The following is a 51,034-nucleotide window of genomic DNA, read 5'->3' on the forward strand; positions in this document are numbered from 1 at the left end:
CTCAACAACGCCGACAACCGCAAGGTGATCCTCCCCCGCCGCTCACCGCGGCACCACCTCTCCACCGGGCGCCCGGCCCCCCCGACCGGGGCGCCCGGTCGCCGTCGTCTCCCGCCGGTGCGAGAGTTTTTTCATGACCGATCAGGCAGCGGCGCCGTCGCACCCGGAGCACGAGGGCGACCGCGCGTTCTTCGGGCACCCGCGCGGCCTCATGACCCTGGCCGGCACGGAGCTGTGGGAGCGGTTCAGCTACTACGGGATGCGCGCCATCCTCCTGTACTACCTGACCGACACGGTGGCCAACGGCGGCCTCGGGATGGACGCCACCACCGGCGCCGCGTTCGTCTCGATCTACGGCACGTCGGTGTACCTGCTGTCGGTGGTCGGCGGCTGGCTCGCCGACCGGATGATCGGGGCCCGGCGCGCGGTGCTGTACGGCGGGATCGTCATCGCCGCCGGCCACGTGTCGCTCACCCTGCCCACGTACGGCTTCTCCATGCTGGGGATCGGCCTGGTCGCGTTCGGCACCGGCCTGCTCAAGCCCAACGTGTCGTCGATGGTGGGCGAGCTGTACTCGCGCGACGACGAGCGTCGCGACCCGGCGTTCTCGATCTTCTACATGGGGATCAACATCGGGTCGTTCTTCTCCCCGCTGATCGTGGGCGTCGTCGAGCAGGCGTGGGGCTACCACGCGGGCTTCGCGGTGGCGGCGATCGGGATGGCGTTCGCGCTCGTCTTCTTCGTCGGCGGCTACCGGTACCTCGGTGCCGCAGGGACGGACGTGCCGAACCCGATCACGCCCGAGGACCGCCCCTCCGTGGTGCGCCTCGGGCTCTACGTGGTCGGCGCCATCGTCGTGGCCGCCGCACTGGCCGCCGTCGTCGCCGGGGGCTGGGCCGTCGAGACGTTCATCGACGCCGTGTCGTACCTCGCCCTCGTGACGCCGGTCGTGCTGCTCGTCGTGATGTACCGCTCGAAGCGCGTGACGGCGGCCGAGCGTCCGCGCGTCGTCGCGTACGTGCCGCTCTTCGTCGCCGCGATGCTGTTCTGGATGATCTTCGAGCAGGCGGCGACGACGCTCGCGGCGTTCGCCGCCGACCGCACCCAGCTCGAGCTGTTCGGTATCAGCCTGTCGCCCGCCTTCTTCCAGTCGGTCAACCCGGCGTCGATCATCATCCTGGCGCCGGTGTTCGCGTGGATCTGGACGAAGACGGGGGACCGGCCGCCCACGGCGTACAAGTTCGTCATCGGCCTGACGCTGGCGGCCCTGTCGTTCCTGTTCCTCGCGGGGATGTCGGCCGTCTTCGCCGACGAGCTCGCCCCGCCGTGGGTGCTCATCGGGGTCTACGTGATCCAGACGCTCGGCGAGCTGTGCCTGTCGCCGGTAGGGATCGCGGCGACGACGCTGCTGGCGCCGCGAGCGTTCCGCGGCCAGGCGATGGCCCTGTGGTTCCTGTCGTCGGCCGCCGGCCAGGCGATCACCGCGCAAACCATCGAGGCGACCGAGGGGGTCTCCGACACCGCCTACTTCGGCGGCATCGGCGTGGTGGCGCTGGCGTTCGCGGGGGTCCTCCTGCTGCTGGCCCCGTGGGTGACGCGGCACATCCGCCACGCGGACGAGCTGGAGCACACCCACAGCGCCGGCGCGTCCTGACCGCGCCGGCGCCGTGGGGGGCACCGGGTGCCTCGGGCGGCTCCGGGCGGCTCCGCGTCAGCGCAGCCAGCTCGCGCTGCCGGGCACCGGCGAGGCGGCCCACGCGCGGCCGAGGCCCCAGGTGTCGCCGGCGCGGGTGAGCGCGAGAGCGGCCAGCAGCGCCGTGAAGACGAGGTGCTGGTCGACCAGCGGGTTCTGCGAGCCGGCGGCGAAGGGCCACGTCGAGAGCCACAGCGTGAGCATGAGCAGCCCGCCCGCCACAGCGGCCACGCGCAGCCCGATGCCGAGCAGGAGCGCGATCCCCGTGCCGAGCATCCCGAGCATGAACAGCCAGTCGACGGCGGGGCCGCTCAGCGCGGCGAACCCGGAGGCCAGTGGGCTCTCGATCGAGCTCAGGTAGCCCTCGGTCGGCGAGCTGCCCGCCACCCAGGCCCGCTCGTCCGGCGTGGCGTACCCGAGGCCGAAGGTCTTGTCGGCCACGGGCCACAGGAACACCACGGCCAGGAGGATGCGACACAGCGCGAGGGCGCGTCGCGCGCCGGGCCGGGTGACGACGCGGTCGGCGTCCTCCCCGTTGCGGGCGTGGTCGGTGACGGTCGTGCCGGTCGTGCTGCCTGCGGCGGTCGCGGTCATGAGTGAGCTCCCTGATCGTGGTGCGCTGCGTGGTGCCTGCGAGATGGACGTGGTGCGTCCGATTTGGACGGATTGCTGATGAACCTGGGACAACTTGCCAAGGTCTCCGGCGCGTCGCAACCATTTCGTGACCTTCGGATCGTTTCAGCAGGTGAACCGACCACTGGGCGGACGGATGCCCGCGATGCGGGACAGCGGGCGTAGCGTGCTCGTGCGCGTCGTCCGCGACGGCGCGGCAGAACTCGTCGAAGGAGCTGACATGAGCCGTCCCCTGCGCTCTCGGACGTCCACCCACGGCCGCAACATGTCCGGTGCCCGCGCGCTCTGGCGCGCCACCGGCATGGGCTCGGAGGACTTCGGCAAGCCGATCGTCGCGATCGCGAACTCGTACACGCAGTTCGTCCCCGGTCACGTCCACCTCAAGGACATGGGCGACCTGGTCGCCTCGGCGATCCGCGAGGCGGGCGGCGTGTCCAAGGAGTTCAACACCATCGCCGTGGACGACGGCATCGCGATGGGCCACGCCGGGATGCTCTACTCGCTGCCCAGCCGCGACCTCATCGCGGACTCGGTCGAGTACATGGTCAACGCGCACTGCGCCGACGCCCTCGTGTGCATCTCCAACTGCGACAAGATCACGCCGGGCATGCTCAACGCGGCGCTGCGGCTCAACATCCCGGTGATCTTCGTGTCGGGCGGGCCGATGGAGGCCGGCAAGGCCGTCGTCGCCGACGGCGTCGCGAAGACGCCCCTGAACCTCATCAACGCGATCAACTACTCGGCCGACGACAACGTGTCCGACGCCGCGCTGGCCCAGGTCGAGGAGAACGCCTGCCCGACGTGCGGCTCGTGCTCCGGCATGTTCACGGCGAACTCGATGAACTGCCTCACGGAGGCGCTCGGGCTGTCGCTGCCGGGCAACGGCTCCACGCTGGCCACGCACGCCGCCCGCAAGGAGCTCTTCCTCGAGGCGGGTCGCACCATCGTCGACCTCGCGAAGCGCTACTACGAGGACGAGGACGACTCCGCCGCCCCGCGCTCGATCGCCACGAAGGCGGCGTTCTCGAACGCCATGGCGCTCGACGTCGCGATGGGCGGCTCCACCAACACGGTGCTGCACATCCTGGCCGCGGCCCAGGAGGGCGAGGTCGACTTCGACCTCACGGACATCGAGGCGATCAGCCGCCGCGTGCCGTGCCTGAGCAAGGTGGCGCCGAACCACCCGGACTTCCACATGGAGGACGTGCACCGCGCCGGCGGCATCCCCGCGCTGCTGGGGGAGCTGGACCGTGCGGGCCTGCTCGACCACGACGTCACCTCCGTGCACACGCCCACGCTGCGCGCGTGGCTCGACGACTGGGACGTGCGGGGCGGCAAGGCCACCGAGCGGGCGCAGGAGCTCTTCCACGCCGCCCCCGGCGGGGTCCGCACCACCCAGGCCTTCTCGACGTCCAACGTCTGGGAGAGCCTCGACACCGACGCCGCGAACGGCTGCATCCGCGACCTCGAGCACGCGTACACCGTGGAGGGCGGCCTGGCCGTGCTGCGCGGCAACCTCGCCGAGGACGGCGCGGTCTTCAAGACCGCGGGCGTCGACCCCGACGTCTTCCACTTCGTGGGGAAGGCCCTCGTCTGCGAGTCGCAGGACGACGCGGTCGAGAAGATCCTCACCAAGCAGGTCCAGCCGGGCCACGTCGTCGTCGTGCGCTACGAGGGCCCCGCCGGGGGCCCCGGCATGCAGGAGATGCTCTACCCGACGTCGTTCATCAAGGGCCGCGGCCTGGGCAAGGTCTGCGCCCTCATCACCGACGGTCGGTTCTCCGGCGGGTCGAGCGGCATCTCCGTGGGGCACGTGTCGCCCGAGGCGGCGGCCGGCGGCACGATCGGGCTGATCGAGGACGGGGACGAGATCGAGATCGACGTCGACACCCGACTGATCCGCGTCAACGTGCCGGACGAGGTGCTCGCCGAGCGTCGCGCCAAGATGGAGGCCCGCGAGAACCCGTGGCAGCCGCTGAACCGCGACCGCTACGTCTCCCCGGCGCTGCAGGCGTACGCCGCGATGGCGACGTCGGCCGACCGCGGCGCGGTGCGCGACGTGTCCCTCATCGCGCGCCGCTGACACCGCGGACCCTCGACGGCGCCCGCCCCGACCCCGCGCCCGGGTGTGGGCGGGCGCCGCGCGCGCTGCCTTAGGCTCCGGGGCATGGTCGACCAGCCCGAGCCCCCCGCCGCGCCCCCTGCCCCGTCCAACGAGCGCGAGCTGGAACCGGGGATCGTCACGGACCTGCGCGAGCGCATGACCTACGGCTCGTACCTGCACCTGGACACGCTCCTGGCCGCGCAGGAGCCGATCAGCAGCCCCGCGCACCACGACGAGATGCTGTTCATCGTGCAGCACCAGACCACGGAGCTGTGGCTCAAGCTCGTGCTGCACGAGCTGGTCTCCGCGCGCGACCTGCTCGCCGCGGACGAGCTCGGCGCGGCGCTCAAGCGCATCGCCCGCGTCAAGCACGTGCAGCGCACGCTCACCGAGCAGTGGTCGGTGCTCGCGACGCTCACGCCCAGCGAGTACGCCCAGTTCCGTGGCTTCCTCGGGAACGCGTCCGGCTTCCAGTCGTGGCAGTACCGGGCGGTCGAGTTCCTGCTGGGCAACAAGAACGCCCGCATGCTCGCGGTGTTCGACGCCGAGCCCGAGGCGCAGGCAGAGCTCGCGCGGCTGCTCGGCGAGCCCAGCGTGTACGACGAGTTCCTGCGCTACCTCTCCCGCCACGGCCACGACGTGCCGCGACGCGTGCTCGAGCGCGATGTCACGACCGCGCACACGCTCGACGACGATCTGGTCGAGGTGTTCCGCCGGATCTACGCCGACCCCGAGTCGGACTGGTCGGCGTACGAGACGTGCGAGGAACTCGTCGACCTCGAGGACAACTTCCAGCTCTGGCGCTTCCGCCACATGAAGACCGTGCTGCGCATCATCGGCACCAAGCGGGGCACCGGGGGCTCCAGCGGCGTCGGCTTCCTCCAGCGGGCGCTCGACCTCACCTTCTTCCCCGAGCTCTTCGCCGTGCGCACCGAGCTCGGCCCGACGGCCGGACCGGGCGCCCGGTCGTGACCGGAGCGCTGGTCGTGCCCCCGGGTGTCGCCCCGGTCGGCCTCCCTGCCGACGTCCCGCCCGAGGTGCGGCGCCGGCTGGGGGAGGGCGGCACGCTGCTGCCGCCGTTCACGGACGCGCACGTGCACCTGGGGCTGGTGGACCCGGCGCCGCTGCGTTCCCGCGGCGTCGCCGCGGTGCACGACCTGGGCTGGATCCCCGACGACGTCGCGGCCCTGGCCGCCGACCCGGCGCTGCCGCGCGTCGCGTACGCGGGCGCGTTCCTCACCGCGCCGGGCGGGTATCCGAGCGACCGGTCGTGGGCGCCCCCGGGAGCGGTCGAGGAGGTCGCCGACCCGGCCGCCGCTGTCGCGGCCGTGGACCGGCAGGTCGCGGCGGGCGCGTCGTTCGTCAAGGTCGCCCTGCACGGCGACGCCGGCCCGGTGGCCGACGACGCCACCCTGGCCGCCGTCGTCGGACGGGCGCACGAGCGCGGGACCGACGTCGTCGCGCACGCCGAGGGGCCGGGCCAGGCGGTGCGAGCGTTCGAGGCGGGAGTCGACCGGCTCGCGCACGCGCCGTTCAGCGAGCGCCTGCCCGACGAGCTGCTCGTCGCGATGGCCGCCGGCAGGGCGACGGGTGGGCCGACGGGGCGACGGTCGATGACCTGGCTCAGCACGCTCGACATCCACGGCTGGGGCGACCCGACGCGCGAGCACGAGGTGGCGCTGGACAACGTGCGCCGCTTCGTCGCGGCCGGCGGACGGGTCCGGTACGGCACCGACCTCGGCAACGGTCCGCTGCCCGTGGGGCTGAACGCCCGCGAGCTCGCCGCGCTCGCGGCGGCCGGACTCGGCCGGCGGTCGCTGCTCGTCGCGCTGGTCGGCGACGAGCCGCCCGCCGGCCTCGTGTCGTTCGTGCCCGGCCCGGCGCCCGCCCCGGCCGACCCGGGCGCCGTCCACGCCGCCTGGCTCGCCCGCGCGACCGTCCTCGACGTCGCCGACCTGCGGGACCCGGACTTCGCCCCGCCTGCCGACACCCACCCGCCCGCCGACGGAGGAGCCGCATGACCGAGAACGCCACCGCCCGCGCCGCCACGCTGGACGCCGCCGACCCGCTGGCGCGGTTCAAGGCCGCGTTCGTCGACTCCACGGAGGTGACCGCCTACCTCGACGGCAACTCGCTCGGCCGCCCCACGAAGGCGTCGGCCGAGCGGCTCGCCCGCTTCGCGCCCGACGTGTGGGGCGCGCGCCTCATCCGCGGCTGGGACGAGGAGTGGTACGACCTGCCCCTGCGCGTCGGTGACCGTATCGGCACGGTCGCGCTCGGCGCGGCGCCGGGCCAGACGTTCGTCGGCGACTCGACGACGGTGATCCTCTACAAGCTGGTGCGGGCCGCGCTGGCGTCCCCGCGCGTCGCCGGGCGCGACGAGATCGTGCTCGACTCCGGCAACTTCCCGACCGACCGCTTCGTCCTGGAGGGTGTCGCGCGCGAGCACGGCGCCACGCTGCGCTGGATCGCCCCGGACCACGACGGCGGCGTCACGCCCGAGCAGGTGTCCGCCGTCCTGTCCGACCGGACGGCGCTCGTGGTGCTCAGCCACGTCGCCTACCGCTCCGGGTACGTGAGCGACGCCGCGGAGATCACGCGGCGTGCGCACGGCGCCGGGGCGCTCGTGCTGTGGGACCTGTGCCACTCCGCCGGCGCGGTGCCCGTCGCGCTGGACGCGTGGGGTGCCGACCTCGCCGCCGGGTGCACGTACAAGTACCTCAACGGCGGGCCCGGGTCGCCCGCGTTCGGCTACGTCCGCGCCGACCTCCAGGAGGAGCTCACCCAGCCGATCCAGGGCTGGATGGGCAGCGACCAGCCGTTCGAGATGGGCCCCGCCTACGCGCCGCACGCCGGGGTGCGACGATTCCTGTCGGGCACCCCCGCGATCGTCGGGATGCTCGCGATGCAGGACATGCTCGACCTCCTCGCCGACGCCGGGCTGGACGCCGTCCGCGCGAAGTCGGTGGCGCTCACCCGGTTCGCCCTGGAGCTGGTGGACGACCTGCTCGTTCCGCTCGGCGTCCGGGTCGCGTCGCCGCGCGACGACGACCGGCGGGGGAGCCACGTGACCGTCGACCACGACGCGTTCGCCGACACCCTGCCGCTGCTGTGGGAGCGGGGCGTCATCCCCGACTTCCGCCGGCCGAACGGGCTGCGCCTCGGACTCTCGCCGCTGTCGACGTCGTTCGACGAGCTGCGCGTCGGCGTCGAGGCGGTACGCGACGCGCTGGTCGAGGTCACCAGGGCGCGCGAGCAGGAGCCCTCCCGACCAGCATGAGGGCGAGGCGGCGCCGCGCCGCCCGGACCGAGGGAGCGCACGCATGCACGAGGTCGTCGCCCGGACGCCTCGTCAGACCCGGCTGTTCTGGGGGCTGCTGGTCACCTGGACCTGCGTGCTCGCGGTGAACACCGCGCGGCTGGCCGGCGGCGCGGACCGGTCGACCGTCGTCCTGGCCGTCGTGGCCGCGCTCGGGATGGTGGCCGCGCTGGCGCAGCTCGTGGCGTCCAGGAGCGGGCAGCTCGTCCTGACCGACGACGAGCTCCGGGTGGAGCGGCGTCGTCGCCCTCTGGCGATCCCCCGCGCCGACGTCCGCGCGGTGCGCGGCAACCTCCGGGACCGGCCCACCTGGTCCGACCAGGTCATCGTCGAGCACGCCGGGGGCGAGACGCGGCTGCCGCGGTACGACCTCGCGCCGGGCCTCGTGATCGCCCGCCTGCAGGAGTGGGCCCGCGTGGGCGAGCGCCCGGACGGCGCCGCCGGCTGAGGGATCGTCGCCCGCCGCGACCACGGGCGGCGCCGCTCCTACAGTGAGTCCATGAGCGCCGACGCCCCAGCCACCCCGGACCTCACGACCGATCGCGCACCGGATCTCAAGCCCCGCTCCCGCCAGGTCACCGACGGCCTGGAGGCCACCGCCGCGCGCGGCATGCTGCGCGCCGTCGGCCTCGGGGACGCCGACTTCGCGAAGCCGCAGATCGGCGTCGCGAGCTCGTGGAACGAGATCACGCCCTGCAACCTGTCGCTCGACCGGCTGTCGCAGGCGGTGAAGCACGGCGTGCACGCCGGCGGCGGCTACCCGCTCGAGTTCGGCACCATCTCCGTCTCCGACGGCATCTCCATGGGGCACGAGGGCATGCACTTCTCGCTCGTGTCGCGCGACGTCATCGCCGACTCCGTGGAGACGGTGATGCAGGCGGAGCGGCTGGACGGCTCGGTCCTCCTCGCGGGCTGCGACAAGTCGCTCCCGGGCATGCTCATGGCGGCCGCGCGCCTCGACCTCGCGAGCGTGTTCCTCTACGCCGGCTCGATCATGCCCGGCTGGGTGAAGCTGTCCGACGGCACCGAGAAGGACGTGACGATCATCGACGCGTTCGAGGCCGTGGGGGCCTGCGCGCGCGGGCTGATGAGCGAGGAGGACGTCGGCCGGATCGAGCGCGCGATCTGTCCCGGCGAGGGTGCGTGCGGCGGCATGTACACGGCGAACACGATGGCGTCGGCCGCCGAGGCGCTCGGCATGTCGCTGCCCGGGTCGGCCGCGCCTCCGTCCGCCGACCGCCGCCGCGACGCGTTCGCGCAGGCGTCCGGCGAGGCGGTCGTGGAGCTGCTGCGGCGCGGCATCACCGCGCGGCAGATCCTCACCAAGGAGGCCTTCGAGAACGCCATCGCCGTGGTGATGGCGTTCGGCGGCTCGACGAACGCGGTGCTGCACCTGCTCGCCATCGCGCACGAGGCCGAGGTGGAGCTCACCCTCGACGACTTCTCCCGCGTCGCCGACCGCGTGCCGCACCTCGGCGACCTCAAGCCGTTCGGCCGGTACGTCATGAACGACGTCGACCGCATCGGGGGCGTGCCCGTGGTGATGAAGGCGCTGCTCGACGCCGGGCTGCTGCACGGCGACTGCCTCACGGTCACGGGCCGCACGGTCGCGGAGAACCTCGCGGACATCGACCCGCCCGACCCGGACGGCAAGATCCTGCGTGCCCTCGACCGGCCGATCCACCCCACGGGCGGCATCACGATCCTGCACGGGTCGCTGGCCCCCGAGGGCGCGGTCGTGAAGTCGGCGGGGTTCGACTCCGACGTCTTCGAGGGCACCGCCCGCGTCTTCGAGCGCGAGCGGAGCGCCCTGGACGCGCTGGAGGACGGCACCATCACCGCCGGCGACGTCGTCGTCATCCGCTACGAGGGCCCCAAGGGCGGCCCGGGGATGCGCGAGATGCTCGCCATCACCGGCGCGATCAAGGGCGCCGGCCTCGGCAAGGACGTGCTGCTCATCACCGACGGGCGGTTCTCCGGCGGCACCACCGGGCTGTGCGTCGGGCACATCGCGCCCGAGGCCGTCGACGCGGGGCCGATCGCGTTCGTGCGCGACGGCGACCGGATCCGGCTCGACGTCGCGAGCAAGACGCTCGACCTGCTGGTCGACGACGCCGAGCTCGCCGCCCGCCGGACGGCGGACTGGACCCCCGTGCCGCACGGCTACACCCGCGGGGTGCTCGCCAAGTACACGAAGCTGGTGCAGTCCGCGTCCAAGGGTGCCGTGCTGGGCTGAGCGCCCACCACCCGGTCGGCCGTCGACCGGCCGCGGCCCGCGCGGCAGGATGGCGCCCATGGGAAAGGTGCACGAACGTATCGACGGCCGGTTGCGGGGCTTCGTCGAGTCGCAGCACGTGTTCTTCGTCGCCACCGCCCCGCTCGCCGGGGACGGGCGCTTGAACGTCTCGCCCAAGGGGGTCGACGGGTCGTTCGTCGTGGTCGACGAGCACACCGTGGCCTACCTCGACCTCACGGCGTCGGGCGCGGAGACGATCGCGCACCTGCGCGAGAACGGCCGGATCACCCTCATGTTCTGCGCCTTCGACGGGCCCCCGAACATCGTCCGCCTGCACGGCCGGGGGCGCGTCGTGACGCTGTACGACGACGAGTACGCGTCGTGGGAGCCGCGGTTCACCGAGCGGCGCGGGGCGCGGGCCGTGATCGTGGTCGACGTCGAGCGGGTCTCCGACTCCTGCGGGTACGGCGTGCCCCTGCTCGACTACGCGGGCGAGCGCGACCTGCTGCCGCCGTTCATGGACCGCAAGGGCGCCGACGGGCAGGCCGACTACCGCCGGCAGAAGAACCGCACGAGCATCGACGGCCTCCCGGCGTTCGACGACGACCCCCTGCCCGCCGGCTGACACCGCGCGAACGGTGCGCGGTCGGGCCATGCTGGGCGCATGACCGACTCGATCACCCCGCGACAGTTCGCCCACTCCGACGGCGTCGGCGACTGGCACGCGGACGAGGGCTCCGCGTGGGCCGTGTTCCGCAGCGGGTCCTTCGCCGCCGGGGCGCGGTTCGTGGACGCGATCGCCGAGATCGCGGACGCCGTGAACCACCACCCCGACGTGGACCTGCGCTACGGCACCGTCCTGGTCCGCACCTCGTCGCACGACGCCGGCGGCCTGACGACGCGCGACGTGGACCTGGCCCGGCGGATCAGCGACGCCGCGGCCGAGCTGGAGCTGCCGGTCGAGACGTCGCGGCACTGACGCCGTCGGTCACCGCAGCCAGGACGCCGACGGACGGGGGAGGCCATGCCCGACGAGATCACCGCGGCCGGGTTCGAGGCCGCCGGGGGCACCGAGGACTGGCGTGCCCTCGCCCGCGGCGCGAGCGCCCTCTTCCGCACGCGTGCTCCCGGCGAGGGCGCCGTCCTCCTCGAGCGCGTCCGCGTGCTCGCGGACGCCGCGAACCACCACCCGGACGTCGACCTGCGGGCGGGCGGCGTCGTCGTGCGCGTGCTGTCCCACGACGTCGGCGGCCTGAGCGAGCGCGACGTCGCGCTGGCCCGGGAGGTCTCCGCCGCGGCGGCGGATCTCGGGCTCGACGCGGACCCTTCGGCCGTGCAGGACGTGGAGCTGACCGTCGACGCCGCCGACCGCGAGCAGGTCATGCCCTTCTGGGGAGTGGTCCTCGGGCACACCCGCTCCGGGGCGGACCTCCTCGACCCGCACGGGCGGTGGCCCGGCGTCTGGTTCCAGGCCATGGACGAGCCGCGGCCCCTGCGCAACCGGCTGCACCTCGACGTCTTCGTGCCCCACGACGTGCGGCAGGCGCGCGTCGACGCGGCGCTCGCGGCCGGGGGGCGGGTCACGACCGAGGAGTTCGTGCCGCACTGGTGGACGCTGGCGGACGCGGAGGGGAACGAGGCGGACGTCATCGCCTGGGAGGGGTTCGAGGAGGACCTGGCCGACGGCCTGCTCACGCCCGCGGAGTTCCGGGCGGCGGGCGGCGTGGAGGACTGGCGGGTGCTCCTGGGGGCCAGCGCGTACTACGCGACGGGCGGCTTCGACGCGGGCGTCGAGCTGGTCGCCCGGGCGGCCCGCGCGGCCGAGGAGGCCGGCGTGCCGCTGTTCGCCGACCTGCGGTACTCCGGCGTCACCCTGCGCGTCGGACCGCCCGAGGACGGCTGGATCGGCCCCGCCCGGCTCGGGGTGGCGCAGCGGGCGCAGGCCGCCGCCCGCGACCTCGGGCTGCGCGCCGAGCCCGCCGTCCTGCGCGACGTCCAGCTCACGTTCGACGCCCTCGACGTCGACGCGGTGCGCCGGTTCTGGGCGGCGGCGCTCGGCTACACCGAGCGCGGGACGACGGACCTGTACGACCCCCTGCTGCGCGGTCCCTCGGTGTTCCTGCAGCCGATGGCCGAACCGCGCGAGCAGCGCAACCGGGTCCACGTGGACGTCATGGTCCCCGCCGACGTCGCCGACGCACGCGTGGCCGCCGCCGTCGCGGCCGGCGGCACGGTCGTGCGGGACGCGGAGGCGCCGTTCTGGCGCACGGTCGCGGACCCCGAGGGCAACGAGGTGGACATCGCCGTGATCCCGGGGCGTGCCGAGGCGTGGGCGGGCGAGCCGGCCGGGTGAACCGTCGCAGCAGGGTCAACCTCGGGTAGCGGGGACCTTTCGCCCACGTCAAGGCTGCTCTATCCTCCCTGGCAGCGCCGTCGTCCGACAGGCGCGACCGACAGGCCGCGCCGCGGCCACGAGGAGGTGGCGGTGGCCGTGCTCGACGGTGCCCGGGGTGGTGGAGAGCTCGCGATCGAGACGCGAGGGCTCCGCAAGACGTACCGGAGCGTGCGAGGGAGGTCGGTCGGGGTCGAGGGCCTCGACCTGCAGGTGCCCGTGGGCGGCGTGCACGGGTTCCTCGGCCCCAACGGGTCAGGGAAGACGACGACGATCCGCATGCTCCTGGGCCTGGTCCGGCCCGACCGCGGGACCGCGACGATCTTCGGGCACGAGGTGCCGAAGCGGCTGCCCGAGGTGGTGGGACGGGTCGGCGCCATCGTCGAGAGCCCCAAGTTCTTCCCCGCGTTCAGCGCCCGCCGCAACCTGCGCCTGCTCGCCGACGCGATCGACGCCCCCGCCGGCCGGGTGGACGCCGTCATCGACGAGGTCGGGCTCACCGGGCGGGCACGCGACAAGTACAAGGGCTACTCGCTCGGCATGAAGCAGCGGCTCGCGATCGCGGCGACCCTGCTCAAGGACCCCGACCTGCTCATCTTCGACGAGCCCACCAACGGCCTCGACCCCGCGGGCATCCGGGAGATCCGGCAGACCATGCGAGGCCTCGCCGACCAGGGCAAGACCGTGCTGGTGTCCAGCCACATCCTGGCCGAGGTCGAGCAGATCGCCGACACGGTCTCGATCGTGGCCCGCGGGCGGCTCGTCGCCTCGGGCCGGGTGGCCGACCTCATCGGTGCCGGCTCCGCGACCGGGTCGGTCCGGCTGCGCGTCGCGCCGACGGACCTGACCATCGCGACCAGCGTGCTCGAGACCAGCGGGCTGCTCGTGCGGCGCGAGCACGACGCGCTGCTCGTCGACGGCGCCGCCGACCCCGCGGCCGTGAACCGCGCCCTCGGCGAGCGTGGCGTGTGGGTGCGCGAGCTCACCCCGCTCCAGGCCGACCTCGAGTCGGTGTTCCTGGGCCTCACGGCGCACGAGACGCCCGGCGGTCACACGCACCAGGGCGACCGCACGCGTCGTGGTGGCCCGCCGCCCGAGCCGGCGCACTCCGCGACGACGCCGGCCACCCCGGCGGCCCCGGAGGCGGACGCATGAGCCGCCTGCTGCGCGTCGAGCTGCGCCGGTTGTGGGCGCGCCAGATCACGCGTTGGGCGTGCGTCGGAGTTCTCGCGCTGGTCGCCCTGAGCGGCGCGGCGACGTTCCTGTCGGCGCCCCCGCCGAGCGCCCAGGAGGTCGCGAACGCGCAGGAGATGTTCGCGTCCGACCAGGAGGAGTGGGAGAAGGACGGGGAGCAGCAGGTCGCCGACTGCGAGGCCGCGGCCGAGGCCGAAGGCCTCACCCCGCAGGAGTGGGGCTGCGACCAGCTGGCCCCCCGCCTGGACTGGTACCTGCCGCCCACGCAGACCTTCGTCCCCGACGAGGCCCAGGTCGAGATGCTCTACGGGGAGCCCGAGGTCAACGCGCAGGACGGCGCGACCCGGGCCGCCGTGACGGAGATCCAGGCCTCGGTGTGGAACGGGTGGTCGGGTCTCGCGTCGCTCGACGACCTCGCGGTGCTGCTGCTCCTCGTCGCGCTGGTGGTCGGGGTGAGCTTCGTGACCGCCGAGATCAACAGCGGGTCGCTGGGGATGTGGCTCACGTTCGAGCCGCGCCGGCAGCGCGTGTACTGGTCGAAGGCGGTGGCCGCCGCGCTCGGCACGGTCCCGTTGGTGCTGGTCGGGTTCGCGCTCCTGGTCGGCGCCTCGTACGCGGTGTACGCCTCGTTCGGCACCCTCGGCGACCTCACGGGCGCCGTCTGGCTGGAGGTCGCCGCGTTCACCGGGCGCCTCGTCGCGGCCGGGGCCGTGCTCGCCGCGCTCGGCGTGGCGCTCGGCACGCTGTTCAAGCACGCCGCCGCCGCCGTCGGTCTGGTCGGCGTGGTCGCCTGGGCCTGCGTGGCCTTCGCCTACTCGTTCGGCGAGGTGCAGCGCTGGCTGCCGACGACGGCGCTCTCGGCCTGGTTGCAGGGCGGGTACGTGTACACGACGGAGCGGTGCACCCCGGACGCCGACGGCGTGTTCTCGTGCGTCCCGGTGGACCACGTCGTGACCACCGCGCAGGGCGGGCTGACCGTCGCGGCGCTCGCCGTCGTCGTCACTCTGCTCGCGCTGCTCGTGTTCCGGCGTCGCGACGTGAGCTGACCGTCGCCGTCGCGGCGCAGGTCGTGAGCCCGGTGACCCCCATGTTGTCCGCATGATGGGACACCGGGCTCACGACGTGACATCGGTGAACCGCGGGCGTAACGTTCGATCCGTGCAGACGATCCTCGTAGTACTTCTTCCCGGGCGCGCCGACTAGGCCCACGCACCAGGCTTCGTCAGCGCGCTCACCCCTCGTCAGTCCCGTCATCCCGGGACCGGGGGGTTTTTCATTGCAGCGACACCCCTCGCCAGACCCTTCGCCCGCAAGACCGACCGGCAGGAGAGACCGATGGTCCAGCCGAACCCGACCCCCGCCCAGGTGGCCGCCCGCACCGCGTCGCGCAGTGCCGACGGTGCCGCCGGCCGAACCGTGTCCGGTGAGGAGGTCACCGGCGCCGAGTCGATCGTCCGCTCGCTCGAGTCGGTCGGCGTCGAGAACGTCTTCGGCATCCCGGGTGGCGCAATCCTCCCGCTCTACGACCCGCTCATGGACTCGAAGCAGATCCGCCACGTCCTGGTGCGGCACGAGCAGGGCGGCGGGCACGCGGCCCAGGGCTACGCCCACGCGACCGGCAAGGTCGGCGTGACGATGGCGACCTCGGGCCCCGGCGCGACCAACCTCGTGACGCCCATCGCCGACGCGCACATGGACTCCGTCCCGCTGGTCGCGATCACCGGCCAGGTGGCGCAGTCCCTCATCGGTACCGACGGGTTCCAGGAGGCGGACATCGTCGGCATCACGATGCCGATCACCAAGCACTCCTACCTGGTCACCGACCCGGCGGAGATCCCGCGCACGATCGCGGAGGCGTTCCACATCGCGTCGACGGGCCGGCCCGGCCCGGTGCTGGTCGACATCGCGAAGTCCGCCATGCAGGCCACCACCGAGTTCTCCTGGCCGCAGGAGCTGTCGCTGCCCGGCTACCACCCGGTGACCAAGCCGCACGCCAAGCAGATCCGCGAGGCCGCCAAGCTCCTCGCCACCGCCCGCCGCCCGGTGCTGTACGTGGGCGGCGGCGTCGTCCGGTCCGGCGCGTCGGAGGCGCTGCGCCGGCTGGTCGACACCTCGGGCGCGGCCGTCGTCACGACGCTCACCGCCCGCGGCGCGGTGCCGGACAGCCACCCGCAGCACCTGGGCATGCCGGGCATGCACGGCACCGTCCCGGCCGTCGCCGCGCTGCAGAAGGCCGACCTCGTGGTGGCCCTCGGCGCCCGCTTCGACGACCGCGTGACCGGCCGCCTGTCGAGCTTCGCCCCGCACGCCGCCGTCGTGCACGCCGACATCGACCCCGCGGAGATCGGCAAGAACCGCCCGGTGGACGTGCCGATCGTCGGCGACCTGCGCGAGGTCATCGCGGACCTGGTGCCCGCCCTCGAGGCCGAGCACGCCAAGGTGGGCAAGCCCGACCTGGCGGCCTGGTGGCACCAGCTCGACACGTGGCGCGAGACGTACCCGCTGGGCTACTCGCCCACCGACGACGGCCACCTGTCCCCGCAGCACGTGATCTCCCGCCTGGGCGAGCTGGCCGGCCCGGACGCGATCTACGCCGCGGGCGTGGGGCAGCACCAGATGTGGGCGGCGCAGTTCATCCGCTACGAGCGCCCGCGCACCTGGCTGAACTCCGCGGGCCTGGGCACCATGGGCTTCGCGGTCCCCGCCGCGATGGGCGCCAAGGTCGGCGAGCCCGACCGCGAGGTGTGGGCCATCGACGGCGACGGCTGCTTCCAGATGACCAACCAGGAGCTCGCGACCTGCGCGATCAACGACATCCCCATCAAGGTGGCGCTGATCAACAACAGCTCGCTCGGCATGGTGCGGCAGTGGCAGACGCTCTTCTACGACGAGCGCTACTCCAACACCGACCTGCACACCGGGCACGGGACCCGGCGTATTCCGGACTTCGTGAAGCTCGCGGACGCGTACGGCTGCGAGGGCATCCGCGTGGAACGCGAGGACGAGGTCGACGCCGCGATCAAGCGGGCGCAGGAGATCGACGACCGCCCCGTGGTCATCGACTTCCAGGTCTCGCGCGACGCCATGGTGTGGCCGATGGTCGCCGCCGGGGTGCCGAACGACGACATCCAGTACGCGCGCGGCATCTCGCCCGCGTGGGACCGCGAAGACTGACCGGCCGACGAGCAGAGAAGGAGCCACCCATGTCGCGTCACACCCTGTCCGTGCTGGTCGAGAACAAGCCCGGCGTCCTCACCCGCGTCACCGCGCTGTTCGCCCGCCGGGCGTTCAACATCCACTCCCTGGCCGTCGGGCCCACGGAGCACGAGGAGATCTCGCGCATCACCGTGGTGGTCGACGTCGAGGAGCACCCGCTCGAGCACGTGACGAAGCAGCTGAACAAGCTGATCAACGTCATCAAGATCGTCGAGCTCGACCCCGAGTCGTCCGTGCAGCGCGAGCTCCTGCTCGTCAAGGTGCGGGCCGACCAGGCGACCCGCGCGGGGGTGCTCGAGGTCGTCGACCTCTTCCGCGCCCACGTGGTGGACGTCGTCCCCGACACGGTCGTCATCGAGGCGACCGGCACGGCCGCCAAGCTGTCCGCGCTGCTCGCGGCGCTCGAGCCGTACGGCGTCCGCGAGATCGTGAAGTCCGGCACGCTCGCCGTGGGCCGCGGCTCGCGGTCCATCACCGACCGAGCGCTGGAGCGCGTGCGCACGGCCTGACGCCGTTCGCGTACCGTCATCCCCGCGGGTGACCACATACCGACCTGTAGTGACGAACGCAGTACCGAGAACCGAGGAGCATCACCGTGGCTGAGCTGTTCTACGACGACGACGCCGACCTGTCCATCATCCAGCAGCGCAAGGTCGCGGTCATCGGCTACGGCAGCCAGGGCCACGCGCACGCGCTGAACCTGCGCGACTCGGGCGTCGACGTCCGCGTCGGCCTGCGCGAGGGCTCCGGCTCCGCGAAGAAGGCCGAGGACGAGGGCCTGCGCGTGCTGACCGTCGCCGACGCCGTCAAGGAGGCGGACGTCGTCGTCATCCTCGCGCCGGACCAGGTGCAGCGGCACGTGTACCGCGACGAGATCGCCCCGAACCTCAACGAGGGCGCGGCGCTCGTCTTCGGGCACGGCTTCAACATCCGCTTCGGCTACATCAAGCCCGAGGCCGGCCACGACGTGCTCATGGTCGCCCCCAAGGGCCCGGGTCACCTCGTGCGCCGCGAGTACGTCGACGGCCGCGGCGTGCCGGTGATCGTCGCCGTCGAGCAGGACGCGTCGGGCTCCGCCTGGGAGCTGGCCCTGTCGTACGCGAAGGGCATCGGCGGCCTGCGTGCCGGCGGCATCAAGACCACCTTCACCGAGGAGACCGAGACCGACCTGTTCGGCGAGCAGGCCGTGCTGTGCGGCGGTGCCTCGCAGCTGGTCCAGTACGGCTTCGAGACGCTGACCGAGGCGGGCTACCAGCCCGAGGTCGCGTACTTCGAGGTGCTGCACGAGCTGAAGCTGATCGTCGACCTCATGGTCGAGGGCGGCATCGCCAAGCAGCGCTGGTCCGTCTCCGACACGGCCGAGTACGGCGACTACGTCTCCGGCCCGCGCGTCATCGACCCGCGCGTCAAGGAGAACATGAAGGCCGTCCTCGCGGACATCCAGAACGGCGCCTTCGCCGAGCGCTTCATCGCGGACCAGGACGCGGGCGCCCCCGAGTTCACCGCGCTGCGCGAGAAGGGCGAGGCGCACCCGATCGAGACCACCGGCCGCGAGCTCCGGAAGATGTTCTCGTGGATCAAGCCCGCTGACTCCGACTACACGGAGGGCAGCGCCGCTCGCTGACCCACACCGTCAGCAGCGACGCGCGCGGCCGTCGTCCCCCACCCGGGGGCGGCGGCCGCACGTGCGTCCGGACGCCTGCGAGCCCGGGTCGCGTCGAGATAGCACCCGTCGTGCCGAGGTAGTCCGGGTCGTGCCGAGGTAGTACGGGGAACGGCGAGGTGGTCCGTCCGTCAGCCGAGCAGGCCCGCCCACCCCCGGACGACGTCGACGAGCTCGACGCGGTCGAGCGCGTCCACGTCGGACAACCGGTGCCACGCGACGTCGTCGGTGGTGCCGTCGGACTCCCTGGTGAGCTCGCCGCCGACGACGTGCGCGCGGTAGACGATGCGGATGCCCTGCAGCGCCACCGCGTGGTCGGTGCCGTCCACGACGACGCGGCCCTCGGGCGGGATCACGATGCTGTCGACGCCGAGCAGGCCGTCGAGCGCGACGTCGTACCCGGTCTCCTCCCGCAGCTCGCGGACGGCTGCGTCCTCCGGGTGCTCGCCGGGGTCGATGCCGCCCCCGGGCATGGTCCAGCCCGACCCGACGTCGCTCGACCAGTGGGGGAGGAGGATGCGGTCGCCCTCGACGACCAGGGCGTAGGCGGCGACGCGGGTGTCCATGCTGGTCATCCTGGCAGGATGGACCCATGAGCGACGACGCGAACCCCGGGCTGGATCCCGAGCAGGCCGACAGCATCACGCAGTTCTGGGACGTCGCGCGCCCGAGCGCCGGCCGCACCAGCCACGGCGGTGCCGTGGGGGAGCGGTCCGAGAACGTGGTGCCGCCGCCGGCCTGGGCGTTCGGGGACTCGTCCGAGCTGGCGGACGAGCTGCTGGGCCTCGTCCTCGACGGCGTGAAGACCGGCACCGCCGCCGCGGTCTGGGAGTACGAGGCCGCCGACGAGCCGCTGCCGCGCAAGGGCGACCTGTCGATCGTGCTCGACGGCGAGGGCGCGCCGCGGCTGCTCATCAGGACCACGCAGGTGGAGACGGTCCCGTTCGACGAGGTCACGGCCGAGCACGCGGCGGCCGAGGGCGAGGGTGACCGGTCGCTGGCCGACTGGCGCGAGGGCCACGAGCGCTACTGGCGCCGCACGCTGCCGCAGATCGGGCGCGAGTTCGACCCGTCGATGCCGGTCGTCTGCGAGCGGTTCAAGGTGCTCTACCGCGCCTGACGCCGGCACCGCGGACCCATGACCAGGGAGGTCACGGCCGCATGTGTCCAATAAATGAGATTCGTGTCCGCATCATGATTCGACGGGCTTAGGCTCGGCCCATGACGCGGAGCATCGACCTGGCAGTGGTGGCCGGCGACGGCATCGGCACGGAAGTCGTGGAGCAGGGCCTGGCGGTCCTCGAGGCGGCCGTGGCCGGCTCGGACGTGAAGATCTCCACCACCGAGTTCGACCTGGGCGCGCGCCGCTGGCACGCGACGGGCGAGACGCTCACCGATGCCGACCTCGAGGCCATCAAGCAGCACGACGCGATCCTGCTCGGCGCCATCGGCGACCCGAGCGTGCCGTCGGGCGTCCTCGAGCGCGGCCTCCTGCTCAAGCTCCGCTTCTCGCTGGACCACTACGTGAACCTGCGCCCGGGCAAGCTGTACCCCGGCGTGACGAGCCCCCTGGCGAACCCCGGCGACGTCGACTTCGTCGTCGTGCGCGAGGGCACCGAGGGACCGTACGTGGGCAACGGCGGCGCGCTGCGCGTCGGCACCCCGCACGAGATCGCGACCGAGGTGTCCGTCAACACGGCCTTCGGCGTGGAGCGTGTCGTGCGCGACGCCTTCGCCCGGGCCCAGGCCCGCCCGCGCAAGCACCTCACGCTGGTGCACAAGCACAACGTGCTGGTCCACGCCGGGCACCTGTGGCGCCGCACCGTCGAGGCGGTCAACGCGGAGTTCCCCGACGTCACCACGGACTACCTGCACGTGGACGCCGCCACGATCTTCCTCACGACGAACCCGTCGCGGTTCGACGTGATCGTCACCGACAACCTGTTCGGCGACATCCTCACGGACCAGGCCGCCGCCATCACCGGCGGCATCGGCCTGGCCGCGTCGGCGAACATCAACCCCGACCGCACCGCGCCGTCCATGTTCGAGCCGGTGCACGGCTCCGCGCCGGACATCGCGGGCCAGGGCAAGGCCGACCCGACCGCCACCGTGCTGTCGGTGTCCCTGCTGCTCGACCACCTCGGACTCGCCGAGGAGAGCAAGCGGGTGGAGGCTGCCGTCGCGGCCGACCTCGTCGAGCGCGGCGACCGAGTACGCACGACGGCCGAGGTCGGGCGCGACCTTGCCGCACGCGTCAACGGCTGACGACAGCCTCACCGTCGTCGCCGGACGGCGCGGCGCCACCCGCGCCGCGCCGTCGGACGTGTCGTCCGAGCCACCGCCCGCCCCGGCCGTCATCCCCCCTGTCGATCACCCGACGTCCCATTCCGTCCGGGTGGCCGCTGTGGTCGGAGCGACGCCGGTGCCCGCGAGGTGCACGGTCGTGGAAAACTACAGGGGTCACCCGGTGAAAGGCCCCCGATCATGACCACATCCAGCACCTCTCCGTCCGCCGCCGACGCTGCGTCGAGCACCGCCTCGACCGCCGGCACGCCGGGCATCCTCCCGGCCGAGCTCGAGGACCTCGTCGCCCTGTTCGACGTGCGCGCCACGGACAGCCCCACCCCGGACGCCGACCGTGAGGCCGCGCTGCGGTCCCCGAAGTTCGGCACCGTGTTCACCGACCACATGGCGCGCATCAGCTGGCGCCGGGGCGACGGCTGGCTCGACCGGCGCGTCGAGAAGTACGGCCCGTTGCAGCTCGACCCGGCGACCGCCGTCCTGCACTACGCGCAGGAGATCTTCGAAGGGATGAAGGCGTACCGGCACGCGGACGGCTCCGTCTGGACCTTCCGCCCGGACGCCAACGCGGCGCGGTTCGCGCGCTCGGCGCACCGCCTGGCGCTGCCCGCTCTGCCGGTGGACGACTTCATCGGCTCCATCGCGGCGCTCGTGCGCACCGACATCGACTGGGTCCCCTCTGGCGAGGACTTCAGCCTCTACCTGCGGCCCTTCACGTTCGCGTCGGAGGCGTTCCTCGGGGTGCGTCCCACGAACGAGGCCGAGTACCTCGTCATCGCCTCGCCCGTCGGCCCGTACTTCGCGGGCGGCGTGAAGCCGGTGTCGATCTGGATCGACGAGCACTATCACCGCTCCGGGCCCGGGGGGACGGGCGACGCGAAGTACGGCGGCAACTACGCGGCGAGCCTGCTGCCGCAGCAGCTCGCGGCCGAGAAGGGCTTCGACCAGGTCTGCTACCTCGACGCGACGACCAACACCGCGCTCGAGGAGCTCGGCGGCATGAACGTCTTCGTGGTCATGGCGGACGGCTCGGTGCACACGCCGGAGCTCACCGGCTCGTTCCTCGAGGGCGTGACGCGCTCCTCCATCCTGCAGCTCGCCGCGGACCGCGGGCACCAGGCGGTCGAGCGTCGTCTCCCGCTCGCCGAGGTCGTCGCCGGGCTCCGGGACGGTACCGTGCGCGAGATCTTCGCCTGCGGCACGGCGGCCGTCATCACGCCTGTCGGCCGCCTCGCGGGCGACGAGTTCGACGTGCAGGTCTCCGGCGGGGAGCCGGGCGAGCTCACCATGGCGATCCGCGACGAGCTCACCGACATCCAGTACGGCCGGGCCGCGGACCGGCACGGCTGGATGCGCCGGCTCGCCTGACGGAGGGAGGCCCGTCGCCAGATGGTCACCCCGATCACGGCCGACGAGCTCAACCGGACCACGCTCGCGCGCCAGCAGCTGCTCACCCGCTCCGACGACGACGTCCCCGCCGTCGTCGGGCGGGTGGGCGGCCTGCAGGCGCAGCACGCCGACATGCCGTACGTCGCGCTGTGGGCGCGGCGGGCCGGGCAGACCGTCGGCGCTCTCGAGGAGGCCCTCACCGGCGGCGAGGTCGTCAAGGCGACCGTCATGCGGTCCACCCTGCACGTGGTGCCGAGCGTCGACTGGCCGCTGCTCGACGCCGTCTCCGCGGAGCAGCGGCTGGCGGCGTGGCGCGCGAGCGCCCGGCGGGCGGGCGTCGACCTCGTGGGCCTCAACGCCGCCGTGCGCGGGTTCTGCGCCGAGCCGCGCACGCTCGACGAGGTGGAGGAGTTCGCCGGCGAGCAGTACCCGGGCGTCGACGCCGTCGCGGCGATCCCCGGGGGTGTGAGCCGTGCATGGTGGCGGCTCGCGAGCGCGGGCGGCGGCCTCGTGCACGTGCCGCCGAGCGGCCTGTGGGGCTCCCACGTCGCGGCGCGCTACCAGGACGGGTCGCGGTGGCTCGCCGACCGCGTGCCGCACCCGTTGCCCACGCTCCCTCCGGACGAGGCGCGGGCCCGCGCCGTCGAGAAGTACCTGCGGGCCTTCGGCCCGGCGTCGCCGCGGGACGTCGCACGGGGCGTCGGCGTCCGCGGCGTCGGGGCGCTGAAGCGTGCGCTCGCGCTCCTGGAGCTGCGGCCGTACGCCGCGCCCGACGGTCGCGAGCTCGTCGACCTGGCCGACGCGGACCTCGTCCCCGCGGACGTGCCGGCCCCGGTGCGGCTGCTGCCGCGCTGGGACCAGCTGCTGGTGGCGCTCGACGAGCGGTCCCGGATCGTCGACCCCGAGCACGCGGGGCTCGTCTACCGGCGCAACGCCGACGTGCTCCCCACCCTCTGGGTGGACGGCCGCGTCGCCGGGACGTGGACCCTGGACGTGGACGCACGCCGCGCCACCGTGCACCTCGAGCCCTTCACCGGCGACGCCTGGGCGCACCACCGGTCCGAGCTGGAGGAAGAGGCCGCCTCGCTGCTCGACCTCGCCGCACCCGACGCGCCCGAGCGCGAGGTCACCTGGTCGGCCGAGCCGGCCGCACGAGAGTCCGGCCGAGCACGCCGTTGAGCATCGCCGAGACGGCGATGCCGACGACGATCCACACGAGGGCGGTCACGACCGCCGAGGCGCCGTCGCCCGAACCGGTGAACGCGAGGGCGGCGAGGATCACGGTGACCAGCGCGACCAGCCAGCCGAAGAACATCCGCGGTCGCGGCACGACCCGCACGAGCAGCTGGAGCACCACGGCCGCGAGCAGGGCGAACAGGGCGCCGGTCAGCGCCCACGCGAGCCCGGGGGCGTCCGGGACGAGGCGGGAGGGGCCGAGCAGCCCGACGTCGAACGCGCTGTCGAAGACGACGGACGCCGCGAGCCCCAGGACGGCGCAGACCACCACGGTCACGGCGGCGCCGGACCAGAAGCGGCCCCGGTCCAGCTCCAGCAGCCCGCGCGACGCCGGGGCCGGGGCGTCCCAGGCGTCCGCGGGCTCCGCCGTCGGCACCACGGACGGGGGCGGGGTGATGCCGCCTGGACTCACATCGCCCGGAGTCACCCCGGGCGTCGGGCCGGTCGGGCCGCCTGGTGGGCGCGTGTCGGTCATCGGTACTGCCTCCTGACCTCGGTGACGAGTGCCAGCCGACCACACCCCGGGTCAGGTCGCACGGGCGGGCCGTCCGGTGCCAGCCGTGGACGCCCTGTCCGGCCGGGGGGCGGGTGTGGCACCATGTGGCCCATGACACGCCTCGCGCACCTGCGTCGCTCGCTCATCATTCGGTAGCGCGTCCGGCACACCCGCCGGACGCGCAGACCTTCCGTACCCCGGGGGGTCTTTTTTGTTGACCAGAACGCCCAGAGCTTCTCGATGCTTCTCGATGTGGGAGTCCCGCATGACCGCCACCCCGTTCCACGTGTACGACACCACCCTGCGCGACGGCGCGCAGCAGGAGGGCATGAACCTCTCCGTGGCGGACAAGCTGGCCATCGCGCCGCTGCTGGACGAGCTGGGCGTCGGCTTCATCGAGGGCGGCTGGCCGGGGGCGGTGCCCAAGGACACGGAGTTCTTCCGGCGCGCGGCCAAGGAGCTCGACCTGAGGAACGCGGTGCTCGCGGCGTTCGGGGCCACCCGCAAGGCGGGCACCCGCGCGTGGGACGACCCGCAGGTGCGCGCCCTGCTCGACTCCGAGGCGCCGGTCGTCACGCTGGTCGCCAAGTCGGACGTGCGGCACGTGGAGCGCGCGCTGCGCACCACGCCCGACGAGGGCCTGGCGATGATCGCCGACACCGTGACGTTCCTGGTGGGCGAGGGGCGTCGCGTCGTGGTGGACGCCGAGCACTTCTTCGACGGCTACCGGTTCGACCCGGCGTACTCCCTGGCCGCGGCGCAGGCGGCGTTCGAGGCGGGCGCCGAGGTGGTCACGCTGTGCGACACCAACGGCGGCATGCTGCCGCACTGGGTGACCGACGTCGTGAGCGAGGTGCGCGAGTCCCTGGGGCTGCCGCACGGGCGCGACGCCGTCGCGGGGGACCGGCTGCTCGGCATGCACGCCCACAACGACTCGGGCTGCGCGGTCGCGAACACGCTCGCCGCCGTGGCCGCCGGCGCATGGCACGTGCAGGGCACCGTGAACGGCTACGGCGAGCGCACCGGCAACGTCGACCTCGTCACCGTCGTCGCGAACCTCGAGCTCAAGCACGGCCTGCGCACCCTCGTCGGAGGCGGCCTCGAGGACGCGACGCGCATCGCGCACGCCGTCGCCGAGATCACCAACATCTCCCCGTACGCGCGCCAGCCGTACGTCGGGGCCAGCGCGTTCGCCCACAAGGCGGGCCTGCACGCGAGCGCGATCAAGGTCGACCCGGACCTCTACCAGCACATCGACCCCACCGCGGTCGGCAACGACATGCGCATGCTCGTGTCGGACATGGCCGGGCGCGCGTCCATCGAGCTCAAGGGCCGCGAGCTGGGCTACGACCTCAGCGGCCAGGGCGAGCTGCTCACCCGCGTCACGACGCGGGTCAAGGACGCCGAGGCGCAGGGCTACACCTTCGACGCCGCCGACGCCTCCTTCGAGCTGTTGCTGCGCGAGGAGCTCACGGGGACCCGGCAGACGTACTTCCGGGTCGAGAGCTGGCGGACCATCGTCGAGACGGTCGCCGGCGGTCCCGGCCACGACGCGTCGAGCCGCGAGGCCGACGCCGTCGCGGAGGCGACGGTGAAGCTGCACGCCGGCGGGGAGCGCGTCGTCGCGACGGGCGAGGGCAACGGGCCCGTGAACGCCCTCGACCAGGCGCTGCGCAGCGCACTCACCCGCGTGTACCCGCAGATCGAGAAGTTCGAGCTCATCGACTTCAAGGTGCGCATCCTCGATGCCCAGCAGGGCACCGACGCCACCACGCGGGTGCTGGTCGAGACCACGGACGGGCAGCACTCGTGGTCCACGGTGGGCGTGGGCCCGAACGTCATCGAGGCGGCGTGGGAGTCGCTCATCGACGCGTACGTCTACGGCCTCCTGCACGCGGGCGTCGAGCCGCGCTGAGGCGCCGCACCGTCAGCGCGCGCCGCGGCTGCCGTTGGTCAGGCGGTGCGGCCGGACCGCCTCGTACGTCGCCTTGAGGGCGGCGGTGGTGCGGTCGTAGCGACGCTGCGCCACGCGGACGAAGAGGAAGTCGACGACGGCGAGCTGGGCGATGCGGCTCGACATCGCCCCCGAGCGGAACTGGGTCTCGCGCGCCGTCGTCGCCAGCACGACGTCGGCGAGCTCCGCCAGGGGGGACGCCGGGAAGTTCGTGACGGCCACGGTGGTGGCGCCCGCGTCGCGGGCCAGCGTCAGCGCCTGCACGGTCTCCACGGTGGTGCCCGTGTGCGAGACGGCGACGGCGACGCAGCCCTCGCCCAGCAGGGCCGCCGACTGGAGCTGGCCGTGCAGGTCCACGGGGGCGAAGCAGGCGATCCCGATGCGGGTGAGCTTCTGGCCGAGGTCCTGCGCCGTGAGGCCGCTGGACCCCACGCCGTAGACGTCGACGCGCGGGGCGGACGCCACGGCGTCGACGGCGTGCTCCAGCGCGTCGAGGTCGAGCATGCGCGCCGTCTCCTCGATCGTCCGCGCCTCGTGGAACGCGATCTTCGACACGACGTCGGTGGCGGTGTCGGTCCGGTTGATCTCGCCCTCGGCGATGCCGGAGCGCTCCAGCTCGACGGCGCGCCGGCTCGTGGCCTGCGCGAGGTCGATGCGGAACTCGGGGTACCCGGCGTAGCCGACGGCCCGGCAGAACCGGACGACCGTCGCCTGCGACGTCCCGGCGCGGGCGGCGAGCTCGGTGATGGTGGCGCCGACGACGCCGGGCGGGTCGTCGAGCACGACCGCGGCGATCCGCGCCTCCGCGGGGCGCAGCGTGGGCAGCGCCTGGCGGAGCCGGACGAGGACGTCACCGTTCATGCGCGGATCTCCTTCCCGGCAGGCGCCGGAGACGGGTGGGTGGTGGCTCGGACCGTGAGCCAGGTGTCGTGGGGTTCCACGAGCTCGCCGTCGCGAGGGTCGACGAGGGAACGGGCGAGGCGCAGCGCGCCGTCGATCGGGCTCCCGTCGGCGGGGACGAGCCGCACGTCGGGGCGCAGGGCGGACAGCCGGGCCTTGAGGGGCGTGGTCACGGGCGCGCCGATCTGCAGGACGCCGCCGGTGACGGCCGCGAGCGGCGGGATCCCGGGGCGCAGCGCGGCGGCGACGCTCTCCGCGAGGTGGGTCCCGGCGTCGTGCAGGATGCCGTTCGCGACGAGGTCGCCGAGCAGGTGCCCCCAGCCGTCCGCGCGGTGCCACCGGCGCCGCAGGTCGGTGGCGAGGACGATGGCGCCCGTGCCGACGGCGGCGACGGCCCCGGGGCGACCGCCGAGGGCGCCGAGGTGGGCGGCGAGCGCGTCCGCGGCGACCGCCGTGACGGAGGCGCCCGCGGCGTGCAGCACGTCGTGCAGCGCGCCGGGGTCGGGGACGAGCGAGGGGAGGCCGGTGACCGACACGGCGGCCGCGGCGACGCGCAGCCCGGGCCGGCGGCCGGCGAGGGTGTCCACCAGCTCGGCCACGACGTCGGCGGCGTCGCTCCCGGCGGTGGTGATGCGGACCGGGCGCCCGCTGAGCGTGATCGCGGTGCCCCCGGTGCCCCCGGTGCCCCCGGTGCCCCCGGTGCCCCCGGTGCCCCCGGTGCCCCCGGTGCCCCCGGTGCCGCCGGGGCCGTGCACGGGCGTGGCGACGAGGCGGGCGCCGCTGCCGCCGACGTCCACGGCGACGACGTGCTCGGGCGCGAGGGGGACGTCGGGGCCGGTCACGGGACCCAGTGTGGCAGCGATTTTCTCTGGTTGGGCGCCTCACAAAAAGAATCTCGCCCGAGCCGTCGGCGGACCCTGCGCGCCAGGGTGTGACCGACGCCGCCTCCGCGACGGCCGCTGCGCGGCTACCGTGGAGACGTGCATGGTGAGTACAAGGTTCCCGGTGGCAAGCTCGTGACGGTCGACCTCGACGTGCGCGACGGGTTGCTCGCCGACGTCAGGCTCAGCGGCGACTTCTTCCTCGAGCCCGACGACGCCCTCGAGGTCATCGACGCCACCCTCACCGGGCTGCCGCGCGAGACGTCCACGAGCGAGCTCGCGCGGGCCGTCGACGACGGGCTGCGCATCGCCGAGCAGGACGGCCGTGTGGCGGGCACCGTGACGATGATCGGCTTCGACGCGTGGGCGGTCGCGGTCGCGGTCCGCCGCGCGCTCGGCCTGGCCACCACCTGGGACGACCACACGTTCGAGGTGCTGCGCCCCGGCCCGCTGCCCCCGGCGACCCTCGCCGCCCTGGACCAGGTGCTCACCGAGGAGCTGGCCGAGGGGCGTCGCGGTCCCACGCTGCGGTTCTGGGACTGGAACGAGCGCGCCGTCTTCATCGGCTCGTTCCAGTCGCTGCGCAACGAGGTGGACCCGGCGGGCGTGCGCGAGCACGACGTCACGGTGGTGCGTCGTATCTCCGGCGGCGGCGCCATGTTCATGGAGGCCGGCAACTGCGTGACGTTCTCGCTGGTCGTGCCGGCGTCGCTCGTCGACGGCCTGTCGTTCGAGCAGTCGTACGCGTTCCTCGACTCGTGGGTGCTGGGCGCGCTGCACGACGTCGGCGTCGAGGCCTACTTCTCCGGCATGAACGACGTCGCGTCGCCCGGGGGCAAGCTCGCGGGCTCGGCGCAGAAGCGGCTGGCGGGCGGCGCGGTGCTGCACCACATGACGATGGCGTACGACATCGACAACGCGAAGATGCTCGAGGTGCTGCGCATCGGTCGCGAGAAGCTCTCCGACAAGGGCACCACCAGCGCCAACAAGCGGGTGGACCCCCTGCGCTCGCAGACCGGCATGTCGCGCGACGAGATCGTCGACGCGTTCGAGGCGCACTTCAGGGCCCACCACCGGACGGTGGGCTCCGAGCTGCGACCCGACGAGCTGGCGCGGGCCGAGGAGCTGGTCCGGACGAAGTTCGCCGACCCGGCCTGGATCAACCGGGTGCCCTGAGCGACCCCGCGGGCACCCCCGCGCACCGCCCCCGCACCGACCGCGACGCGCCGACGAGGTCACCGTCCCGTCACGAATTGGTGCGGGGGCTTTCGTTATCCGCGTTCGGTCAGTAATCTCCCTCACAGCGCGATGCTCGGGAACTTCCTTTCAGGGCCGGGGTGTCGCCCGCACGACAGCGATCACCACAGCGATCACCTCAGGATCAGCACAGCGATCAGCAAGGCAGCGAGACGACGACGTCACGCCGGACGACGAGGACGTCGGCAGGACATGACCGCGAGAACGGCGCGCGACCGCGACAACGGCGGCGCCGCGCACCACGGAGGGCGGCCCAGCGGCCGCCGGGGGAGGACGACGATGCGTCGAGACATGTGGACCCGCAGGAACGTGGGGGCCGTGGCCACCGCGGCGCTGGTGGCGCTCGGCGTCGCCGCGTGCGGCAGCGGCGGCGGCTCCGGCGACGGGGGCGGGGACGGGACGGTCGACGGCGAGGGCAAGACCCTCGACGTCTGGATCATGCAGGGCACGAACCCCAGCGCCGACGCCTTCTTCGACGAGGTCGGCACCGCGTTCAAGGAGGAGACGGGCGCGGAGCTGAACGTCGAGTTCGTCGAGTGGGCGGACGCCCACGACCGCTTCGTCACCTCGATCGCGGGCGCCACCACGCCCGACGTGGCGGAGACCGGCACCACCTGGACGCCGGAGTTCGCCGACGCCGGCGCGCTCGCGCCGCTGGACGACTACGTGGCGGAGGCCGGCCTGGGCGACGACCTGGTGGACGGCCTCGTCGAGGCGGGCACGTACGACGGGCAGCTGTACGGCATGCCCTGGTACGCCGGCGTCCGCTCGCTCGTGTACAACACGGAGATCTTCGAGGAGGCCGGCGTCGAGCCGCCCACGACCTGGGCGGAGATCGAGTCGGCGGCCAAGGCCATCAAGGAGAAGTTCCCGAAGAAGACCGCGATCGCGGTGCCGGGCGACGCCGAGTTCACGGTGTACCCGTGGGTGTGGGGCGCCGGCGGCGACGTCGCGACGCTCGACGGCGACACCTGGACGTCGGGGCTCGACAGCCCCGAGTCGCAGGAGGGCCTGAACTTCTGGACCGGGCTCGCCGCGGACGGCTACTCGTCGGCAGGCGCCACCACCTGGCGCGAGACCGACGTGCTCGACGCCTTCGCCCAGGGCGACGTCGGCATGGCGATCATGGGCTCCTGGACGCCCGGCGCCATCGTCGAGGCGAACAAGGACATGGACGGCAAGTTCGCCGCCGTCCCGATCCCCGGCAAGGACGGCGGGATGTCGCCGTCGGTGCTCGGCGGCTCGCACCTGTCCGTGTTCGAGACGGCCGAGGACAAGGACCTGGCGTTCGCGTTCGTGGAGCTCATGACGACCGGTGAGTTCGCCACGAAGTGGGGCGAGCAGGCCGGCTACTTCCCGGGGCAGAAGTCGCTCCTGGACGAGACGCTGAAGAGCACCGACCCGCTCGTGGCCCCGTTCGCGCAGCAGTTCGTCGAGGGCGGCGCGTCCGTGCCGGTGTCGCCGAACTTCGGGGCCGTGCAGGCCAAGCTCACGACGAGCACGATGATGCAGTCGATCCTCTCCGGGAGCGAGGACGTCCCGACCGCCAGCAAGAAGGCGGCCGAGGAGATGACGTCGCTGCTCAACGGTGGCAGCTGACGCATGACGAGCACCCTCCCCGTCGCGGTCCCCGCCGGGCCCGGGCAGCAGCCCGGGCCCGGCGGGCGCCGCCCGCTCGGCAAGTCGCTCCTCGCGCGGGTGCGGCCGTGGATGCTGCTGACGCCCGCGCTGCTCGTGCTGGCGGTGCTGCTCCTGTGGCCGCTGGTGCGGGTCGGGCTGTTCTCCCTGCAGGACTACGGGCTGCGCGAGATCGTCTCCGGCGAGCCCAACTGGATCGGTCTCGGCAACTACGTCGAGGTGTTCACCTCCGAGCAGCTGTGGGCCGTGGTGCTGCCGAACACGGTGGTCTTCGCCGTGCTGTCGGTGGCGTTCACGGTGGTCTTCGGGACCGCCGTGGCCGTGCTGCTCGCCTCGCTCGGCCGCGTCTGGCGGACCATCGTGTCCAGCGCGATCATGGCGGCCTGGGCGATGCCCGCCGTCACCGGCACGTACGTGTGGGTCTGGATCTTCGACGCCGACCGCGGCGTGTTCAACCACGTGCTGCAGTCCCTCGGGCTGCAGGACGCGCCCGTCAACTGGTTCACCGACCGCTGGTCGTTCTACGCGATCGTGCTGCTCAACGTGGTGCACCACGGCTTCCCCTTCGTCGCCATCACCGTGCTCGCGGGCCTGCTCGGCGTGCCGAAGGAGCTGCTGGAGGCCGCGGAGATCGACGGCGCCGGCGCCTGGCGGCGGTTCTTCTCGGTGATCGTGCCGCAGCTCAAGCAGATCTTCGCGGTCGTGATCATCCTGTCGACCATCTGGGACTTCAAGGTCTTCGCGCAGGTCTACCTCATGCCCGGCGGCGCCGGCAGCAACCGCGAGGTGCTCAACCTCGGCGTGTGGTCGTACACCGAGTCGTTCGGCCAGAACCGGTACGGCTTCGGCTCCGCGATCGCGGTGCTGCTGACCCTGCTGCTGCTCGCCATCACCGTCGTGTACGTCCGCACGATCCTGAAGGAGGAGGAGCTGTGAGCCGGCCGACGACCGCGACGCGGGTGGGCAAGGGGGTGGCCGTCGCGCTGCTCCTGGCGTTCACCCTCTTCCCGGCCTACTGGATGCTCGTCAGCGCGTTCGACGGGAAGGCGGGGCGCGGGTCGTCCTTCGTGCCCGCCGACCCGACGCTCGAGCACTTCGAGTTCGTGCTCACCGACGGCGGCTTCGACGTCTTCCTGCGCAACTCCCTGCTCGTGGCGCTCGGGACGGTGCTGATCTCGTCGCTGCTCGCCCTGCTGGCGTCGGTGGCCGTGGCGCGCTTCCGCTTCAAGCTCCGCACCCAGGTGCTCATGCTCGTGCTGATCGTGCAGATGGTGCCGCTCGAGGCGCTCGTCATCCCGTTGTTCGTGCAGGTGCGCAACCTCGACCTGCTCGGCACGCTGACCGGCCTGGTCGTGGTGTATGTCGCCCTCGCGCTGCCCTTCGGCATCTGGATGCTGCGCGGCTTCGTCGCCGCCGTGCCGGTGGAGCTGGAGGAGGCCGCCTACCTCGACGGCGCCACCTGGGGCCGGATGTTCCGGTCCATCCTGCTGCCGCTGGTCGCGCCCGGCCTGGTGGCCACGAGCATCTTCAGCTTCATCACGGCGTGGAACGAGTTCGTCTTCGCGATGACGCTGCTCGGCGGCGAGACGCAGAACTACACGGTGGCCATCGGGCTGCGCTCGTTCTTCGGGCAGCACTCCAACGACTGGGGCGCCATCATGGCGGCCTCGACCATCATCACCGTGCCCGTGATGGTCTTCTTCATCCTCGTCCAGCGCCGGCTCGCGTCGGGGTTGACCTCCGGGGCGGTGAAGGGGTGACCGGGCACGGCGCCGCGGCCGGCGCCGACGCGGTCCGGCGGGCCGTGCACGGCGTGCTGCTGCCCGGCTTCACCGGCACGACGCCGCCCGCCTGGTTCCTCGACGCGGCGCGCGACGGGCTCGCCGGGGTGGTGCTGTTCGCGCACAACACGCCGGACCTGGCCACGACGGCCGCGCTCACGGCGCGCCTGCACGACGCCGCGCCCGACCTGGTCGTCGCGACGGACGAGGAGGGCGGCGACGTGTCGCGGCTCGAGGCCGCGACCGGCTCGTCGCTGCCCGGCGCCGCGGCGCTCGGCGTGGTGGACGACGTGCGGCTCACCGGGGACGCGGGCGAGGCGCTGGGCCGCCTGCTCGCGGCCGTGGGCGTCGACCTCGACCTCGCGCCGGTGCTCGACGTCGACACCCCCGGCAACCCGGTCATCGGGGTGCGGGCGTTCGGCACCGACCCGGAGGCGGTCGCGCGGCACGGTGTCGCGCTCGCCCGCGGCCTGCAGCGCGGCGGCGTCGGCACCTGTGCCAAGCACTTCCCGGGCCACGGGTCCACGACCGTCGACTCCCACCTCGCGCTGCCCGTCGTCGAGGCCGACCTCGACACCCTGCGCGGGCGCGACCTCGTGCCGTTCGCGGCGGCCCTCGCCGACGGTGGCACCGACGACGGGCACGCTGCCGACGCGCTCATGACGGCGCACGTCGTGGTGCCCGCGCTCGGGCCCGCACCGGCCTCCCTCGAGCCGGCCGTCGCGGCGCTGGCCCGGGAGCTCGGCTACGCCGGACCGATCGTCACCGACGCCCTCGACATGCGCGCCGTCTCCGACGGCGCGGAGGTCGGAGAGACCGCTGTCCGCGCGGTCGAGGGCGGCGCGGACCTGCTGTGCCTGGGCACGACGACGGGGCGCGACGACGAGGCGCTGTTCCGCTCCGCGGTCGACGCCCTCGTGGCCGCGGTCGGCGCCGGCCGGGTGACCCTGGACCGGCTCGCGGCCTCCGGACGACGCACGGACGCCCTGGTGCGCCGGCTGCGCGCCCGGCAGGCCTCCGCGGGTGCCGTCGTCGGCCCCGCGGAGGCGGCACGGGCGCAGGAGGCGCTCGCGGAGGTGGGCGCCGAGGCAGCCCGGCGCGCGGTGCGCGCGGTCGGCCCGCACCCCGCGCTCGGGAGCGCACCCGACGTCGTCGACCTGCGGCTGCGCCTCGACCACGCGGCCGGGCGCATCGCGCAGCACGTGCAGCGCGCGGTCGCCGCCCGCTGGCCCGACGCCGTCGTGCACCCCGCCCTGGACGGCGACGGGTTCGCCGCGCTGCTGCGCGGGCTGCCGGGCGGCGCCCGGCCGCTCGTCGTCGTGACCCGCGAACCGGTCCCCGGCGGGGCCGAGCACGCGCACCTGGCGCGGCTGCAGCGGGCGCGCCCGGATCTCGTCGTCGTGCACACGGGCGTGCCGGCCGCGGGGGAGCGGTGGCTCGCCGCGCTCCCGGGCGGGCTGCCCGCGACCGTCCTGGCCTGCGGCACCGGCCGGGCCAACGCCGAGGCCGCCGTGGCTCTCCTCGCCGGAGAGCTCGCGCCCGAACCCACGGAGGTGGCGCGATGATCGTCATCGGCATCTCGTCCGGCACCAGCGTCGACGCGATCGACGCGGCGGCCGCGGACCTCGACCTGCGCCCCGACGGCACGCTGTCGCTGCGCCCGCTCGGCCACGCCGAGTACGCCTGGCCCGACCACCTGCGCCGGCGCATCCTCGCGGCGCTGCCGCCCGCCACCGCGGACCTGGGCGAGGTGTGCCAGCTCGACACGCTCGTCGGGCAGGAGCTCGGCGCCGCCGCCCGGCGCGCCGTCGACGACCTCGCGGGGGGCGACGCCGACCTCGTGGCGTCGCACGGGCAGACCCTGCACCACTGGGTGGTGGCGGGCCGCGCGCGCGGCACGCTGCAGCTCGGCAACCCGGCCTGGATCGCGGAGCGGACCCGACGTCCCGTGGTCAACGACTTCCGGGTCGCCGACGTCGCCGCCGGCGGGCAGGGAGCGCCGCTGGTGAGCGTGCTCGACGCGCTCTGGCTCGGGCACGACGGGCCCTCCGGCACGCGGTACACCGCGGCGCTCAACGTGGGCGGCATCGCCAACGTGACCGTCGTCGGCGCGCACGACGAGCCCGTGCTCGGCTGGGACACCGGGCCCGGCAACTGCCTGCTCGACGCCGCGGTGCAGCGGCTCACCGGGCAGCCGTTCGACCGCGACGGGGAGCTCGCCGCCCGCGGCGTCGTCGACCCCGAGGCGCTCGACGCGCTGCTCGACGAGCCGTACTACGCCCTGCCCGTGCCGCGGTCCACCGGCCGCGAGCTCTACGACGGGGAGTACGTGGCGACGCGCCTCGCCGCCGCGGGGGTGCGGGCCGACCGGCTCAGCATCCCCGACCTGGTCGCCACGCTCACCGAGCTCACCGCGACCACGGTGGCGAGGTCCCTCGCCGACCACGCACCGGGCGGGGGAGTCGAGCGCGTCGTGATCTCCGGCGGCGGGGCCCGCAACCCGGTGCTCCGCGACCGCCTGCGCGCGCTGCTCCCGGCCGGGACCAGCCTCGTGGCGGCGGACGACCTCGGGCTGCCGGCGGACGGCAAGGAGGCGTACCTCTTCGCGCTGCTCGGCTTCCTCGGCGTGCACGGGGTGCCGGGCACCGCACCCGGCCCGCACCGGCGGCAGGCCACCGGCGCCCGCCGACCGGTGGTGCTGGGGTCGCTCACCCCGCCGACCCCGCTGCCCGTGGAGGTCGTCCGCGGCCCGGTGCGGCGCCTCGCGCTCACCACGGCACCGAGCGGGGCCGCGCCCCGCGACCCGGCGCCGGGCGTCCCGACCACTGCGCGCGACCTGACGAGAGGAAGCACCCGATGAGCGGAGCGACCGTGCCCGACCCCGCCGCGCCTCCGGACGCGGGCCCCCCGGACGACGTGCTCGACGTCGCGCGCCTCGTCTCGCCGACGGAGGAGCGCAACCCGCGGACCACCGACATCGACCTGCTCCCGCCCGCCGACGTCGTGCGCCTCATCATGGACGAGGACGCCGGCGTCGCCAGCGTCGTGCGCGCCGAGCGGTTCCGCGTCACGCAGGCCGTGGAGCTGGCGGTCGAGGCGATCCGGGCGGGTGGGCGCGTGCACTACGCGGGCGCGGGGACGTCGGGACGTCTCGGCGTGCTGGACGCCGTGGAGCTGCTGCCGACGTACGGCGTCGGCCCCGAGTGGTTCGACGCGCACCTCGCCGGCGGGCCCGACGCGATGACCGTCTCGGCGGAGGGCGCGGAGGACGACGCCGAGGCCGGCCGGCGCGACCTGGACCACGTGGGCCCGCACGACCTCGTCGTCGGGCTCGCCGCCAGCGGCCGCACGCCCTACGTCGGCGGTGCGCTCGACCTGGCCCGCGAGCGGGGGGCGCGCACCGCGCTCGTCAGCGCCAACCCGGCCGCGCCCCTGGCCGACCGGGCGGACGTCGCGATCCTGCTCGACACGGGGCCAGAGGCCGTCACCGGCTCGACGCGGATGAAGGCCGCCACCGCGCAGAAGATCGTGCTCAACACGTTCTCGACCGCCACGATGATCCGGCTCGGCAAGACGTACTCGAACCTCATGGTCGACGTCCGCGCGTCCAACGCCAAGCTCCGCGCCCGGCTCGTGCGGCTGCTGAGCCAGGCGACCGGGCTCGCGCCCGAGGTCTGTGCGCCGGTGCTCGCCGACGCCGGCGGGGAGGTCCAGGTCGCCCTGGTCATGCTGCTGGCCGGGGTCGACGCCGAGCCCGCCCGTGCCGCCCTGGACGGCGGCGACGGCGTCCGCGGCGCGCTCGCCCGTCTCGGGGCCGCACCGCCGAGGTAGCACCGAAGCCCGGGAGGAGGACGGGACGGGCCGAGGTGCTACCTCGTGGGGGTGGGGCGGGCGCCGAAGACGGCGGTCCCGACGCGCACCACGGTCGCGCCCTCGGCGACGGCGAGCTCGAGGTCGCCGGTCATGCCCATGGAGAGCTCGCGGGCCTCGGCGGTCCCCGGCGCGCCGCTCGCGAGGACGGCGTCGCGGACCGCGCGCAGCCGGGCGAAGCCGGCCCGCACGAGCGCCTCGTCGCGATGCTCGCCCAGGCGCGCGCCGATCGTCATAAACCCCGTCAGTCGCAGTCCCGGCAGCGCGGCGACGTCGACGGCGAGCGCCGCCGCGTCGTCCGGCGCGACGCCGGACTTGCTCTCCTCTCCGGAGACGTTGACCTGCACCAGGACGTCGAGCGTGCGGCCGTCGCGCGCGCACCGCGTCGACAGGGCGCGGGCCAGGGCGGGGGAGTCCACCGAGTCGACGGCGGTGGCGACGCCGAGCACCTGGTTGACCTTGTTCTTCTGCAGGTGGCCGATGAGGTGCGCCTCGACGCGCCCCGCGGCGACGAGGTCCGCCAGCGCGGGGGCCTTCGCGACGAGCTCCTGGACGCGGTTCTCGCCGACCAGCACCGGCCGGTCGTCGCCCGCCGCGTCGGCGAGGTCGAGCGCGGCCCGCGCCGCCGCGAGCACGGTCTCGGCGTCCTGGGTCTTGGTGGCCAGCAGGACGCGGACCTCCCGCGGGTCGCGCCCCGCCGCGCGGGCGGCGGCCGCGACGCGGTCGTGGACGGCGGCCAGGCGTGCGGGGATCCCGGGACAGTCGGTGGGCATGGTGGCCAGTCTACGAACGTCGCACCGGACCAGGGTCGCGTCAGGGGGTTCCCGGGTGGTGCCGCGTTCGCGCGACAGGCGAGGATGGACGGGTGAAAGCCCTGCTCAACATCATCTGGCTCGTCTTCGGCGGCTTCTGGCTCGCGCTCGGCTACGCGGCGGCGGGCATCCTGTGCTGCATCACGGTCGTCGCGATCCCGTGGGGCATCGCCTCGTTCCGGATCGCGGGCTACGCGCTGTGGCCGTTCGGCCGCACGGTCGTCGACAAGCCGGGCGCCGGCGGCTGGTCGGTGCTGGGCAACATCATCTGGATCGTCTTCGCCGGCATCTGGCTCACCATCGGGCACATCACGACGGCGGTCGCCCAGGCGATCACGATCATCGGCATCCCGCTGGCGATCGCCAACCTCAAGATGATCCCGATCTCGCTGCTGCCGCTCGGCAAGGACATCGTGCCCAGCGACGCCCGGTACCCGACCTACCAGCACTGACCGAGCCGACGGGCACGGGCCTCACGGGCGCGCGATCGGCGCCGCCGTCCCGCCCGTGAGGCGCAGCAGGTCGTCGGGGGCGAGGGAGACGTCCAGCCCGCGCCGCCCGCCGGAGACGTAGACGACGTCGAAGCCCGCCGCGGACCCGTCGAGCACGGTTGGGTGCCGCTGCTTCTGCCCGATCGGCGAGATGCCGCCCACCACGTAGCCCGTGGCGCGCTGCGCCGCGGCCGGGTCCGCCATCGCGGCCCGCTTGCCGCCGACCGCGCGGGCGAGCGCCTTGAGGTCGAGGCTGCCGTCCACCGGCACGATGCCGACGACGAGGCGGCCGTCGACGTCCGCCAGGAGCGTCTTGAAGACCTGCGCCGGGTCGGCGCCGAGCGCCTCGGCGGCCTCCAGGCCGTAGCTGAGCTCCGAGGCCGGGTCGTGGTCGTAGGTGTGCAGCCCGTAGGCGACGCCGGCGCGGTCGAGCGCGACGACGGCGGGCGTCCCGTGCGAGACGTGGGTCTTCTTCTTCGGCACGCTGCCGATTGTGCCCTGAAGCGCCCCGGTACGGTGGAGCGGTGCTCCTCCTCCTCGTCCTCGCGATCCTGGTGGGAGGGGCTCTCCAACGGGTCACGGGGATGGGCTTCGGCCTCGTCGCGGGCCCGTTCATCGTGCTCCTGGTGGGCCCGCTCGAGGGCGTGCTGTTCGTCAACCTGGCCGGCTCGATCGCGTCCGCGCTCATCCTGGGGCGCGTCGCGCGGGACGTGGACTGGCGGCGCTACGCCTGGCTGGCCGTCACGTCGGTCGTCGTCATGGTGCCCGCGGCCCTGCTGCTGCGCGACGCGAGCCGCGCGGCGCTCGAGGTCGCCGTCGGGGCCCTCGTGATCGTCGCGATGACGCTGGCCGTCGTCACGACCCGGCTGCGGCGCGGCGGCCGCCACCCGGTGCGGCCCGAGTCCCGCACGCCGCTGGTCGTCACCGGCGTCGCGAGCGGCGTGGGGAGCGTGGCCGCCGGCATCGGTGGTCCACCGGTGGCGATCTACTCCGTGCTCAGCGGCTGGGACCCGCGCGGGTTCGCCGCCACGGCGCAGCCCTTCTTCGCGACCAACGCGCTCGCCGCGCTCATCGCGAAGCTCACGCTCACCGACGCGTCCTTCCCGCCCTTCGCGGCGTGGCAGTGGCTCGTCGTCCTGGCGGCGATCGTGGCGGGGCTCGTCGTCGGCGACTGGCTCACGCCGCGCCTCCCCGCGGCCACCGTCCGGCGCGGGCTGATCGTGCTCGCGTACGTCGGCGGTGCCGCGACCCTGGCCCAGGGGCTCGCGGACCTGGGCTGAGGCGGCGGGTTCAGAGAGGCCGGTCGCCCTCGTCCCGGTGCGGGGCGTCCGCGGGGCCGTCCGCGCGGTGCTCGGGCGCGTGCCGCCCGGGCGTACCGGGGTCGTCCCCGCCTCGGTCGGGGTCCAGCTCGTCCGCGCGGCGCAGGCGGTCGTCGACGTCGGCCCGGCGCTCGTCGAGGCTCGCGTCGCGGCGCCGGGCCTCCTCCTGCAGGCGCGCCGCCTCGGCGGCCTTCTGGTCGGCCTCGGCCTGGGACATCCTGGCCTCGGCGTCGAGCTTCGCGGACGCCGCCTCGCGCTCCTGCACCGCGATCCGGTCGTGCTCCGCCTGTCGGCGCAGCTCGGCAGCCTCGTCGCGCCGTTCCTCGCGCCGGCGCGCCTCGGCGGCCCGCGACCGGCGGGCGAGGGCCACGGCGACGAGCACGAGCAGCAGCACGACGACGACGGCGACGACGATCCAGACGATGGTCGTGGTGTCCACGGCGGGCTCCTGACGTCGGGGGAGCCGGGGTCGGCCCCCTGCGTCGATCACACGGCCGACCCCGGTTGCTTGCAACCGACGCGGTCGGCTCAGATCCGCCCGACGTCCACCACGGTGAGCGACACGGCCCCGGCCTCGTCGCTGGCGGCCAGGTCGACGACGGCGGTGATCGCCCAGTCGTGGTCGCCGTCGGCGTCGTCGAGCACCTGCCGCACCCACCACGTGCCCGCGGGCACCTCGGCGACCTCGACGCCGTCGCGCGTGGTCGTCGTCGCGCCGCCGGGCAGCTCGGCGCCCGGTTCGAGGATCGTCAGCAGGCCCGCCGCGCGGGCGGCGGGGCCGATGCCGACCGCGTCGTCGCCCTGCGCGTCGAACAGCGGGTCGAGGGCGGTCGCCCACGCGTCGCCGTCCCAGCCGTGCCCGGCGTCGAGCGCCCCGAGCGCGTCGTAGTCCTCGCGGGCGGCGAGCTCGACGCGGCGGAAGGTCGCGTTGCGCACCAGGCGGCGGAAGGCGCGCGGGTTGCCGGTCACAGGACGCGCGGGCGCCTCCGCGCCCGCCTCGGCGAGCTCGCCCTCGACGACGGTGTCGGCGTCGTCGTCGACCGGGTTCTGCAGCCGCTCCCACTCGTCCAGCAGCGACGAGTCGACGCCGCGCACCAGCTCGCCGAGCCACTCGACGACCTCCTGCACCTCCTCGGTGCGGTGCTCCTCGGGCACCACCTGGCGCAGCGCGCGGTAGGCGTCGGCGAGGTAGCGCAGCACGACGCCCTCGGTGCGCTCCAGCCCGTACACGCTGACCAGCTCGGCGAAGGTCATGGCCTGCTCGAGCATGTCGCGCACCACGGACTTGGGAGCGAGCTCGGCGTCGGCCACCCACGGGTTCGACCGCTTGTAGGTGGCGAACGCGGGCTCGAGCAGGTCGGCGAGCGGCCGCGGCCACGTGACGTCCTCGAGCGCCTCCATGCGCTCCTCGTACTCCATGCCCTCGGCCTTCATCGCCGCGACGGCCTCGCCCTTCGCCTTGCTCTGCTGGGCGTACAGGATCTGGCGCGGGTCGTCGAGGGTCGCCTCGATGACCGAGACGACGTCGAGCACGTGGGTGGGGCTCTCGACGTCGAGCAGGTCCATCGCCGCGAGGGCGAACGGCGACAGCGGCGCGTTGAGCGCGAAGTCGCGCGGCAGGTCGACGACGAGCCGCACGCTGGGCCGGTACCCGGCCGGCCGCGACGGGTCGGGCACGCGGACCTTCTCCACGACGCCCGCGACGCGCAGGGACCGGTAGATGCGGAACGTCTGGCGCACGTGCGTGGCCTGCTGCGCCTCGGTGTCGTGGTTGGCGACCAGCAGGTGGCGCATGGCCTCGACGGGGTCGCCGTCCGAGCCCGAGGAGTCCCGTGCCAGCACGTTGAGCACCATCGCGTGGTTGACGTGGAACTGGCTCGTCAGGGGCTCGGGGTCGGCGTCGCGCAGCCGCTCGAACGTGGAGTCCGTCCAGTTCACGGCGCCGGTGGGGGCCTTCTTGCGCACCACCTTCTTGAGTTTCTTCGGGTCGTCGCCGGCCTTGGCGAGCAGCTTGCGGTTCTCGATGACGTGCTCGGGCGCCATGACGAGCACCTCGCCCACGGTGTCGAAGCCCGCGCGCCCGGCCCGGCCGGCGATCTGGTGGAACTCGCGCGCGGTGAGGTGGCGCATGCGCTCGCCGTCGTACTTCACCAGCGACGTCATGAGGACCGTGCGGATGGGCACGTTGATGCCGACGCCGAGCGTGTCGGTGCCGCACACCACCTTGAGCAGGCCGCGCTGCGTGAGCCGCTCCACGAGGCGGCGGTACTTCGGCAGCATGCCCGCGTGGTGCACGCCGACGCCGGCGCGCAGGAACTTGCTCAGCGTCTTGCCGAAGCCGGTGCCGAACCGGAACGCGCCGATCTCGGCCGCGATCGCGGCCTTCTCGTCCTTGGACGCGAGGTTCGTGGACAGCAGCGCCTGCGCGCGCTCGACGGCGTCCTTCTGCGTGAAGTGCACGACGTAGACGGGGGCGCGGTGCGTCGTGACGAGCTCGGCGATGACGTCCGTCAGCGGCTCGACGACGTAGGAGAACGTCAGCGGCACCGGCCGCTCGGCGCCCGCGACCTCCGCGACGGGGCGGCCGCTGCGCTCGGCGAGGTCCTCCCGGAGCCGGGCCGTGTCGCCGAGGGTGGCCGACATCAGCAGGAACTGCGTGCGCGGCAGCTCCAGCAGCGGCACCTGCCACGCCCAGCCGCGCTGCCGGTCGCCGTAGAAGTGGAACTCGTCCATGACGACCTGGGCGATGGCGTCGTCGCCGGACGTGCCGTCCGCGCCGACACCGTCGTCGTCGGCCCCGCGCCGCAGCGCCAGGTTCGCGAGGATCTCCGCGGTGCAGCAGATGATCGGGGCGTCGGCGTTGACGGCGGAGTCGCCGGTCATCATGCCCACGTTGCGCGACCCGAACGCGGCGACGAGGTCGAAGAACTTCTCGCTCACGAGCGCCTTGAGCGGCGCGGTGTAGAACGTGCGGCCGCCCCGGCCCGACCGGCGGTTCGCGAGCGCGGCGAACTGCGCCCCCATGGCGACCATCGACTTGCCCGACCCCGTCGGGGTGGCCAGCACCACGTGCGAGCCCGTCATGAGCTCGAGGAGCGCCTCCTCCTGGTGGGGGTACAGCGGCCGGCCGGTGCCGGCGGCCCACTCGCCGAACCCCTCGAAGAGGACGTCGGGGTCCGGCGCGCCACCCGTCGGGGCGGGCAGGTACGGCAGCAGCGTGCCGGCGGGGCGGGGGGCGGGGTCGTTCGAGGTCGGGGAGGTCATCGCCGACCATTCTTCCAGGCCGTGCCGTGCGCAACGAGCGTGCCGGGACGCTCCCCGTCCGAGCCGGACGAGGGCATCCCGGCACGCTCGAGGCGTCGGGTGGGTCAGCAGGCGCCGAGGTCGGTCCAGACCGCCCACTGGCCGGCCGAGGAGGACGGGGTGTCGCCCTGGGTCCACCACTTGGCCTGGTAGGTGCGGCCGTCGTGGGAGACCTGGGTGCCGCCCGTGTACGCGGACGACGGGTTCCAGGCGGGGGCCTCGCAGTCACCGGGCTCGGTGGGCGGGTCCGTGGGGTCCGGGCCGGGCCCCCCGGTGCCGCCCACGTTCACGTCGACGCACGCGTAGAACGCGTTGGCGGTGTCCGCGATGTTCCAGCGGGCGAGGATCGTGTGGTTGCCCTGCGGCAGGTTCTCGAGCGTGTGCGTGACGGTCGCCCCGGGCTGCCGGCCGCCGTCGTCGACGGTCTTGACCAGCGTGCCGTCGACGAAGTACTCCCACGTCGAGGTGGCGTGGCGGGCGGTGAGCTTCCACTGCATCGACACGCTGCTGCCGATCGTGGTGCGCGGCCACGGCTTGGAGCCGTCGTCGAGGACGGCGAAGCCGCTGCCGCCGGAGCACTGCATCGAGCCCTTCGGGGCCTCGACGCTCTGGGGCTCGTACTGGACGCCGCCGCAGTCGAAGGACACGGTGCGCGTGGCGCAGTGGTCCTGGCGGCTCGGCGGGCTGGTGATCCAGCCGTGTGCCGACGCGCTGGGCGCGACGGCGAGCGGCGCCGCGACGGTCAGGATCCCGACCGCTGCGGCGAGCAGGGCGGAGCGAAGCGTGGTCTTGCGACGCGTGGTCTTCATCGACTCGTCTCCCTCGTGGTGCTCGGAGGTGCTCAGGTGTTGCTCCGTGGGTGGTGCGGGTCTGGCGGTGGGGGGGGCCGGCGGCCCCCCCCCCCGGGCCGGGGCGGCGACGTCGGGGGTGTCGGCTCCCGTCGCCGGGCCGCCGTCCGCGCCCGTCCGCAGGGACGGGTCCGGCGCGGCGGGTGCCCCGGCAGAGGGGTCGACCGCGGTCGTGGCGGTGGATCGTCGGGCGGCTCTCACGCCAGCACGGTAGAACGGGCGGCCCCCGCGCCGGTGTCGGCGCGCCGAGGACCGCCGGAGCACGCGCTTCCGAGCGACCCGCAAGGGGGCGTGGAGGACGGGAGCGTGTTGACGCCCCCTCGGCGGGGGGTCCGAAGGGGCGTCGGGCCGGGCTCGGCCCGGCAAGGGACAGCGCGCACCGCGCAGGGGGCGGGCGATGCGCGCCGTCACCCGAGAGTGTGCCGCGCCGTCGTGACCTCGTCAATAAGGCACGGGGGCGAACCTTGCAAGCGGTCTGAGGAATATCAGAGGGGGTCATCCGCCCCGGGCACCTAGGCTGGACGCCCGTGAGACGAGTGGTCGAGGCGGTGGCTCCCGCCCGCATGGGCATCGGGTTCCGGTGGCTGATGTCTGCGTCCTGGGTGAGCAACATCGGCGACGGCGTCGCCCTCGCCGCGGGCCCTCTCCTCGTCGCGTCGCAGACGAGCTCCGCCATGCTCGTCGCCCTCGCCGCGATGCTGCAGCGCCTGCCCTGGCTGGTGTTCGGCCTGTGGGCCGGCGTGCTCGCCGACCGCCTGGACCGGCGCCGCCTCGTCATCGTCGCCAACCTGCTGCGCGCCGTCGTCGTCGCCGCGCTCTGTGTGGTGATCGTGACCGGGCACGTGAACATCGGCGTGGTCCTTGCGGCGATGCTGCTCATGGGCGTGGCCGAGGTGTTCGCCGACACCACCTCGCAGACCCTGCTGCCCATGCTCGTGCGCCCCGCCGACCTGGGCATCGGCAACGCGCGGCTGCAGGCCGGGTTCCTCACCGCCAACCAGCTCGTCGGGCCCCCGTTGGGAGCGGCGCTCTTCGCCGCCGGAGCCGCGTGGCCGTTCGCCGCGCAGGTGCTGACCGTGCTCCTCGCGGTGCTGCTGGTGAGCAAGGTCGTGCTCACACCCGTGCCACCCGCGCCCGACGCGAGGCTGGACGACGGCCGCCGCCGCGTGCGGCACGACATCTCCGAGGGCCTGCGGTGGATCTGGACCAACCCGCCCGTGCGCACCCTCGCGCTGGTGATCCTCGTCTTCAACGCCACGTGGGCCGCGCCGTGGGGCATCCTCGTGAAGTACTCGCTCGACTACCTGCACATGGGCCCCGTCGGGTACGGCCTGCTCACCACGGCCGCCGCCGTCGGCGGGCTGATCGGCACGTTCTCGTACGGCTCGCTCGAGCGGCGGTGGTCGCTCTCCGCCCTGATGAAGGTGTGCCTGACGCTCGAGGTGCTGTTCCACCTCGCCCTCGCCCTCGCGACGACCGGCTGGGCCGCGATGGCGATCCTGTTCGTCTTCGGCGCCTACTCCTTCGTGTGGGGCACCGTGTCCAACACGGTGCGGCAGCGCGCCACCCCCACCCGCTTCCAGGGCCGGGTCGGGTCGGTCTACATGATGTGCGTGTTCGGCGGCATCGTCGTGGGCAACGCCGTCGGCGGCGTGCTCGCCGAGCACTGGGGCCTCACCGCACCCATGTGGTTCGGCTTCGTCGGTGCCGGCCTCACCCTCGTGCTCGTATGGCGCCAGCTCGCGCACATCGCGCACGCGCAGGCGGACTGACTACTCCCCCGTCGCGCCGTCGGCCAGCTCCCGGACGACGTCGAGGTGCCCTGCGTGCCGGGCGTACTCCTGCAGCACGTGGAAGCAGATCCACAGCAGCGTCGGCACCTCGCCGTCCGCCGTGAACCGCCCACCGACGGCGGCCCGCGCGGCGAGGTCATGGCTCGCCAGGATGTCGCGAGTCCGCACGCCGCCCGCGTGCAGGTCGGCGACCAGCTCGTCGCGGCTCACGTCGTCGGGCACGTGCCAGGGGCTCTCCGGGACGTCGTCGACGTTGTCGCCCCACGGGTGAGCGACCTGCTCGCCCAGGAAGCCCCACACGAACCACCGTCGCTCCATGTGCACCAGGTGCGTCAGCAGCTCCAGCGGCGTCCACCCCGACGGCAGCAGGCTCGTGCGCTGCTGGTCGTCCGTCAGGCCCTCGAACTTCCGCGCCACGGCGGCACGGTAGTAGTCGAGGTAGGCGGCGAACTGCTCGGCCGGTTTCGCGGAGTCCAGGCGCGGTTCGACGTCGGGGGAGGTCACAACGCTCAGCGTAGGCCCCCTTCCGACGCGCCTATCAGTCGTGCTCGACGCCGTCCTGGGACGACAGCGACGTCGACACGAGCGGTTCACCGGCGCGGGCCTCGGCGTCGTCGTCGGGCACTGGCCTGACCTTTGGCGGCGCCGCCGACCACGCCTTGAGGTACTGCATCACATCGGCGTAGAACGCATCGACGACATCGAGGACGGAGTCGATGAACCCGCCCTGTCCTCGACCTCTCTTGGCTCCCATGGGCGCAGTCATCGCCACTCGGAACGAGCGCAGGTCCTTCTTGGGGTCGACGACGAGGCGCCCCGGGTCGTCGCGCACGTCACGCAGCAGCTCCGCCGCGCCAGATCCCCTGGCATGGGCGGCGAAGGCCTCCACCCGCACACCGTCCGGTGCGCTCCTGAGCTGTCGCACCAGCCATCGCACCCGAGTGGCGGGGCGGCCCTCGCGAGGCGCCTCCACGTCCACGTGGCAGGTGACCGTGCGCGCTCGCAGGTCCGCCGTCACCGTCAGGTTGCCGACGGTGTCGGGGATCCGGATGGCACCGCTCAGCATGCCGTCGCCCACCAATGAGGCCACCAGCGACTGCGTCCGCGCCCCGGGGTCCGCCTGCTCCTTGCGTGACACCACCGGCGCGACCTCTGCCCCGAGCGTGCGGCCCAGCTCCAGGCTCGCGAAGCGCAGCAATGCGTCGAACCGCGCGACCACGCCCTCCACGCCTTTGTCGTTCGCACGCAGCGTGCCGGCCCGCACCGCGTCTCGCACCGCGACCCAGCTCTCCCCCATGTCTTCGAACTCCAGCGCTCCCGACCTCGGGTGCTCGAGGTAGCGGACGAGCTCGCCGAGGATCCAGGCCTGGTCAGGGTCCGCGACACCGCGGAACTCCTTCTGCATCACCGCCTCCGCCAGCACCTTGGTCCACGACAGGTGGTGGAGCTCGACCTTCCGCAAGCGCCTCTTGTCGACCTTCGTGGGGTGCTGGCCGACCATCGGCGGGATCTCGTTCGAGATCGTGATGACGGCGTCGAACCCCTGCTGGCGCGCGATGTCCAGGTAGTTCTCGATCTGCTCGCGGCCCAACTCGTTCCGTCCGGTCTTGACCTCGATCAGCGCGGTCCACGACTTCTGTCCGCGACGCACCCGCACGAGTCCGTCCGGGTAGAGGCGCCTCTCACCGAGCAAGAACGGCACCTCGATGAAGGCCTCCACCGTCCCGGCAGGCGCGCCGAACGGCTTGGTCAGGGCACGACCGAACTCGCGCACCGCGACCATCACGGCGAGCAGCGCCGACGTCGCTCGGCGTTCCTGTTCCTCGGCGCCATTGATGCCCGACGTCGGGATCAGTCGCGCCTCGTGCCAGGGCTGTTCCTCGGTCATCACGCCAGCTCCGTTGCTGTCGACGGACTTTCCCGGACCGTAGCCCAGGGCTCCGAACGGGGCATCACGGAGCAGGCGGTCAGGGCCTACTTCACCCGGAACCTGCGACCCTCTCTTTGCAGCGTGCCAGCATCCTCGAACCTGCCGCCTGCGAGAACTGCTGTGCACCGCCCTTCTCGGGCGTCCTCCGCTCAGACCGGCAAGGCCCAGGCATCGGTTCCCACGTCACCTGGGCCCGTTTCACCGTCGCGGATGCGGCGGCCAGAGCGTTCCCATCGGTGGGCGTTGGTGTCCGGGCCCTCTGCGTGAAGGTCCCGGGCCCGGGCGTCCGCACCGTGGTGCAGCTCGGCCCAGACGGCGAGGTTGATCGCGGCATTGAGGTCGCGGTCGATCATCTGGCCGCAGGAGCGGCAGACGTAGGTCCGCAGGGCGACCCCGCCCATGTCCCGGATCGCCCCGCACCCGGAGCAGGTCTTGGTGGACGGAAACCAGCGGTCGGCGACCGCCAGCTCCCCACCACGCCACTCCTGTTTGTAGGCGATCTGGCGGCGGACGAGGCCCCAGCCGACGTCGTAGATCGCCTTCGCGAGGTTCGGGTTGCGTGCGAGCATCCCGCGGACGTCGAGGTGCTCGATGACCAACCGGGCGTGGTTCTTGACCAGCCGGTTCGAGACCTCGTGGGCGTACCGGCGACGGATCTCCGCCGTCCGGAAGTAGTAGCGGCCGAGCTTGTCCGCCGCCTTGCGACGGTTCCTCGACCCGCGCTTCTTGCGCGTGACCGCGCGGTGCAGGCGCCGCTGGCGCCGCGCGGTGGCGGTGAGCGTGCGGGGCCAGTCGTCGATGCGGTCGACCTCCGTGCCGTCGCTGCACGCTGCGACCGCCAGCGTCGTCAGACCGAGGTCGACACCGACCCACGGCGTGGTGGCGTCGGGTTCGGTGTGCCGACGCGCCGGGTGCAGGTCGGCAGCCTCGACGTTCAGCGAGACCCACCACCGGCCGCGTCCCCTGCTGACCGTGGCGAAGAGGACCCGCGCACGGCCGCCCGCCACCATGCGGCGGAGCCGACGCGTGTCCTCACGCACCCGGAGTACACCGATCCCAGGGATCCTTACGGACCTCGGATGACCTTCGCCGACGCGGATCGCCGGCCTCCCGCCCTTGGGGAACTGGTTCCGGAGCCGGAACGACGGCCGTGCCGTCGCCTTCTTCTTGAAGCGGGGGTGAGCGACCGGCTCCCCGGCTCGCGTGCCCCGCCGCGACTCCGACCAGGCTGCGAGTCCGCGGCCGAGGTCGACGGCCGCCTCCTCGAAGACCTGTTGGAAGACCTCGCGCCGCCACGTCAGGCCCGTCTCGCACACCTCGGCGACGCCCTCGGAGTCGACGGCGAAGATCCGCCCGGCTGCCGCCGACTTCTTCCACCGGTTGAAGCCGTTGATGAGGTCATAACCGGTGCGCGGCACCTTGACCGTCGCGCCTGACTCCCTGGCGCTGCGCGCGTCGAAGACCATCCGCAGGCACTGGTTGTACGCGAACCGCGAGGCTCCGACGTGTCGCTCGAGCGCCCCGATCTGCTCGACCGTCGGATCGAGGCAGAACCGGAATGTCGCAAAGCGCGTCACGGGGGGAACACTCCCGCACACCACTGACACGGGAATGAACATGCACCGGAATTCCCGGAGTTTCGGTGCCCGCGGCGCGACTCGAACGCGCGACCTACCGCTTAGGAGGCGGTTGCTCTATCCACTGAGCTACGCAGGCGCGGCCGCCGGAGGCAGCCGGTAGTCCAGACCTGAGGCCCCGACTAGCGCCCAAGCCTAGCGGCCCACGAACCCTCGACCGGAATCAGACCCAGCGCGCCGGGTCGGCGACCACCGACCGCAGCACCTCGCGCGCGCCACCGGTGAGGGCGGCGTGCGGTCCGGCGGCGGCGGGGCGCACGTCGACGGGCGCGAAGGGCGCGGCGAGGGCGCGCTCCTCGACGACCCCTTCGACGACGTGCCCGACCCAGCCGAACAGCTCGGCGTACGCGCCGCCGAGCACGATGGTGGAGACGTCGACGAGGTTGACGAACGTCGCGAGCGCGGCGCCGAGCGCCCGGCCGCCGCGGCGCACGGTGGCGAGGGCGGCGTCGTCGCCGGCGCGCAGCAGGTCGACGATCGCGTGCACGGGCGCCGACGACGGCAGGCCGGCGCCGCGCAGCAGCACCTCCTTGCCGGCGTACTGCTCGAGGCAGCCCGTGGCGCCGCAGGAGCAGCGCGGGCCGGCGGGGTCGACGACGACGTGCCCGATCTCGCCGTTCCAGCCCCGCTCCCCCAGGAACAGGTGCCGGTCGACGACGATCCCCGCGCCGACGCCGACGTCGCCGGAGACGTAGAGGAAGGACGAGGGCACGTCGCCGGCCAGCTCGGCGAGGGCGGCCAGCTTGGCCTCGTTCGCCACCTCGACGTCGAGCGCGCCCCCGTCGCCGGTCCGCAGGTCGAGCTCCGGCACGGGTTCGACCGACGACCAGCCCAGGTTGGGCGCCACCTCCAGCCGCGCGCCGCGCACGTCGACGAGCCCGGGCAGCGCGAGCCGCGCCCCGGCGACGCGCATGCCGCCGGCCTCGACCTCGGCGACCACCTCGGTGGCGATCGTCCGGAGCCGGCCGAGCACCTCGCGGGGGTCGGAGTCGTGCAGCGACCCGGTGACGACCCGCTCGGCGACGACGTCGCCCACCAGGTCGAGGGCGCGCGCGCCGAGGTAGTCGACGTTCACCTCGAGGCCGAGCCCGACGACGGACCGCCCGGCAGGCACGAGCGGCACGGCGGGGCGGCCGGCGCGCTGGGCGGCGACGGGCGGCAGCTCGGCCACGAGCCTGCCGGCGACGAGCCGGTCGACGAGGGTCGAGACGGTGGCCCGGGTGAGGCCGGTGGCGGCGGCGACGTCGGCGCGCGACGGTGGTGCGGTGGCCTCGAACACGGCCGCGGCGACGAGGCGCAGGTTCCGCTCGCGGAGCGTGTGCTGGCGCGACGCGGCCCCGCCGTCGGGCACGCGGGGCGCCGCTGCGGGCGTCGTCGTCGAGGTGGCTGGCACGTGTTGACTCTAGCCCAGCGACGCGCAATAGTTCAGCCGTACAACAAAACTCGACGAGGAGAGATCCGTGAGCGACATCAAGTACTCGTTCGGCCTGTGGACCGTCGGCTGGCCTGCGGCCGACCCGTTCGGCACCGCGACCCGCCCCGACCTGGACCCGGCGGAGTCCATCCGCAAGCTGGCCGACCTCGGCGCCTGGGGCTTCACGTTCCACGACAACGACGTCTTCCCGTTCGGCGCCGAGGGTGCCGACCGCCAGAAGCACATCGACTCGGTGAAGAAGGCCTCCGAGGAGACCGGCCTCGTCTGCGAGATGGTCACCACCAACACCTTCACGCACCCGATCTTCAAGGACGGCGCGTTCACCTCGAACAACCGCGAGGTGCGCCGCTACGGCCTGCGCAAGGTGCTGCGCAACGCGGACCTGGCCGCCGAGATGGGCGCCTCCACCTTCGTCATGTGGGGCGGCCGCGAGGGCACGGAGTACGACAACTCCAAGGACCTGCACGCCGCGCACGCCCGCTACGCCGAGGGCATCGACACCGTCGCCGCCTACATCAAGGAGAAGGGCTACGACCTGCGCATCGCGCTGGAGCCCAAGCCGAACGAGCCCCGCGGCGACATCTTCCTGCCGAGCATCGGCCACGCCATCGCCCTCATCGACACGCTCGACAACGGCGACATCGTGGGCCTCAACCCGGAGACGGGCCACGAGCAGATGGCCGGCCTCAACTACACGCACGGCCTCGCGCTGGCGCTGTACGCGGGCAAGCTCTTCCACATCGACCTCAACGGCCAGCACGGCCCGAAGTACGACCAGGACCTGGTCTTCGGTCACGGCGACCTGCTGAGCGCCTTCTTCACGGTCGACATGCTCGAGAACGGCTTCCCCAACGGCGGCCCGCGCTACGAGGGCCCGCGCCACTTCGACTACAAGCCCAGCCGCACCGAGTACCTCGACGGCGTGTGGGAGTCGGCCAAGGCGAACATGGAGACGTACGACATGCTCGCCGCCAAGGCGAAGGCGTACCGCGCCGACGCCGAGGTGCAGCAGGCGTTCGAGCACGCCGGCATCTTCGAGCTGGGCGAGCCCACCCTGGCCGAGGGCGAGTCGTTCGACGCCTTCCTCGCGGACCGCTCCGCCTACGAGGACGTCGACATCGACGCGGTCGCCGAGCGCGACTACGGTCTGGTGCGTCTGCACCAGCTCGCGCTGCGCCACCTCATCGGCTGACAACCCGTCTGTCGACCCTGCTGGTCGAGCCTGTCGACAACCCGTCGGGACACGCGCGACCAGCGTGGTCGCCCGGCCCGGGTGCTCGTCCCAACCAGTGGGACCTCGTAGGGAGCCACGT

Annotated in this window: 45 protein-coding genes and 1 tRNA gene; 31 read left to right on the plus strand and 15 right to left on the minus strand. The window is 73.5% G+C overall.

Going from position 1 to position 51,034, the window contains the following annotated elements:
- Positions 1–133: 133 nt before the first annotated feature.
- Entirely contained in the window at positions 134–1,654 is a 1,521-nt protein-coding gene (locus ACFQ80_RS14180; protein ID WP_430564108.1) for a peptide MFS transporter, read from the plus strand.
- Between the two features lie 57 nt (positions 1,655–1,711).
- Here the strand turns inward: ACFQ80_RS14180 and ACFQ80_RS14185 are convergent, their stop codons facing one another.
- The gene (locus ACFQ80_RS14185) at positions 1,712–2,287 is read right to left on the minus strand and encodes a DoxX family protein (protein WP_430564109.1); all 576 of its coding nucleotides are present in this window, start codon (positions 2,285–2,287) and stop codon (positions 1,712–1,714) included.
- 259 nt (positions 2,288–2,546) lie between these two features.
- Between ACFQ80_RS14185 and ilvD (ACFQ80_RS14190) the strand changes: the two genes are divergently transcribed.
- The 14 genes from ilvD (ACFQ80_RS14190) to ilvC all read left to right on the plus strand — a co-directional run bounded on the left by ilvD (ACFQ80_RS14190) (position 2,547) and on the right by ilvC (position 18,411).
- Complete coding sequence (gene ilvD, locus ACFQ80_RS14190) at positions 2,547–4,409, plus strand: dihydroxy-acid dehydratase (protein WP_430545873.1); 1,863 nt, start codon at positions 2,547–2,549, stop codon at positions 4,407–4,409.
- 84 nt (positions 4,410–4,493) lie between these two features.
- Positions 4,494–5,402: a tryptophan 2,3-dioxygenase gene (locus ACFQ80_RS14195; protein WP_430550355.1), complete on the plus strand. Its 909-nt coding sequence runs from the start codon at positions 4,494–4,496 to the stop codon at positions 5,400–5,402.
- Positions 5,399–6,451 (plus strand): amidohydrolase, encoded by a 1,053-nt coding sequence (locus tag ACFQ80_RS14200; RefSeq protein ID WP_430564110.1) that lies wholly within the window; start codon positions 5,399–5,401, stop codon positions 6,449–6,451. Before ACFQ80_RS14195 ends, ACFQ80_RS14200 begins: the two co-directional genes overlap by 4 nt.
- The gene (locus ACFQ80_RS14205) at positions 6,448–7,710 is read left to right on the plus strand and encodes a kynureninase (RefSeq protein WP_430564111.1); all 1,263 of its coding nucleotides are present in this window, start codon (positions 6,448–6,450) and stop codon (positions 7,708–7,710) included. The genes ACFQ80_RS14200 and ACFQ80_RS14205 overlap by 4 nt, the downstream gene beginning before the upstream one ends.
- A 43-nt stretch (positions 7,711–7,753) precedes the next feature.
- On the plus strand, positions 7,754–8,197 hold the full coding sequence (locus ACFQ80_RS14210; RefSeq protein ID WP_430564112.1) for a hypothetical protein: 444 nt from the start codon (positions 7,754–7,756) through the stop codon (positions 8,195–8,197).
- Between the two features lie 51 nt (positions 8,198–8,248).
- Positions 8,249–9,985 (plus strand): dihydroxy-acid dehydratase, encoded by a 1,737-nt coding sequence (gene ilvD / locus ACFQ80_RS14215; protein WP_430564113.1) that lies wholly within the window; start codon positions 8,249–8,251, stop codon positions 9,983–9,985.
- 58 nt (positions 9,986–10,043) lie between these two features.
- Entirely contained in the window at positions 10,044–10,610 is a 567-nt protein-coding gene (locus tag ACFQ80_RS14220; RefSeq protein ID WP_430564114.1) for a pyridoxamine 5'-phosphate oxidase family protein, read from the plus strand.
- Between the two features lie 39 nt (positions 10,611–10,649).
- Complete coding sequence (locus tag ACFQ80_RS14225; protein ID WP_430550349.1) at positions 10,650–10,964, plus strand: 4a-hydroxytetrahydrobiopterin dehydratase; 315 nt, start codon at positions 10,650–10,652, stop codon at positions 10,962–10,964.
- Between the two features lie 45 nt (positions 10,965–11,009).
- A complete protein-coding gene (locus ACFQ80_RS14230) occupies positions 11,010–12,338 on the plus strand; it encodes a VOC family protein (RefSeq protein ID WP_430564115.1) in 1,329 nt (442 codons plus the stop codon).
- Between the two features lie 132 nt (positions 12,339–12,470).
- Positions 12,471–13,532, plus strand: coding sequence for an ABC transporter ATP-binding protein (locus tag ACFQ80_RS14235; protein ID WP_430550347.1), 1,062 nt, complete (start codon positions 12,471–12,473; stop codon positions 13,530–13,532).
- Complete coding sequence (locus ACFQ80_RS14240) at positions 13,529–14,617, plus strand: ABC transporter permease subunit (RefSeq protein WP_430564116.1); 1,089 nt, start codon at positions 13,529–13,531, stop codon at positions 14,615–14,617. Before ACFQ80_RS14235 ends, ACFQ80_RS14240 begins: the two co-directional genes overlap by 4 nt.
- A 289-nt stretch (positions 14,618–14,906) precedes the next feature.
- On the plus strand, positions 14,907–16,745 hold the full coding sequence (locus ACFQ80_RS14245) for an acetolactate synthase large subunit (RefSeq protein WP_430550345.1): 1,839 nt from the start codon (positions 14,907–14,909) through the stop codon (positions 16,743–16,745).
- Positions 16,746–16,774: 29 nt separating this feature from the next.
- Complete coding sequence (gene ilvN / locus ACFQ80_RS14250; protein WP_430550344.1) at positions 16,775–17,296, plus strand: acetolactate synthase small subunit; 522 nt, start codon at positions 16,775–16,777, stop codon at positions 17,294–17,296.
- A gap of 86 nt (positions 17,297–17,382) precedes the next feature.
- Entirely contained in the window at positions 17,383–18,411 is a 1,029-nt protein-coding gene (gene ilvC / locus ACFQ80_RS14255) for a ketol-acid reductoisomerase (protein ID WP_429763836.1), read from the plus strand.
- A gap of 170 nt (positions 18,412–18,581) precedes the next feature.
- Here the strand turns inward: ilvC and ACFQ80_RS14260 are convergent, their stop codons facing one another.
- The gene (locus ACFQ80_RS14260; protein ID WP_430550385.1) at positions 18,582–19,016 is read right to left on the minus strand and encodes an NUDIX hydrolase; all 435 of its coding nucleotides are present in this window, start codon (positions 19,014–19,016) and stop codon (positions 18,582–18,584) included.
- Positions 19,017–19,042: 26 nt separating this feature from the next.
- On the opposite strand from ACFQ80_RS14260, the gene ACFQ80_RS14265 reads away from it, so the two are divergent.
- From ACFQ80_RS14265 to ACFQ80_RS14280, 4 genes are all read left to right on the plus strand, one after another.
- Positions 19,043–19,570, plus strand: a complete 528-nt coding sequence (locus tag ACFQ80_RS14265; protein ID WP_430564117.1) for an ASCH domain-containing protein — start codon at positions 19,043–19,045, stop codon at positions 19,568–19,570.
- Between the two features lie 101 nt (positions 19,571–19,671).
- Complete coding sequence (locus tag ACFQ80_RS14270; protein WP_430564118.1) at positions 19,672–20,715, plus strand: 3-isopropylmalate dehydrogenase; 1,044 nt, start codon at positions 19,672–19,674, stop codon at positions 20,713–20,715.
- A 216-nt stretch (positions 20,716–20,931) separates the two neighbouring features.
- Complete coding sequence (locus ACFQ80_RS14275; protein ID WP_430564136.1) at positions 20,932–22,119, plus strand: branched-chain amino acid aminotransferase; 1,188 nt, start codon at positions 20,932–20,934, stop codon at positions 22,117–22,119.
- Positions 22,120–22,140: 21 nt separating this feature from the next.
- Positions 22,141–23,319, plus strand: coding sequence for a winged helix DNA-binding domain-containing protein (locus ACFQ80_RS14280; protein ID WP_430564119.1), 1,179 nt, complete (start codon positions 22,141–22,143; stop codon positions 23,317–23,319).
- Here the strand turns inward: ACFQ80_RS14280 and ACFQ80_RS14285 are convergent.
- The gene (locus ACFQ80_RS14285) at positions 23,267–23,851 is read right to left on the minus strand and encodes a DUF6069 family protein (protein WP_430564120.1); all 585 of its coding nucleotides are present in this window, start codon (positions 23,849–23,851) and stop codon (positions 23,267–23,269) included. The two genes, ACFQ80_RS14280 and ACFQ80_RS14285, sit on opposite strands and share 53 nt — an antisense overlap.
- A gap of 286 nt (positions 23,852–24,137) precedes the next feature.
- Here ACFQ80_RS14285 and cimA point away from each other — a divergent pair, with 286 nt between their 5' ends.
- Positions 24,138–25,787: a citramalate synthase gene (gene cimA / locus ACFQ80_RS14290; protein WP_430564121.1), complete on the plus strand. Its 1,650-nt coding sequence runs from the start codon at positions 24,138–24,140 to the stop codon at positions 25,785–25,787.
- Between the two features lie 12 nt (positions 25,788–25,799).
- On the opposite strand, the gene ACFQ80_RS14295 is transcribed toward cimA, so the two are convergent.
- Entirely contained in the window at positions 25,800–26,687 is an 888-nt protein-coding gene (locus ACFQ80_RS14295) for a MurR/RpiR family transcriptional regulator (protein ID WP_430550338.1), read from the minus strand.
- Positions 26,684–27,568, minus strand: coding sequence for a hypothetical protein (locus tag ACFQ80_RS14300; protein WP_430564122.1), 885 nt, complete (start codon positions 27,566–27,568; stop codon positions 26,684–26,686). Before ACFQ80_RS14300 ends, ACFQ80_RS14295 begins: the two co-directional genes overlap by 4 nt.
- Before the next feature lie 138 nt (positions 27,569–27,706).
- Here ACFQ80_RS14300 and ACFQ80_RS14305 point away from each other — a divergent pair, with 138 nt between their 5' ends.
- The 7 genes from ACFQ80_RS14305 to murQ all read left to right on the plus strand — a co-directional run bounded on the left by ACFQ80_RS14305 (position 27,707) and on the right by murQ (position 36,114).
- Complete coding sequence (locus ACFQ80_RS14305) at positions 27,707–28,783, plus strand: lipoate--protein ligase family protein (protein ID WP_430550336.1); 1,077 nt, start codon at positions 27,707–27,709, stop codon at positions 28,781–28,783.
- A 372-nt stretch (positions 28,784–29,155) separates the two neighbouring features.
- Positions 29,156–30,463 (plus strand): sugar ABC transporter substrate-binding protein, encoded by a 1,308-nt coding sequence (locus ACFQ80_RS14310; protein WP_430564137.1) that lies wholly within the window; start codon positions 29,156–29,158, stop codon positions 30,461–30,463.
- A gap of 3 nt (positions 30,464–30,466) precedes the next feature.
- Positions 30,467–31,438, plus strand: a complete 972-nt coding sequence (locus tag ACFQ80_RS14315) for a carbohydrate ABC transporter permease (protein WP_430550334.1) — start codon at positions 30,467–30,469, stop codon at positions 31,436–31,438.
- Positions 31,435–32,262 (plus strand): carbohydrate ABC transporter permease, encoded by an 828-nt coding sequence (locus ACFQ80_RS14320; protein ID WP_430550333.1) that lies wholly within the window; start codon positions 31,435–31,437, stop codon positions 32,260–32,262. Before ACFQ80_RS14315 ends, ACFQ80_RS14320 begins: the two co-directional genes overlap by 4 nt.
- The gene (locus ACFQ80_RS14325) at positions 32,259–33,848 is read left to right on the plus strand and encodes a glycoside hydrolase family 3 N-terminal domain-containing protein (RefSeq protein ID WP_430564123.1); all 1,590 of its coding nucleotides are present in this window, start codon (positions 32,259–32,261) and stop codon (positions 33,846–33,848) included. Before ACFQ80_RS14320 ends, ACFQ80_RS14325 begins: the two co-directional genes overlap by 4 nt.
- A complete protein-coding gene (locus tag ACFQ80_RS14330; RefSeq protein ID WP_430564124.1) occupies positions 33,845–35,143 on the plus strand; it encodes an anhydro-N-acetylmuramic acid kinase in 1,299 nt (432 codons plus the stop codon). The genes ACFQ80_RS14325 and ACFQ80_RS14330 overlap by 4 nt, the downstream gene beginning before the upstream one ends.
- A complete protein-coding gene (gene murQ / locus ACFQ80_RS14335; RefSeq protein ID WP_430564125.1) occupies positions 35,140–36,114 on the plus strand; it encodes an N-acetylmuramic acid 6-phosphate etherase in 975 nt (324 codons plus the stop codon). The genes ACFQ80_RS14330 and murQ overlap by 4 nt, the downstream gene beginning before the upstream one ends.
- Before the next feature lie 38 nt (positions 36,115–36,152).
- On the opposite strand, the gene ACFQ80_RS14340 is transcribed toward murQ, so the two are convergent.
- A complete protein-coding gene (locus tag ACFQ80_RS14340; protein WP_430564126.1) occupies positions 36,153–36,926 on the minus strand; it encodes a YggS family pyridoxal phosphate-dependent enzyme in 774 nt (257 codons plus the stop codon).
- A gap of 92 nt (positions 36,927–37,018) precedes the next feature.
- On the opposite strand from ACFQ80_RS14340, the gene ACFQ80_RS14345 reads away from it, so the two are divergent.
- Complete coding sequence (locus tag ACFQ80_RS14345) at positions 37,019–37,417, plus strand: YccF domain-containing protein (protein ID WP_430550328.1); 399 nt, start codon at positions 37,019–37,021, stop codon at positions 37,415–37,417.
- Positions 37,418–37,438: 21 nt separating this feature from the next.
- On the opposite strand, the gene ybaK is transcribed toward ACFQ80_RS14345, so the two are convergent.
- The gene (ybaK, locus tag ACFQ80_RS14350) at positions 37,439–37,939 is read right to left on the minus strand and encodes a Cys-tRNA(Pro) deacylase (RefSeq protein WP_430564127.1); all 501 of its coding nucleotides are present in this window, start codon (positions 37,937–37,939) and stop codon (positions 37,439–37,441) included.
- Positions 37,940–37,980: 41 nt separating this feature from the next.
- Between ybaK and ACFQ80_RS14355 the strand changes: the two genes are divergently transcribed.
- Positions 37,981–38,736, plus strand: a complete 756-nt coding sequence (locus ACFQ80_RS14355; protein ID WP_430564128.1) for a sulfite exporter TauE/SafE family protein — start codon at positions 37,981–37,983, stop codon at positions 38,734–38,736.
- 10 nt (positions 38,737–38,746) lie between these two features.
- Here the strand turns inward: ACFQ80_RS14355 and ACFQ80_RS14360 are convergent, their stop codons facing one another.
- From ACFQ80_RS14360 to ACFQ80_RS14370, 3 genes are all read right to left on the minus strand, one after another.
- The gene (locus tag ACFQ80_RS14360) at positions 38,747–39,214 is read right to left on the minus strand and encodes a hypothetical protein (protein WP_430564129.1); all 468 of its coding nucleotides are present in this window, start codon (positions 39,212–39,214) and stop codon (positions 38,747–38,749) included.
- 89 nt (positions 39,215–39,303) lie between these two features.
- The gene (locus tag ACFQ80_RS14365; RefSeq protein WP_430564130.1) at positions 39,304–42,039 is read right to left on the minus strand and encodes a DEAD/DEAH box helicase; all 2,736 of its coding nucleotides are present in this window, start codon (positions 42,037–42,039) and stop codon (positions 39,304–39,306) included.
- A gap of 104 nt (positions 42,040–42,143) precedes the next feature.
- Positions 42,144–42,887 (minus strand): lytic polysaccharide monooxygenase, encoded by a 744-nt coding sequence (locus ACFQ80_RS14370; protein WP_430550323.1) that lies wholly within the window; start codon positions 42,885–42,887, stop codon positions 42,144–42,146.
- A 566-nt stretch (positions 42,888–43,453) separates the two neighbouring features.
- Between ACFQ80_RS14370 and ACFQ80_RS14375 the strand changes: the two genes are divergently transcribed.
- Positions 43,454–44,698: an MFS transporter gene (locus ACFQ80_RS14375; RefSeq protein ID WP_430564131.1), complete on the plus strand. Its 1,245-nt coding sequence runs from the start codon at positions 43,454–43,456 to the stop codon at positions 44,696–44,698.
- Here ACFQ80_RS14375 and ACFQ80_RS14380 read toward each other — a convergent pair whose 3' ends face one another.
- The 5 genes from ACFQ80_RS14380 to ACFQ80_RS14400 all read right to left on the minus strand — a co-directional run bounded on the left by ACFQ80_RS14380 (position 44,699) and on the right by ACFQ80_RS14400 (position 49,679).
- The gene (locus ACFQ80_RS14380; protein ID WP_430564132.1) at positions 44,699–45,223 is read right to left on the minus strand and encodes a DinB family protein; all 525 of its coding nucleotides are present in this window, start codon (positions 45,221–45,223) and stop codon (positions 44,699–44,701) included. It abuts the gene before it with no gap.
- Positions 45,224–45,257: 34 nt separating this feature from the next.
- Positions 45,258–46,607, minus strand: coding sequence for a hypothetical protein (locus ACFQ80_RS14385; protein ID WP_430564133.1), 1,350 nt, complete (start codon positions 46,605–46,607; stop codon positions 45,258–45,260).
- Positions 46,608–46,798: 191 nt separating this feature from the next.
- On the minus strand, positions 46,799–48,226 hold the full coding sequence (locus tag ACFQ80_RS14390; RefSeq protein ID WP_430564134.1) for an RNA-guided endonuclease TnpB family protein: 1,428 nt from the start codon (positions 48,224–48,226) through the stop codon (positions 46,799–46,801).
- Positions 48,227–48,292: 66 nt separating this feature from the next.
- Positions 48,293–48,365, minus strand: a tRNA-Arg gene (locus tag ACFQ80_RS14395).
- 84 nt (positions 48,366–48,449) lie between these two features.
- Complete coding sequence (locus tag ACFQ80_RS14400; protein WP_430564135.1) at positions 48,450–49,679, minus strand: ROK family protein; 1,230 nt, start codon at positions 49,677–49,679, stop codon at positions 48,450–48,452.
- Between the two features lie 67 nt (positions 49,680–49,746).
- On the opposite strand from ACFQ80_RS14400, the gene xylA reads away from it, so the two are divergent.
- Positions 49,747–50,913, plus strand: coding sequence for a xylose isomerase (gene xylA, locus ACFQ80_RS14405; RefSeq protein ID WP_430548692.1), 1,167 nt, complete (start codon positions 49,747–49,749; stop codon positions 50,911–50,913).
- The last annotated feature ends 121 nt before the right edge of the window (positions 50,914–51,034 follow it).

The organism is Isoptericola sp. NPDC056578, from assembly GCF_042793275.1.
Taxonomy (GTDB): Bacteria; Actinomycetota; Actinomycetes; order Actinomycetales; family Cellulomonadaceae; genus Isoptericola.

Coding starts and splice junctions, on each gene's coding strand:
- ACFQ80_RS14245 (WP_430550345.1), top strand. CDS start 14,907: ATGGTCCAGCCGAACCCGACCCCCGCCCAGGTGGCCGCCCGCACCGCG.
- ACFQ80_RS14315 (WP_430550334.1), top strand. CDS start 30,467: ATGACGAGCACCCTCCCCGTCGCGGTCCCCGCCGGGCCCGGGCAGCAG.
- ACFQ80_RS14280 (WP_430564119.1), top strand. CDS start 22,141: ATGGTCACCCCGATCACGGCCGACGAGCTCAACCGGACCACGCTCGCG.
- ACFQ80_RS14285 (WP_430564120.1), bottom strand. CDS start 23,851: ATGACCGACACGCGCCCACCAGGCGGCCCGACCGGCCCGACGCCCGGG.
- ACFQ80_RS14330 (WP_430564124.1), top strand. CDS start 33,845: ATGATCGTCATCGGCATCTCGTCCGGCACCAGCGTCGACGCGATCGAC.
- ACFQ80_RS14295 (WP_430550338.1), bottom strand. CDS start 26,687: ATGAACGGTGACGTCCTCGTCCGGCTCCGCCAGGCGCTGCCCACGCTG.
- ACFQ80_RS14225 (WP_430550349.1), top strand. CDS start 10,650: ATGACCGACTCGATCACCCCGCGACAGTTCGCCCACTCCGACGGCGTC.
- ACFQ80_RS14265 (WP_430564117.1), top strand. CDS start 19,043: ATGAGCGACGACGCGAACCCCGGGCTGGATCCCGAGCAGGCCGACAGC.
- ACFQ80_RS14240 (WP_430564116.1), top strand. CDS start 13,529: ATGAGCCGCCTGCTGCGCGTCGAGCTGCGCCGGTTGTGGGCGCGCCAG.
- ACFQ80_RS14210 (WP_430564112.1), top strand. CDS start 7,754: ATGCACGAGGTCGTCGCCCGGACGCCTCGTCAGACCCGGCTGTTCTGG.
- ACFQ80_RS14385 (WP_430564133.1), bottom strand. CDS start 46,607: ATGACCGAGGAACAGCCCTGGCACGAGGCGCGACTGATCCCGACGTCG.
- ACFQ80_RS14260 (WP_430550385.1), bottom strand. CDS start 19,016: ATGGACACCCGCGTCGCCGCCTACGCCCTGGTCGTCGAGGGCGACCGC.
- ACFQ80_RS14310 (WP_430564137.1), top strand. CDS start 29,156: ATGTGGACCCGCAGGAACGTGGGGGCCGTGGCCACCGCGGCGCTGGTG.
- ACFQ80_RS14365 (WP_430564130.1), bottom strand. CDS start 42,039: ATGACCTCCCCGACCTCGAACGACCCCGCCCCCCGCCCCGCCGGCACG.
- ACFQ80_RS14270 (WP_430564118.1), top strand. CDS start 19,672: ATGACGCGGAGCATCGACCTGGCAGTGGTGGCCGGCGACGGCATCGGC.
- ACFQ80_RS14195 (WP_430550355.1), top strand. CDS start 4,494: ATGGTCGACCAGCCCGAGCCCCCCGCCGCGCCCCCTGCCCCGTCCAAC.
- ilvN (WP_430550344.1), top strand. CDS start 16,775: ATGTCGCGTCACACCCTGTCCGTGCTGGTCGAGAACAAGCCCGGCGTC.
- ACFQ80_RS14340 (WP_430564126.1), bottom strand. CDS start 36,926: ATGCCCACCGACTGTCCCGGGATCCCCGCACGCCTGGCCGCCGTCCAC.
- ilvD (WP_430564113.1), top strand. CDS start 8,249: ATGAGCGCCGACGCCCCAGCCACCCCGGACCTCACGACCGATCGCGCA.
- ACFQ80_RS14220 (WP_430564114.1), top strand. CDS start 10,044: ATGGGAAAGGTGCACGAACGTATCGACGGCCGGTTGCGGGGCTTCGTC.
- ACFQ80_RS14370 (WP_430550323.1), bottom strand. CDS start 42,887: ATGAAGACCACGCGTCGCAAGACCACGCTTCGCTCCGCCCTGCTCGCC.
- ACFQ80_RS14205 (WP_430564111.1), top strand. CDS start 6,448: ATGACCGAGAACGCCACCGCCCGCGCCGCCACGCTGGACGCCGCCGAC.
- ACFQ80_RS14185 (WP_430564109.1), bottom strand. CDS start 2,287: ATGACCGCGACCGCCGCAGGCAGCACGACCGGCACGACCGTCACCGAC.
- ilvD (WP_430545873.1), top strand. CDS start 2,547: ATGAGCCGTCCCCTGCGCTCTCGGACGTCCACCCACGGCCGCAACATG.
- ACFQ80_RS14180 (WP_430564108.1), top strand. CDS start 134: ATGACCGATCAGGCAGCGGCGCCGTCGCACCCGGAGCACGAGGGCGAC.
- ACFQ80_RS14230 (WP_430564115.1), top strand. CDS start 11,010: ATGCCCGACGAGATCACCGCGGCCGGGTTCGAGGCCGCCGGGGGCACC.
- murQ (WP_430564125.1), top strand. CDS start 35,140: ATGAGCGGAGCGACCGTGCCCGACCCCGCCGCGCCTCCGGACGCGGGC.
- cimA (WP_430564121.1), top strand. CDS start 24,138: ATGACCGCCACCCCGTTCCACGTGTACGACACCACCCTGCGCGACGGC.